This window comes from Pelagibacterium mangrovi (assembly GCF_036662815.1).
Lineage (GTDB): Bacteria > Pseudomonadota > Alphaproteobacteria > Rhizobiales > Devosiaceae > Pelagibacterium > Pelagibacterium mangrovi.
In genome coordinates this window covers 279241-336911 of sequence record NZ_JBAFXA010000005.1, presented here as the reverse complement: position 1 = coordinate 336911, position 57671 = coordinate 279241, and the positions used below count along the sequence as shown (strand labels likewise).

Here is a 57671-nt window from a genome sequence, read left to right as displayed (position 1 = left end):
TCGTGCCAAGCTCGGGTTGGCGCGGGAAGTATATGAGAGGCTCGGCTGGCAATTTGCTGAGGTTCTCACGTCGCGAGATCTCGCAGTGCCCAAGATCGAGAGGGCGGTGCATGAGATCTGTCTTGATCACGATACTTCCATTACGGCTGAGGACGTTCGAGTAGCGCGTGAATGCACCGGAAGCGGTGTCGACCTCGGCCAGTTGATTACCGAATTGGGGGGACGACCCCTTGGCATGGCAAAGGCCGCCGCCCTTCATGTTCGGCGTATGATTTCTCTCGGCCTTGAAGAAGGATTGGCTGAGCATACAGCGGTTCATCTGGTTCCGGCAGGCCAGGATTTGTTCGGAGTCATGCGCAAATGACATTCGATGCAATGACACTCCCGAAGCTCGATTTCGACCTTCGAAAGGATGATCTCTATTGGGTCAAAACAAGCCCTGACGAAAAGCGTGCCCTTCGCTTCCTCCGTATGGATATGAAGGGTCTGTTGGTTTTTCAGGGGGACGACGGGCCGGATATCAAGATTGCCGTGCCGCTGTTCAAAACCATGCGTTCGGACGGGCGCGCGGCACGCGTCCCCAACAAGGTGCGAACCAAGAAGTCTCCATTGGAACTCGGCGACGTCAATCCGACCAATCTCCTCGATCCCGAGGAGCCGGGGATCACCACAACCGAACAGGCCCGTCGGCTCAAGCAAATCCGAATCTTCCAGAAGGCTCGCGACCTCCGCTGGTTCGTCGTTGAGGCAGATTTGGCCCCTCTGACGACCCGCGGGCACGTTGGTGTCGATCGTTTCATTAGTTCGAAACGGGCCGACGCGAAACGGGCGGGTATCAGGTGGACACCTTCCGCGCCCACGCTTTTGCGCGCCATCGACCAATGCGGCGAATTCCAGTCGCGGCCTTTGTCCGCCTTCTTTTACGACTACGGCAAGCACGAAAAGTTGCGTCGCTGGCATCCCTTCGTCATCAGCGAAGCCCAGAAGATGATCGAGGCGTTCTGGCACCCGGACAGAAAGCCCCATCACGAAGTCCGCAACGACTTCTACAACGCGATACTCAATGAGATCGCCCGTCTCAAGGGTGAGGGCCTGGCTATTCCGCCTTCCTTGCGCAAACCGGCCAAGGAGACAACGCGGCAATGGATTAATCTTGCGGAGAGCTGGTATCGCTGGCGGGACCGTTATGGGCAGCCGGCAGCCGATGCCCGCTACCTCGGCCGGGGCAGGTCCATCGAGGCAACGCGTCCGCTCGAATACGTGGTCTTCGACCACACTGTCGTAGACTGTTGGGCCCTCGTTGAAGATGAAGGCGGCAATATTCTGCTCGTCGAGAAGCCGACTCTGACACTTGCCGTCGATCTCAAGACCCGAATGCGTCTTGCGGCTTTTCTCTCTTACGAACCTCCGTCGCTGTATTCCGTAATGGCCTGCCTCAAGCAGGTTGTGCGGGTGAAAGACTGGCTCGTGGAGGAATTCGGCGCTGTCAAAGGGGCGTGTGACGGTTGGGGCAAGCCGAGGACGATTGTGGTCGATAACGGGTGGGAGTTCGCGGGTATGAGCTTTCAGGCCACGTGCGAGGCAGCGGGTATCAGTGTGATTTGGGCCCCGGTTCGCTGCCCGCAGTTCAAGGCAGTTGTCGAGCAGGCGTTTGATGATCTCAATGAGCACGTCTGGCATCGCATGAAGGGTGGCATCCCATTGACACCCCAGCTTCGGTCCAAGTTCAGGATCGATAACAGCACCAAAGCCGCACACACCATCCGTCAGATGGAATATTTGATGTGGCACCATTTCGTCCACGTCCGGCATCTCGAGCCCAACGAGGAGATCGGATGTGCACCGGCGTTGGCTTGGGCGAAGGGGCTTCAAGCCCACGGCAGGCGAACGGTTGATGATGTGACGGTGTTTGATGGCCTTCTGGGTGAGGGTGTGCGTTGCACGCTTACGCCGCAGGGCGTCGCCATCGATGGTCAACGTTTTCATGATCCCTCCATCACCTCGGATCTGCTGAACCGCCTTCTGAGATTCGCGCGAAAGGGAAACCGCACAAAGGATTTTGCACGCGCCGGCTCGATGGACGTCTATGCGACCCGCGATCGCGTTGATGCGAGTTATGTGATGGTTTGGGATTTCGAAGCCAAGAAGTCCATTCGGATGCCCAACGTCCGGAGCAGATACAGTCACGGCATCAGCTGGAAAGTCCTGAAAGAGGTCGAAAGGTTCGCCGCCGAGGAGAATCTCGCGTTCCACAGTGAGGACGAAATGATTGCTGCGCGAGCCGCGTTCAACGCCATGGTCCGCTCGGAATTGCCCCATCAAGGGTTCCGGGCAGCGCGCAAGCGGGCCGCGTTGATCGACAAGGCTCCGAGCCTGGTTCCGGGCGACCGAGTCAAGGAAGTGGCAATCCCTGCCAATCCCACCGGCGCTGTCAACATAGCACACGACACTGCCGCCGTGCATCGCACCGACGACCGCATCCCGCCTGCGGGACCAGACCGGAGCAGGCAGAAGAGAAAAAAGACGTCCAAGGGAACGCAAGGAGCGCGGACGCGGGATGCACTCCTGTCCGGAACTCAGCCACCAGATACCGAGGTTACGGTGATGGAGCCCAGCGCCTTCGCACTCGATGACCCGGCATCGTTCCTTCGACATCTTGCACAAACCGATGAGGACTAACATTCATGGCCAAAAACATCGCCCCGTCCACGACTGCTGTAATCACCGCAACGGTCTGGAATACGTTCGAATCTCTCTACATCCAGCACGGCGCTCTCGAGAAGGCGCATGACCAGTTCGATGCCGTCAGGCTGGCATTTGCCAAGAACAGGGAGTCAAACTCTCCGACCCGCGGCCTGTGCATTTTCGCTCCTTCCCATTCGGGCAAGAGCCATACGATTCGCAGCTACGTTCGGCAAAAAATCGTTCCTGCATTGTTGGCTGAAGATCCGGCCCTTAGCGTCATGGACGTGGAGGATCTCGTGCGGGAACAGAAAAAGGTCGTCCACGTGACGCTGTCGGCGCAGGCGACCCCGAAAAGTCTCGCCGTGGACATTCTTACCGCCTTGGAAGATGACGAGCCGGACCGGGGAACCAAGCAAACGTTGTGGCGTCGGGTTCACAAGCTTCTCAAGTCGGCCGGAACAGAGCTGCTGGTCATCGACGAAGTGCAGCATCTTGCCCACCGTCGCATCCGCTACAAGCAGAATTCCGATGAGATCGTTTATGACCATCAGCAGGACCAGACCGTCGCCGACACGCTCAAAGTCATGATGATCCGCGGGTCGGTCCCTATTGTGTTCTGCGGTATCCTGCAATCGCGCCAGCTTCTGTTCGCGTCTACCCAATTCAAGGGCCGGGTTCTCGACGAAATTCGGTTCGAAACCCTTCGCTGGGCAGTCGAAAGCGAGCGCATGGAGTTCTTCGCCTTCTGCGGTCGTCTTGCTCTGAAACTGAAGCAAACGGGGCTGCTGACGGAAGAGCCGCCCCTGGTTCACGACGATGTTCCCAGTGCACTCTATGCTGCATCAGGGGGACGGCTCGGCCTTGTTTGTCGCATCGTCGAAAAAGCCACCATTCTCGCATTGACGAGTGGATCGACGACCATTTCCCGCGATCATCTAAGCATGGCCGTCGACATCGTTATCGTCGCCCGCGGTGAATCTGCGCACAACCCGTTCAACAACAATCCCGGAGCCACGCTGGTATGAGACGCTTGATCATCGCTACCGACATCTATCCCGATGAGCATCTCCCTGGGGCAGTGGCGCGCGCTGCCGAAGCCAATGGGCGCCAACACTGTTTTGAACTGTTGCAGATGGTGGATGTGAAGAGCCACCATCCCGGAAGCAAGGTAACGGAACTCGACGATAACGAAGCCGAACGCCTGGCGGTGCTGATGCGCACGAGGGCGCCGTCGGTCTTGCAATCGCGGCACCTCGTTGATGACCTCGGGAACTGCGGTTTCTTTGGAACGACGATTCGTAACAGACACCGCGAAGCCCAGATCCGGCGTGTGTCGCCCCGGGCGATGGCGATGAAACCCTATGTGCGGGCGATGTGGCAGCTGAAGCCATTCTCGTTTGATCCGCAGACGAAGGAGGCATTGATCTCGGCGTGTCCGGTGTGCCATCGCGGACTCGGCTTTTCACGCACCCAGGGAATCTGCTTCTGCGACTGGTGCTCCTCTCCCGACGATCTGGGATTCGCACAGCCTACGGTCGATCTTCGAGACTTTCCCCAGCCCATCGTTGAACTCGAGGACATAGAGGCGCTGGACTTTGTTACCGGGCTTGTCGATCCTGATCCCGACGTTCGTTCCAGCTTCTCGCCCCAGCTCGACAATGACCTTTCCGGCTTGTCGAGGGGCGAGGTGTTCGAACTCGCCATGGCGATCACGGGAATCATTGAACAGGATCCTCGGCGCGCCGTGACATCGCCTGCAAAACCCAAGACGAGACAGGACTACGCACGGGTGTTCACCCCGGAGAGGGTTGCAGAGGCCGGCCGCATTCTTCTGAACTGGCCGAAGGGATTCGATGGCCTGTGCGAGAAGGCGCGCGCCACAGCGCCCGACCGTGCAGGGTTCTACGGCATCAAGTCCGAACTCGGCCAAGTCTACGCCCTGACTGTGGATCGCACGCTCTCCGAGCCTGCGCGCGCCCTCGTCCGCGGTGCCGTCGAGCGCAACATGGAGCTCACGTCGTCAGTCGTTCAAGTGCGCCGGGCGGAACATCGTGGCCGCTCGGACCTCATCACGATACAGGAGGCTGCGGAACGACACGGGCTGGATCGCCGCGTCTTCACCAAGCTCCTCCGGTTTCCCGAGGTGACCCGATACAGATCTTCAGGAACGTCGAAGGGACCGGTCCTTCTGGTGTCGGAGGAGATCGCGTCCCTGGTCGCACTGCGCGAAGATCTGGAGAGTTCATCCAGTGTCGGGTTGCGCCTCGGCATCCCCAATGGGTCGGTTTCACAACTTGCCGCGGCAGGCCTGATCGAGAAGGTGACCGGACCCGTTCTGGCTACGGTCACGGGCAAGCACCAATATCGCCGTTCCTCCGTCGATAAGCTGATTGGCGACATCGAGGCCAGGATCGTTCCCCGCGACAAAGGAGAATTTCACATCCGCTTGACGAAGGCGATGTATCGCTTGCCGGCCGGCGAGAAGCCTTGGGTGCCCGTTGTTCAGGCTATTCTAGACGATCGCCTTAAGGTGTTCGCCGTGAAGGGCCGACTGGAAGCCACTCTGATTCGATTGGCCGCGCCCTCCTTCGAAGCGATCACGCGTGTTTTGGATTGTGGGTATCGTCCCCCGATCCCGATCGAGCCGACAGTGACGCGTGCCGAAGCGGCCGATCTGCTCGGCATAACTGTCGCGACGACCATCGCGATGGTCAACGAAGGCATCATTCCCTCCCACGGGTCTGGGGTCTGCACCATTTATCGTCGCGATGTGCTGGCGGTCGCTGAGGCCTACATCACGACTGCCGAGATCTCGAGAATGATGGGTGTCGGCTACCGGTGGGTGAGGACCCGCCTGGCCACCCTTGGCGTCGAGCCACAATTTGAACTTCGAAAAAACCGGGGACTTGTCTACGACAGAAGGCAGGTCGTCGCCCTCTGCGCCCAACTCCGCACAAGGGAGGATGCTGCGTGAACACGACCCCGAAAACAACTGGGACGGCCGATCTGGAAGAACGCAAAAATGCTGCGCGTGCCGAGCTCGATGCGCGGGCGCAAGGCGATCTCTTCCTTGATGGCGAAATCAACCAGGCAGAAACGTTGGCCGAGATCGATGGCCTTGTGAGGTCAAGAAAGCGCAGAAGGCCCAGAGCGACTCGATCTGCAACTGCGACGGAGGCTGTCCAGATGGTGATGGATCTGGAGAAGGTGCCTGCCACGGGTCTCGACCACGAAGATTTCGCACCAGAGCCTTCGGAAGACGTTGCGGACCATCACCAGGACTTGTCCATTGGCGCTGTGGTGATTCAGGGTTCGTCACAATGCCGTTCGTCGCCTTTCAATCGGATTCCATATCGGCAGTGGCGCGTCCCGCCGCACTCAAATCCCGCAGTTAAAGTCGATCTCCGAGCGCGATGGAAATCGGGACCGGTGGATGGCAATTGCCGGAACCCCGTCCGTCATAACAGCCCATCGGGTGGAGTTGGTCCTCGAACGGCAACAATGCGCGGTCCACCGTTAAAATCTCGCTTCTAGATCAGCAATTGAGATGCCGCTTCACCGCGGTGGCTTCGCGCGTGCGGTTTTCGCCGGCAGATCGAAGGATCTGCCGGCTTTTTTTGCCTCCGACTATTGTGGAGCCGCTGACCTCAAAATCGATTCACAAAACATGGTCGATGGCTGCATATCGACTCACAATTCCCGGTTTCTTCTGATATTCGACTCACAAAATGTGGTCGATGGGACTCAGCGTTTTTGGCCGATGCCTGGTTTTCTGGGATCAAATCGACTCAACTTTTTTTGGTCCCATCAAAACTATTCGAAAGTGTCCGGTGGCTCGGAGCATTGGGTGCCTGCCCAAAGCGTGATGGAGCCTTCCGCGTCGGGGCCGAGTTCGAGGCATTGTGAGCCGGTGCATAGGGTCCAGTTGGAGGGCGTCGTGCCCGATGCTGCGAGCGAGAGCGACGCCAGCGGCGCGAGGGCAGGTGTGTAAGCCCAGCCCTGTTCGGTTCGCTTTGCGTTTTCCGGAAGGTAGATGCCGGCGCCCGAGCCCTGCACGGTGCCTTCAACCACTTGTAGCCTGCCGTCGGTGACGACCCACTGTTCCTGCCAGAGTGTTCTTTCCACCGAATGGGTCCAGGAAAGGCTGAAGGCGGTTGCCGCGAGCGCGATGATCTTCCCGCTCGCGGCGATGCAGAGCATCATGCAATTTGTTCCTTGCGACGCAGGGTTCTGGCGCGCCAGATTTGATAGCCGATCAGGGCGATCCCCAGGACGAGGCCGATTTCGTCGGTGAACGGTAGTGCGAGGATCAACAGCAGGCCGGCGGCAAAGAACAGGATGCGTTCGACCATCCCGGCCTTGACCAACAGGAACCCGACCAGCGCCACGCCCCAGAGTCCAATGCCGAAGCAGGCCTTGAGGACGATATAGGCGACCTCCACCGGATAGCCGAAGTTTGCCGCGATCCAGCCGCCGTCCTGAAGCATCAGGGAGGGGGTGTAAACGGCCATGAACGGGATGACGAAGCCGGCTGCGGCGAGCTTGACCGCCTGGATCGAAATCTTGAACCCGGATGTCTTGGCCATGGGCGCGGCGGCGAAACAGGCAAGGGCCACCGGCGGGGTCAGGTCGGCCATGATGCCGAAATAGAAGACGAACATGTGGCTGACCAGAAGTGGCACGCCAAGTTCCAGCAACGCCGGACCGGCGAGCGAGGAGGTGATGATGTAGTTGGGAATGGTGGGGATGCCCATGCCCAGGACGAGGCAGGTGAGCATGGTGAGGACGAGGGAGAGAAACAGATTGTTCTCGCCCACTGTGATGATCGCCGAGATGAAGGTGGAGGCGATGCCGGTGAGGGTCAGCGTTCCGATCACAATGCCCACCACGGCGCAGGCGATGCCGACGGGCAGGGCGTTGCGGGCGCCCTGAGCAAGGGAATCGCGGCAGATGACGATGGTTTCGCGACCGCCCTTGAAAAGGGCGCAGCCGATAAGCAGACCGGCGATAACGATCATCAGCAGATTGACGCCGAACCGGAGGAAGGAAGCCGCTGCAAGGCCGAGCGCTATCCAGAACACGACGCGGAAGGCGAAGGGGCCGATCAGCGCTGCGACGGGAGAGCCCAGGATCAGCACGGCAATAAGCGCCAGACCCATGGTGCCGGCAAATATCGGCGTGTAGCCGGCAAAGAGCAGGAAGATCAGCATGCCCAGCGGGAGCACGAGCGGCCATTGCGATTTGATCGCTGCCCAGGGATTGGGCAGGGAATCCTTGGCCAGCCCCCGAAGGTTAAGCTTGCCGGCCTCCAGATATACCATCCAGAAGCAGACGCCGAAATAGAGGATTGCCGGGATGATGGCGGCCTGAACGACAGCGGCATAGGGCACGTTGAGCGTTTCGGCCATGATGAAGGCGACAGCGCCCATCACGGGCGGCATGATCTGGCCGCCCATCGATGAGGTCGCCTCGACGCCCCCGGCAAATGGCGATTTGAAGCCTGAACGCTTCATCAGGGGGATGGTGAACTGGCCGGATGCGACGACGTTGGCAACGCCCGAGCCCGAGATGGTGCCCATGAGGGCGGAGGAAAGCACGCAAACCTGTGCCGCGCCGCCGCGCCAGCCGCCAACGAGCCCCAGGGCGAAATCGTTGAACAGCGCCAGCATGCCGGCGCGTTCGAGAAAGGCGGCGAAGAGAACGAAAATGAAGATATAGGCGGCCGAGACATAGATCGGGGTGCCGTAGATGCCTTCGGTGCCGAAGCCCATGTGCTCGATGATCTGATCGAACCCGTAGCCGCGATGGATGAGCGGGGGCGGCAGGTATTGGCCGAAAAAGCAGTAGGCGAGGAAAATGCCGGCGATCAGCGCCAGCGGCCATCCCATGAGCCGGCGGCTTGCCTCGAAGACGAGGACGACCAACGTCGTGCCGACAACGAGATCGGCCGGGGTGAGAAAGCCGGTGCGGCGGATGATGTCGACATAGAACACCCAATTGTAGATGCCGGTGAGAAAACCGGCGATGCCGAGCGCCCAGAAGAAGGTCTTGGAAATGCGGGTTTTGGCGACGAGGTTGCCAATGAGGGCAAAGCCCAGCAGCAGGAGGAAGCCCACATGCATGGCGCGCACGACCTGGCTGGGCAGCGTGCCATAGGCGGCGGTCCAGAGCTGGAACAGGGCGAAAACGATGGCGATGGTATAGGCGGCGGTGCCGGAAAATCCGGTGCCGAATCCCGGCGGCAGTCCCTCGATCGCTTCTTCCGGGTCGTTGGGCTGCTGGATGAATTCGTCCGCACGGACTTCACCGGTCTGCGACATGTTCTCTTTCCTCCCCAAAAGAGCGGTCGCGCGACCCGCTGCATGGTTCTTGCGGGTCGCGCGGATATGGTTGTTATTCGATGATGCCCTGTTCGCGATAGTAGCGCTCGGCCCCGGGGTGGAGCGGGATCGGGAGACCTTCGACGGCAGCTTCGATATCGATCGAGGCGGCGGCGCTATGGGCGGCTTCCATGCGATCGAGGTTCTCGAACAGCAGCCTGGTCATCTCATAGGCCATTTCCTCGCTGACGCCGTCATGGGTGACCAGGATGTTGCCGATGGCGGCGGTGGGCACGTCGTCGGTCTGGCCGCTATAGGTCTCAGCCGGGATCACGGCAGGAACATAGGGGGCGCCGATCGATTCCACGACGTCGGCGGGAATGGCCACGATGTTGATTTCGTGCGTGGCGGTGAGATCCTGAATGAAGGCGACGCCAAGGCCGGCCGATTGCAGGGTGGAATCGAGCTGGCGGTTCTTGATGAGCTCTGCCGATTCCGCATAGGGCAGATACTCAAGGCGCCCCAGATCATCATAGGAAAGGCCCGCCGCTTCAAAGATGGCACGGGCGTTGAGTTCGGTGCCTGAAGCAGGAGCGCCGACCGACATGGACTTGCCGGGCAGGTCTTCGAGGCTGACGATACCCGACTGCGCATCGGCGACGATCTGGACGTAGTTGGGATAGATGGCGCCGATGGCCCGCAGACCTTCCAGCGGGCCGGGGAAACCGGCTTCTTCATTGCCTTCCCAGGCAAGGGCGACCGAATCACCGAGGGCGAAGGCGATTTCGCCACGGCCCTGGGCCAGCAGGTTGAGGTTTTCCACCGACGCCTTGGTGGCCTGCACCTGGGTGCGGGAACCCTCGATTCCGTCGGCGTAGATTTCGCTCAGCGCGACGCCAAGAGGATAATAAACGCCCGAGGTGCCGCCGGTGAGGACGTTGATGAATTCCTGGCCTTGCGCTGCAACAGGAGCGGCGGCGAGTGCGGTGCCCACGAGGGCCGTCGCGCCGAGGCGCGTGAAAATTGCATTCATGGATATGCCTCCCAAAAGGTTGTTCGACCCGCCAACTCCTCACGGCGGGTCGAATTGTATTGTGCAATCGCAGAGCCCGGTCGGCAACCGCAACAATTGATTACGGCGTGGCGGTTTTGCCGGAGGCATCACAATGGACAAGCCGACTTGCGCGAATGGCTTGGTTCTGGTGGTCTTGCAAGGATTGCAACCGGGCGAGTTTTTATGACCAGCATACTCTATGTCATGGCGGCTGACGCCGAATACGGCCCCAGCCTCAAGGCCCGAATTACGCCGTTGATGACGGGAATCGGGCCCGTGGAGGCGGCCGTTTCGGTTACGCGCGCCCTTGCCGAGGCGCAGGGCAGGGGGAGCCTTCCCGATCTTGTGGACTCGCTCGGATCGGCGGGTTCGGCTGTGCTGGAGCACGTGGGAGTCTATCAAGCCTCATCGGTTTCCTACCGGGACATGGACGCGAGCGCGCTGGGCTTTCCGCGCGGGGTGACGCCATTGCTCGATCTCGATGCGGAGATCGTACTGGATAGGCAGATAAAAGGGGTGCCTTCGGTGCGGCTCTCGACCGGGGGCAATGTCGTTTCGGGAGCGGCCTATGGCGCTATCGATGCCGATATGGTGGATATGGAATCGTTTGCCGTGCTGCGCGCATGCCAAAGTTTTGGGGTTCCGCTGATCGTGCTACGGGGTATATCGGACGGAGCGAGCGAGTTGACGGGGATTTCGGATTGGACACAGGACCTGGGAATCATCGATCAAAAACTCGCGCGGGCCATCGATCTTATTGAGGCCCAGATCGCAACGCTTTTATAGCAACCAACGTGGGCCGACCTTCATTGACCTGCCACATCCTCGGACAATGATGGTTCCATGATCTCTGTTGCGTCCTACAATATCCGCAAGAGCGTCGGCACCGATTGGCGGCGCGATCCCGGCCGTATTCTCGATATCCTCAACGAAGTGAACGCCGATGTGGTGGCGCTTCAAGAGGTCGATCGACGGTTCGGCAGCCGCACGGCGTCGCTGTCGCAGGATTTGATCCTGGAGCGCACCGATTATGAAGCGATAAGCTTTGGGGTACGCTCCGAAAGCCTGGGCTGGCATGGCAATACCATTCTCCATAAGCGCGGGATCACCGTGCTGGATACCATGACGCTGACGTTGCCCGCGCTCGAGCCGCGTGGCGCGGTGCTGGCCGATCTGCAGATCGGGCAGGAGCGGATGCGGGTTATCGGGCTGCACCTGGGGCTGGTCGATCTCTGGCGCCGCCGACAGGCGCAATCGGTGCTCAACCAGCTCGACGTGCTCGACGAGACGCTGCCCACGGTGATCATGGGCGATCTGAACCAGTGGACGACCGAAGGGGGATGTCTTTCCCACTTCGCGGAAAACCATCGGGTGATCGCGCCGGGTCCGAGTTTTCATTCCTCGCGGCCTGTTCTCAATTTCGACCGGATCATCACCACGATGGATATCGAGGTGACGGCGTCGGGCGTTCACACCTCGGAAACCGCGCGCAAGGGGTCCGATCATCTGCCGGTCTGGGCGCGCCTGAAGATCGACTCGGAGGCCGCGGCGATGGCCCGGTCGGCCTAGTTAGCCCGCTTCCGAACCGCGAGCCGCGCCAGAACGCCTCTTGCACTGGAGAGGGTTTTTCGCCACATCTCGCGCGTTCCTGCCAACTCTATGGATATCCATGCCCGCTCCGCTTCTCGCCCTGCAATCGATCCGCCTTGTCATGGGCAGCGCCCCGTTGCTCGAAGGGGCCGATCTCTCGGTCGCACCGGGTGACAAGATCGCGCTCGTGGGGCGCAACGGGTCGGGAAAGTCGACGCTGCTCAAGATCGCTGCCGGGGCCATCGAGCCCGACGGGGGCGAGCGGTTTTTTCAGCCGGGTGCAACCGTGCGGTATTTGCCCCAGGAGCCGGACCTTTCTGGTTTCTCGACGACCCTGGACTATGTGGAAGATGGGCTGGAAGGCGCCGACGTTCCGTTTCGCGCGCAGTATCTGCTGGAACAACTCGGGCTGACCGGCAAGGAAAACCCGGCGTCGCTTTCAGGCGGCGAGGCCAGGCGGGCGGCACTGGCGCGGGTGCTGGCGCCCGAACCCGATATTCTTCTGCTCGACGAACCGACGAACCATCTGGACCTGCCGGCCATCGAATGGCTGGAAAGCGAGCTCAAATCGCTGCGCTCGGCATTGGTGCTGATCAGCCACGACCGGCGGTTTCTGTCCGATTTGACGCGTTCGACGGTCTGGATCGACCGGGGGCAAACACGCCGGATCGATCAGGGCTTTGCAGGATTTGAGGCCTGGCGCGACGACTTCCTCGAACAGGAAGAGAAGGAACAGCACAAGCTGGCCCGCAAGATCGCGGCGGAAGAACATTGGGTGCGCTATGGCGTCACCGCGCGCCGCAAGCGCAATGTGCGCCGCATGGATCTGCTCTCGGGCCTGCGCCAGCAGGTGCGCGATTATCGCGGGCCGCAGGGCAATGTCAAAATGACGGTTGCCGAAGGCCGCTCTTCCGGCGCGATGGTGGTGGAGGCTGAGGAGATTTCGAAATTCTTCGGCGAGCGGGCGATCGTCAAGGATTTCTCGATCCGTATTCTCCGAGGCAGCCGCGTGGGTATCGTCGGTCCCAACGGGGCCGGGAAAACGACGCTGATCCGCATGCTGACGGGCAGTCTGGAGCCCGACACCGGTTCGGTTCGTCTCGGCACGCGGCTGGAACTGGCCGTACTCGACCAGCGCCGCGCTTCGCTCGATCCGGAAGCAACCCTCAAGGACGTGCTGACCGGCGGGGGGAGCGACACCCTTACGATCAATGGCGCGCCCAAGCACGTCATCGGCTATATGAAGGAATTCCTGTTTACGCCCGAACAGGCACGCACCGCCGTGGGCAAGCTGTCGGGCGGCGAGCGCAATCGCGTGACGCTGGCGCGCGCGCTGGCGTTGCCCTCCAACGTTCTGGTGCTGGACGAGCCGACCAACGACCTCGATCTGGAAACGCTCGACCTGCTTGAGGAAATGATCGCCGACTATGCAGGCACGGTCATCGTCGTCAGTCACGACCGCGATTTTCTCGACAAGGTGGCGAGCTCGGTCATTGTGGCGGAGGGCGATGGCGTGTGGGCCGAATATGCGGGCGGCTATTCGGACATGGTGGCGCAGCGCGGGGCGGGAGTTTCGGCGCGACGGGTTGAAAAGCCGGCGGTGGCCGCGAAAGAACGATCTTCGGCTTCGGCCCCCACCCAGCAGCAAAAGCGCAAGCTCTCGTTTAAAGAGAAGCATGCGCTGGAAACGCTGCCCAAGGAGATGGACGCGCTGAGGAAAAAAATCGCGACGCTTCAGTCCAAGCTCGACGATCCGAATCTTTATTCCCGCGATTTCCAGGCCTTCGAAAAGACGACCGCCGACTTCACGGATGCCCAGCAAGCGTTGGGTGAAATGGAAGATCGCTGGCTGGAGCTCGAAATGCTGCGCGAGGAGCTCGAAGGCTGACGGGCTGGTCACAAATCTGCGAGCGGCGGCCGGCCCTTATCGGCTGATAAACTCTTTGCGGTATTGCTTGGCGTTGACGGGCGCAGGGCGATTTTTTCCCGGTATTCCGGGATTTTTGGCCGTTTTATAGGGTCTCGCCAATTGCGATGGAGCGCTCCGGGGCAGGCTGCTTATGTGGTGCAGTTCGGCAACACCGGGATTTTGGACTCATGGTGGGAGGGAACAATGTCGAGCCCGCCATATTTCCATCGCGCGCGCCGAAGACGCCAAGCTTAGCCAGAAGAAGACAAGATGACCCTAGCCAATCCCACTCTCCCCCGCCGTCAGTTTCTTGCTGGAGCCGCCAGCCTTTCCGCGTTGGCCCTCGCGGGTTGCTCGAGCACGTTGAGCGAGCCCGAGGCTCCCGCAACGCCGCAATTCGATCCGTTCTACGTCAATATGTACAGCGCGGTTTCCGACGGGACGCACTACGTTCCCGCCGTCGACCTGCGCTATATCGAGCCTGCCTATTACCGGAGCGTCGTGCCCGATCCGACCGGTGAGCGGCCCGGCACGATCTATATCGATACCGCCGCCCACTATCTCTATCACGTCCGTGAGGGCGGGCAGGCGATGCGTTACGGCGTCGGGCTCGGTCGCGACGGTTTCAGTTGGTCGGGACGGGGCGTGATCCAGTTCAAGCGCGAATGGCCCACCTGGACCCCGCCATCGGCCATGATCGAGCGCGAGCCGCATCTGGAAGAATGGCGCAACGGCCAGCCGGGCGGTATCGACAATCCGCTCGGCGCGCGGGCGCTCTATATCTTCCAGAACGGCCGTGACACGCTCTATCGCATCCACGGCACTCCGGAGCCCTGGACCATCGGCAAGAACGTCTCGTCGGGCTGCGTGCGCCTGATGAACCAGGACATCATGGATCTCTACGATCGCGTGACGGGCGGTTCGACGCTGATCGTCGCCTGAGCGATTTCCCATTTGCGGTTAAAGAGCCCGTCCGGTAGCAACCGGGCGGGTTCGTTTTTATCGGAGCAGGCATGCGGACGTTCGACGTTATCGTGATCGGAGCGGGCGCCGCGGGCATGATGTGCGCGGCGAGCGCGGGGCAGCGGGGTCTGTCGGCGCTGGTCATCGACCATGCAGAGGCCCCGGGCAAGAAAATCCGCATATCGGGGGGAGGGCGGTGTAATTTCACCAACATCCATACCGCGCCGCAGGCCTTCCTCTCGCGCAATCCGAAATTCGCGATTTCGGCGCTCAAGCGTTACAGGCCGGCCGATTTTATAGCGCTCGTCGAACGCTATGGCATCGCCTACCACGAAAAGACGCTGGGACAACTCTTTTGCGACGGTTCGGCCCAGCAGATCATCGATATGCTGCTCGCGGAGATGGAAAAAGGCGGCGTGACGCTTGCGCTGGAGACGGTGGTCGATGCGATCGAGCGGAACGACGATGGCTTTCACTTGAGCCTTGGGGCCGGCGAAAGAGTGCTTGCGCGCTCGCTGGTCATTGCCACGGGGGCAAAATCCATCCCCAAAATGGGCGCAACGGGGTTTGCCTATAAGGTCGCCGAGCAATTCGGCGTGCCGGTCACCGAAACGCGGCCGGCTCTCGTGCCCCTGACCTTCGAGACCGGCATGCTTGAAACGCTTCGCCCGCTGGCCGGGGTTTCCCTCGACGCCAATGTGCGCGCCGGCAAGACGGTGTTTCGCGAGGGGCTGCTGTTTACCCATCGGGGGATGAGCGGGCCCTCCATCCTGCAGATTTCATCGTACTGGCGCGAGGGGGAGCCGATCACCATCGATATGGCGGCGGGGGTCGATATGGCGGATTGGATAGGCGAAGCCCGAGCGCGGAACGGGCGTCAGTCGGTGGTTGCAGCGCTGGGCGAAATCCTGCCGCGCCGGGTGGCCGAACTGGTGGTTGGCGAGGCTGGGGTATTGGGCAATCTCGCCGATCTCGACAGGAAGGCCATGGCGAGATTGGTGGCGGGCGTTTCCGACTGGCAGGTCAAGCCGGTGGGTACCGAGGGCTACAGGACCGCTGAAGTGACGCTGGGCGGTATCGATACGGCGGCGCTGCAATCGTCCGACATGCAGGTCAAATCGGTGCCGGGGCTTTATTTTATCGGCGAGGCTGTCGATGTGACCGGATGGTTGGGTGGATATAATTTTCAGTGGGCCTGGGCATCGGGGCGGGCCGCAGGGCTCGCGCTGCCGGCCTAGCTACGGGCAAAGACGGGGTAGATGTCCCCGGCGATGTTGGCGAGGCGGAGATCGGCGCTCGAGGGTGAAAGATGGCTTGCCGCCAAGGCATATCCGGCAATGGCCAGGGCAATGATTGCGACCCACCCGATGACGAAGCCCTTCCGGTTATAACCCTTGATAGGCGCCGTGGAGGCAGGGTGTGCGGGACGGCGGGCAAGGGCAGAAAGGCTCATGGGCAATCACTCCGGAAATTGCGCCCCCATCATCTATTCATGATGTTCGAATGTGCCGGGCTAAAGGCGCAAACGTGCCCGCTCCGGGGCATTGCTGACACAATTTCCGCGCACGCCTGAAAACAGCGGAGTCAGAGGAAACGGCTGGGGGTTGGAGAGGGTTCCAAACCCCCGGATTCTTGGGGATTCTCTTTTCAAAAACGGAACCAAGCGCACGAGGTGGCGTTCACAGGCCATGACGGCCAGGGTGCCGATCGGTGTAGAGGTTTTGCACCGCGGTTCTGGCCCGAGAACTTGAAACAAGCGATTTCAGGAGAAACCTTATGTATCGCAAGCTTCTTGCCTCGACCGCGCTGGCTTTGGTCGTCACCGGCGGCGCGTATGCCCAGGAAATGGCTCCGGCCGATCCGGCCATGGCCCCTGCAGATCCCATGATGGAAACTCCGGCCGAGCCGGTCGAAGTTCCCGAGGAACCGCTGGTCAGTGCTGAAGAAACCGGCATCAATGCCGATGGCTGGCTGGCCACCGAAATTATCGGCGAAACGATCTATAATTCGACCGGCGATGACGCCGAGGCGATCGGGGACGTCAACGATTTCGTTCTCGACCAGAACGGTGAAATCGGCGCCGTCGTGGTTGGTGTCGGCGGTTTCCTCGGCATTGGCCAGAAGAGCGTTGCGATCAACTGGGACGAACTTGAACTCGCCCAGGATATGGAAGGCAACAATCGGCTTGTCGCGGCCATGACCCGCGAACAGCTTGAATCGGCTGCCGAATTCAATCGCGAAGAATGGCTGGCCAGCGAATCCGCTGCCGCCGGCGATGCTGCCGCTCCGGCTGGCGATCCGATGGCGCCCGCCGCTCCGGCCGGGGATGCAATGGCACCTGCCGCCCCTGCTGGCGATGCGATGGCCCCGGCTGCACCGGCAGGTGACGCCATGGCGCCGGCCGAAGAACCCGCCGCTGACGATGCTGCTGCTGACGATGCCGCCGCGGATGACGCGGCTGCTGATGATGCGGCTGCCGGCGAAGATGCTGCCGCGACGCCTGAAGACGCTCCGGATGCCGGTGCTGACGCTGACGCCGCTGCTGCACCTGAAGATGCGGCCGCCGATGACGCCATGACGGCTGAGGAAGCGCCTGCGGACGATGCAGCGGCCCCTGCTGCCGACGCGCCGGCTGATGACGCTGCAGCCGCGCCTGCTGATGCGGCTGCCGATGATGCTGCCGCCGCTCCGGAGGATGCCGCTGTAACCGACGATGCCGCTGCCGCTCCCGTGGTGGACTTCGAAAGCTTCGAGGAAGTGGCTACGGCTGACGTCTCTGCCGACGAACTCACCGGCACCGCCGTTTATGGCGCTGGCGACGAAGAAATCGGCTCGATTGGAGATATTCTTCTTTCCGATGACGGTCAGGTCGATGCGGTGATCATCGATTTCGGTGGGTTCCTGGGTATCGGTACCAAGCCAGTCGCGGTTGCTTACGACAATCTGAGCTTCCTGCGCGATGAGAATGGCGGTCTGGTGCTGCGCACCTCGCTGACCTCCGAGCAGCTCGAAGCGGCTCCCGAGTACAATGAGGAGGCTTACACGACGTCTCCCGATGAGAACTCGCTGATCGTCGAGTAAGCTCGTTTAGCATCGCAATGAAGGGCCGGTCCTGCGGGGCCGGCCCTTTTCTATGGGGAACCGCGTCGGCGTCGCCCGCATTCCTCCGGGGAAGGAGAGGCGCGATGAACGAGGACAGGGATGCTTCGGTTTATTTCAACGCCGGCGCCATTGCGCGCACGCCGGAGGAGATCGCCGGCGATCCGACATTGTCGAACGCGCGCAAGATAGAATTACTAAAAAGCCTCAAGGAGCATCACGCTGCGCCGCAGGACAAGGATATGCAGCGCGCTGCCGACCTGGAACTGGCAAAGCTGCTCAAGCTCAATGACTAGCTGACAGGAAATCCCTGGCAAAGAAAAGGGGCCGATCCACTGGATCGGCCCCCGTTTCATGCGCTTGTTCAAAACGATATCAGTCGTCGTCGCCGCCACCCGAGCTCAGATACCAGCCAGCCGCCAAGGCGGCGAGAGCAGGCAGCAGAAGGGGCCCGCGCACCCGGGAAACCAGCCGAATGGTGGTGGTTGCGAGTGACAGGGAAGAGGCGAGAACCGCCGCATTGGCTGCGGCACGCTGGTTTTCCCGCTTCTTTTTCTTGCCCTGAGCGATGACGATCGCCAGCGCGATGCCGGCCATGACCAGAAATCCCGCGCCTATTATGAGGGCGGCGACCAATGGGCTCGTCGTTTCGGCCAGCCAGATATAAAGTGCCGCCACGAGAAAGCCCGCCCCGGTCAAACCGACCAGGGCGATGCCACCGTAAAGCGCGGCGGACTGTCCGACGGATCGGACAGCGGTGGTTGCGCGGCTTGCAGCCGCGGCAAAAGGTGCAGTCAGCGCCATGGCGCTGCTCCTAAAGAATCTTGGAAATGACGTAGCCGATGCCGGCTGCGACGAGCACCGAGGAAATCGGCTTTTCGCGAATTATCGCCTTGAGCTCGCTTTCGGCCGCTTCGAAGCTGTCCTGCACGGTTTCCACGGCTTCCTCGCCATGGCGTTCAACGTTCTGGCGAATACGGCGGGCTTCGGACTTCGCTTCGTTGGTGCGGTGCTTGACGATGTCGCCCAGCGTGGACGTGATGGCTGCGATGTCCTCACGAAGCGCGGCGATTTCCGCATCGAGATCCTTTGCGGGGTCTTTGGCTTCGTTGATTTGATCGGCGAGTTTTTCAGCAGTACGGCTGGTTGCGGCACGGGCCATTTCGGCCTCCCATGTTTGAATTGAACCGATACTCTAACGTAAAGCAAAAAAAGAGGTTCCGGAGCCATGACCCCGGAACCTCACGATTTCTTCGAAATTCGATCACATCAAGCCGCGCTGGACGAGGTGAGGTTCATCACACCGACCGCGACAGCGTCCGGACCGAACTCTCCATCACCCTCAAGCTTGAGGATGGAGGCCAGTTGCGTGCGGGCGCGGCTGACACGGCTTTTGATCGTGCCGACGGCGCAATCGCAGATGTCGGCGGCTTCTTCGTAGGAAAAACCCGAGGCGCCGACCAGGATCAGGGCTTCGCGCTGATCTTCCGGCAATTGGTTGACCGCCTTCTTGAAGTCTTCCATGTCGAGCTTGCCGACCTGTTCGGGATGGCTCGAAAGCCGCTCGGCCATTGCGCCTTCGGGGTCGGAAACCTCCCGCTTGCGCTTGCGCATCTGGCTATAGAACTCGTTGCGCAGGATGGTGAAAAGCCAGCCCTTGAGATTGGTGCCGGGCGTAAACGAGGAACGCTTGTCCCAGGCCCGGACGAGGGTTTCCTGGACGAGATCGTCAGCCTTGTCGGCAGCGCCGACCAGCGACATCGCAAAAGCGCGGAGATTGGGAATGACAGCCAAAAGCTCGGCGCGAAAATCGTATTCAGCCATTTTACGCCCCCTTATTTCGACTTGGATTTGTCGTCGTCTTCTCCGAGCTTGCCCAGCAGCTCCAGAAGACGGTCGGGCACGGGTTCGGCCACGACATCGTCGTAGAGCTCCCGCAACTTGAGGCCAATGAATGCCTGAGAATCCTGGCTCAGACTCGGCTTATCGGTTTCGGGCGCCTCGTCTTTTTGATCTCTGGCCATTTTACTGCTGCTGAGTTGCGTCACGTTTACCCCATAAAGCGTCATAGTATTGGACCCTCAAACGCCAAGGCGCAAAAAAAGTTCCAGCCGGTGGGGAACTTTTTGCGTAAAGTGTCGTTAATTGGCAATTGTCGATGCCTGCGCGTTTTTGACAGGCCGACTACGCGAGGGAGCTTATTTATGAATCTTGCTGAGTTGATTGCGCCGCACATTCCGTACCTGAGACGTTTTGCGCGCTCTTTGACCGGTAGCCAATCCAGTGGCGACGCCTATGTTTCCGCAACGCTCGAAGCGCTTGTCGCTGACAGGTCCATCTTTCCCACCGACATCGACCCCAAGGTCGCTCTCTATAAAGTCTTTTCCCAGCTCTGGCGTTCCGTCGACATCAACCTGAGCGAGTTGCCGCCTGCGGCCGATGCCTGGGAAGAACAGGCGCGCCGGAGCCTGCGGGCCATTGCGCCGCTGCCTCGACAGGCGTTCCTTCTGTTGGCGGTCGAGCGCTTTTCGACCGAAGAAGGCGCGACGATCCTGGGGGTCGGTGAAGCTGAGTTCGGGGAGCTGATCGAGACCGCTTCGGTCGAAATGGCCCAGCAGGTCGCCACCAGCGTCCTGATCATCGAAGATGAGCCGCTGATCGCCATGGATATCGAGCAGATGGTTGAATCGCTCGGCCATACGGTGACCGGGGTCGCGCGTACGCACAAGGAAGCCATCGAGCTTTTCAACCAGCGGCGTCCGGGGCTCGTTCTCGCCGATATCCAGCTTGCCGACGGCAGTTCGGGTATCGATGCGGTCAACGACATGCTGCGCTCTGCCAGCGTGCCCGTTATCTTCATCACCGCCTTCCCCGAAAGACTTCTCACCGGAGAGCGGCCCGAACCGGCGTTCCTCGTCACCAAGCCATTCCAGCCTGATATGGTCAAGGCGCTGGTCAGCCAGGTGTTGTTCTTCTCCGAGCAAATGGAGCAGGCAGCATAAATCGATCAGTGTCCGGAACCACGGATGGGTCCATCCGTTCTCCCTTTGGTTCAAGTACTTACGGGAGTTCGACCCATGCTCGGATGGGCACTCGCATTTCTGGTCATCGCAATTATCGCCGGAATCCTCGGGTTTGGCGGAATCGCTGGGGCGGCCTCGTCCATTGCGCAAATTCTGTTCTTCGTTTTTCTCGTCGCAATGGTAATCGGCCTGATCGTGGGGCTTGGGCGGCGAGCACGCTGACGGGATTTCCCATGTTCGGGAACATTAGGGACCGCCTCCAGCGGTCCGAGCAGGGCTCGTGGAAAACACAGACAATCATGCTTTACCTATGAAGCGCCAGGAAAATGAAAAGGGCGGGGGCGATTTCGAAGGCTCCCGCCGCCTTGCCTTCGCCATGCGCGCGCTCAGCCGCACGCCGGTATCGCTGAGCTACCAAAACCGCGATCTCATTTACGAATGGGTCGAAAACCTGCCTCGCGGTATCGAGCCCGACGAGGTGATGGGCCATTCGGATGCCGATTTTCTGCCGCGCCTGGCAGCAGAACGTCTGCGCGCGACCAAGCTTCACGTCATCGAAACTCGTGATCCCCAGCGTTTCGAATTGCCCGTCAATATCAGCGGGGAAGTGCGCTGGTTCGACATCTGGGTCGATCCCGACCTCGATGAGGATGGATCGTCAATCGGGGTTTATTCGACCATCATCGATATCAGCGCTCAGAAGCGGCGAGAGGTTCAGCTCAAGAACCTGTTGCGCGAGGTCAGCCACCGCTCGCGCAATCTTTTGGCCATCGTCCTGTCGCTGGCATCTCAGACCGCGCGCAGCGCGACCTCGATACCGGCATTCGTGACGGCGTTTTCGGGGCGATTGCAGGCGATTGCGCGTGCGCAGGACCTCGTTACCGATCGCGACTGGCAGGGAGCTCTGCTCAGCGATCTCATCTCGCGCCAGATCGCGCTGTTTCACCGCGACACTGCCTTGCCGGTCGAGCTCGACGGGGAGGATCTGGTTATCTCTCCCAACGCCGCGCTCTATCTTGGCCTCGCGATCCACGAATTGGCGGCCAATGCTGTGCGCAATGGACAGCTTTCCGCCGATAGCGGCTCGATCCATGTGGCTTTCAATCTCGATCCGCGCAGCGATGGCGGGCGCAATCTGGTGATCACCTGGAATGAGCATGTCGGCGATGACCGCGTGCCCGAACAGATTGAGCCGCTGACGCGCAAATTCCTCGAGAGCGTGGTGCCGCTGGCCGTCGACGGTACGGGCGAGTTGGGCGTCAGCCCGCGCGGCGTCGACTATACGCTGCGCATCGACGGCAACCACATCACCTGAGAAATCGATGCCCTGAAAGAAGGAAAGGCCGGAATGCCTCTTGGGCATCCGACCTTTCATAATCGCGAAGCGCTTGGGGGAAACGCGTCGCGTGAGGATTAAATGCGCGTGTTTGCGCCTGGTTCCCTGACCAACATAAAAAAAGAGGATCGCCGGGCAGCAATCCTCTTTAGGGTCAGGGCTTGGCACGATGAAGGTAGGGGCGCCTTCATCGGCTGCCTATAAAACGTCTTCGAGCAGGCAGGGTTCCGCAACGGCGTTATTTTTTATTCATTCATACGCAAGGCGCATGCTCCCCATCTTCCCATGAGTCTGGAAAGAGGGAGAAAGTCGTGCCACACTCCACGTCTCTGAGGGGAGGAACCGACATGAACAATGGGTTGCGAGATGCCGCAAAAGCCAATCGGTTACGAAGTTCCCAGGCCTCAGCCTCGCGCCACTGATGCCGAAACCCTCCGCAACGAAATACTGGAAAAGCTGACCTATTCGGTCGGCAAGGACCCTATTGTCGCGCGCAATACCGATTGGCTTACCGCCACGATCCTTGCTGTGCGGGACCGGATCATCGACCAGTGGATGGAATCGAGCCGCGATACCTGGCGGACGTCGAAAAAGCGCGTCTATTACCTCAGCCTCGAATTTCTGATCGGTCGGCTGATGCGCGATGCCATGTCCAATATCGGGATGATGGAATCGGTGCGCGAAGCGCTCTCCTCGTTCAACGTCGATATCGACGATCTTATCGAGCGTGAGCCCGACGCCGCGCTGGGTAATGGCGGTTTGGGGCGTCTGGCGGCGTGTTTCCTGGAATCCATGTCGACGGTGGATGTGCCGGCCTTTGGCTATGGCATTCGCTATGTCCACGGGCTGTTCCGCCAGGAAATGAGCGATGGATGGCAGGTCGAGCTGCCGGAGAACTGGCTCGCTCACGGCAATCCGTGGGAATTCGAACGCCGCGAAAGCTCCTATGAAATCGGCTTCGGCGGCTATGTCGAGCCGGTACAGCAGCCCGATGGCAGCGTGCGGCAGGTGTGGCATCCCGCCGAACACCTCAACGCCGTGGCCTTCGATACGCCCGTGGTGGGCTGGCGCGGGACGCGGGTCAACACGCTGCGGCTCTGGAGCGCGCAGCCAATCGACCCGATCCTTCTCGACCGGTTCAACTCGGGCGATCACATCGGGGCGCTGGAGGAAAGCGCCAAGGCGGGTGCCATCACCCGCGTGCTCTATCCGGCAGATTCCAACCCGGCGGGCCAGGAACTGCGTTTGCGGCAGGAGTTCTTTTTCTCCTCGGCGTCGCTGCAGGACATCGTGCGCCGGCACCTGCAGCAATATGGCGATCTCGGCTCGTTGCCCGACAAGGTGGCCATCCAGCTCAACGATACCCATCCGGCGATTTCGATCGCCGAAATGATGCGCATCCTGATGGACGTTCAGGGACTGGGCTGGGAACAAGCCTGGAAGCTGACGCGCGGGACTTTTGCCTACACCAACCATACCTTGCTGCCCGAAGCGCTGGAGACCTGGCCTGTCGCGTTGCTCGAACGCCTCCTGCCGCGCCAGATGCAGATCGCCTATGCCATCAACGCCATGGTGCTGGAGGAAGCACGTGAGAAGGGTCTGGAAGACAGCCGTATCGCGGCGATCTCGCTGATCGACGAGAATGGCGGGAGGCGGCTGCGCATGGGCCAGCTTGCTTTTGTTGGCTCGCATTCCATCAACGGGGTTTCCGCACTCCATACCGAGTTGATGAAGCAGACCGTCTTTGCCGATCTGCACAGGCTCTACCCGGACCGGATCAACAACAAGACTAACGGGGTGACGCCCCGGCGCTGGCTGATGCAGTGCAATCCGGGCCTGACGCGGCTGATTTCCGAGCGTATCGGCCCCGAGTTCCGCGACGACATCGAACAGGTGATCAAGCTCGATGCGCATGCGGAAGACAAATCGTTCCAGGACCAGTTCGCGTCGGTGAAGCGCAGGAACAAGGAGCGGCTGGGGGCGCTGATCAAGGAGCGCATGGGGATTTCGGTTTCGCCAGACGCGCTGTTCGATATCCAGATCAAGCGCATCCATGAATACAAGCGTCAGCTTCTCAATATCATGGAGACGGTGGCCCAGTATAACCAGATCAGGGCCCATCCCGAGCGGCGCTGGGTGCCGCGCGTGAAGATCTTCGCCGGCAAGGCGGCGCCGAGTTATTGGAACGCCAAGCTGATCATCAAGCTCGTCAACGACGTCGCCAAGGTGGTCAACAACGATCCGGCGGTGCGTGGGCTTTTGAAGGTGGTTTTCCTGCCCAATTACAACGTGTCGCTTGCCGAGACGATCATCCCGGCGGCCGATCTTTCCGAGCAGATTTCCACGGCCGGCATGGAGGCTTCGGGAACGGGCAATATGAAATTCGCGCTCAACGGTGCCCTGACCATCGGCACGATGGACGGGGCCAATGTGGAAATGCGCGAAAGGCTGGGGCCGGAAAATATCGTGATTTTCGGCCTCACCGCCGATGAAGTGAACGATATCCGCGCCCAGAACCGGTCGCCGCGTGAGTTGATCGAAGCGAGCCAGGCCTTGCGGGAGGTGATCGAGGCGATCTCGTCGGGTGTCTTCTCGCCGGACGATCGTGGCCGCTATCGGCCATTGATGGACGGGCTTTACGACCACGACTGGTTCATGGTCGCCCGCGATTTCGACGCCTATTGCGCCGCGCAACGTGCTGTCGACGGGTATTGGGCGGACCGCAGGATCTGGAACGCTATGGCGATCCGGAACACGGCGCGAATGGCCTGGTTTTCTTCGGATCGGACGATCCGCGAATATGCCGACCAGATATGGGGAGCCCCGCACATATGATAGGCAAGGTGAGGATTGAGCGGAACGCGGGTGACCTTGAGCAGGTTTCATAGCAACATCGATGCGCCAGCATCATGGGGGAGTAATTAGATTTGGCAAAAAAGCAGTCCGGTTGGCACGCCGACCCGAAGCAGATCGCCCGTATCCTAGAGGGTCGGCACGACGACCCTTTCGCGATATTGGGCCTGCACGAGGTTGGAGGAGAGTGGATCGCCCGGGCCTATATTCCTTATGCCGAAACGCTGGAGGTGCGCACGCTCGACGGGAAGGCGGTCGGCGCGCTCGCATTGCGTGATGCTGCGGGTTTTTTCGAGGGCGTGATCGCTATCGATCGACTCCAGCCCATCGTTTATCACGCCGCCAATGCGGGCGGGGAATGGGACGTTGTCGATCCCTATTCCTTCGGTCCTGTGCTCGGGCCGATGGACGATTATTATATCGGCGAGGGATCGCATTTGCGTCTCTTCGACAAGCTCGGTGCCCACTACATGGAGTTCGAGGGCATCGAGGGTACGCATTTCGCCGTCTGGGCTCCGAACGCGAGACGCGTTTCGGTGACCGGTTTGTTCAACGAATGGGACGGACGGCGGCATCCGATGCGCCATAGGGCGGAAACCGGGATTTGGGAAATCTTCATTCCGGCGGCCCAACCGGGTGCGCAGTACAAATACGAAATCATCGGCAAGGATGGAACCCTGCTGCCGCTCAAGGCGGACCCTTACGCCCAGCAATCCGAACTGCGCCCCAAGACCGCGTCTGTGGTGGCCGATCCCGCCCCGTTCAACTGGACGGACGCGGATTATATGGAGGCGCGGAAGTCTCGCGATTATCGGCGTGAGCCGATGAGCGTCTATGAGGTGCATCTGGGGTCGTGGCGCAAGCGGCCCGATGGCGGTTTTCTCAGCTACGAGCAATTGGCCGACCAGCTCGTCCCCTATGCTGCCGATATGGGATTTACCCATATCGAGCTACTGCCCGTTACCGAGCACCCTTACGATCCGAGCTGGGGATATCAGCCGACCGGGCTCTATGCGCCCACGGCCCGCTTCGGCGATCCGGCGGGTTTCGCCCGCTTCGTCGATACAGCGCATGCCGCCGGGCTGGGGGTCATCATGGATTGGGTTCCGGCCCATTTCCCGACCGACGAACACGGACTGGCCAAGTTCGACGGCACGGCGCTCTATGAACACGCCGACCCGAGGCAGGGCTATCATCCGGACTGGAACACGGCGATCTACAATTTCGGGCGCAAGGAGGTTTCGAGCTTTCTTACCAACAACGCCCTCTATTGGCTCGAGAAATTCCATATCGACGGGCTGCGGGTGGATGCAGTGGCCTCGATGCTCTATCTCGATTATTCCCGTCAGCCGGGCCAGTGGGTGCCCAACAAATTCGGCGGTAACGAGAATATCGAGGCCATAGCGTTTCTGCAGCGCGTCAACGCCGAGACCTATGGCCAGCACCCCGGCACGTTCACGATGGCCGAGGAATCGACGAGCTGGGGCGGGGTCACGGCACCGACCTATGCCCAGGGCCTGGGGTTCGGGTTCAAGTGGAACATGGGGTTCATGAACGACACGCTGCGCTATATGCGGCGCGACCCCATCCACCGGCGCTTCCACCACAACGATCTGACGTTCGGGCTGCTCTATGCGTTTTCCGAGAATTTCGTCCTGCCGCTCAGCCATGACGAGGTGGTTCACGGCAAGCGATCGCTGCTGTCGAAAATGCCGGGCGACGATTGGCAGAAATTTGCAAATCTGCGTGCCTATTACGCCTTCATGTGGGGCTATCCGGGCAAGAAGCTGCTGTTCATGGGCCAGGAATTCGCCCAGCGCGAGGAGTGGGACGAGGCCCATGCGCTCGACTGGTGGCTGCTCGACGCTCCGGCCCATGAGGGCATAAGGCGCCTGGTTGCCGACCTCAACGCGGTCTATCGCGAACTGCCGGCGCTGCATGCGCGCGATTGTGAGCCCGAGGGGTTCGAATGGATCATCGCGTCGGATCAGGCCAACTCAGTCCTCGCCTGGGTGCGTAAGGCGCCCGATGCGGCTCCGGTGGTGGTCATCACCAATCTTACGCCCGTGGCGCGGGAAAAATATCGTCTTCCCATGCCTGCGGTCGGTCGCTGGATCGAGCGCATCAATACCGATGCGAGTTGGTATGCCGGATCCAACACCGGCAACCAGGGCGTGGTTACCGCAACCAAAGGGAATGAATTTGGTTATCCCGCCACCGCCGAGATCGTTCTGCCGCCGCTCTCGACGCTTATCCTTCAGTTCGAGCCGGGATAGAGATCGATAACTACAATAACCACCCGCCCGGGCGAGGACCTGCCGGAGGGGACACAAGGAGAGGATCATGGTCGACCGTAAAAATCCGGCACCGCTCGCGCGTGACGCCATGGCCTATGTCCTGGCCGGCGGCCGTGGGACGCGCCTCATGGAATTGACCGACCGGCGCGCCAAGCCCGCCGTTTATTTCGGGGGCAAATCGCGCATCATCGATTTCGCGCTCTCCAACGCCATTAATTCCGGTATCCGCCGGCTTTCGGTGGCCACGCAATATCAGGCTCACAGCCTCATTCGCCATCTGCAGCGGGGCTGGAACTTCCTGCGCACCGAGCGCAACGAGAGCTTCGACATTCTTCCGGCCAGCCAGCGGGTCAAGGAAGACATGTGGTATGCCGGGACGGCGGATGCGGTCTATCAGAATATGGATATCATCGAGGACCAGGGTGCCAAATACATCGTCATCCTGGCTGGCGACCACGTCTATAAGATGGATTATGAGTTCATGCTGCGCCAGCACGTCGATACCGGCGCGGATGTGACCGTCGGGTGTCTCGAAGTCCCGACCAGGGAGGCTTCCGCTTTCGGGGTTATGCATGTGGATGGCCGTGACCGCATCGTCGAATTCATGGAAAAACCCAAGGACCCGCCCTCGATTCCCGACAAGCCGGGCATCTCGCTCGCCTCTATGGGAATTTATGTGTTCGAGACCCGGTTTCTGATGGACCAGCTGCGCCGAGACGCTGCGACCGAGGGGTCGAGCCGGGATTTCGGCAAGGACATCATTCCCTATATCGTCAAGAACGGCACGGCCTGGGCACATCGTTTCCCGCGCTCCTGTGTGCGCTCCGAGAACGAGGAGGTCTCCTATTGGAAGGATGTCGGCACGATCGACGCCTATTGGGAGGCCAATGTGGATTTGACCGACGTCACGCCCCAGCTCGATCTCTACGACCGGGAATGGCCTATCTGGACACATGCCGAGATTACGCCTCCGGCCAAGTTCGTCCATGATATCGAGGGCAGGCGGGGGCAGGCGATTTCCTCGCTCGTCTCGGGCGATTGCATCGTCTCGGGCGCGCAGCTATGGCGCACGCTGCTGTCGACTGGCGCGCGGGTCAATTCCTATTCCGAGCTTCATGAGGCTGTCGTGCTGCCCCACTGCACCATCGGACGAGGCGCCCGCCTGAGCAAGGTGGTCGTCGATGCCCGTGTCGAAATTCCCGAAGGACTCGTGGTGGGTGAAGACCCCGAATTCGATGCCCAATGGTTCAATCGGACGGCCAATGGCGTCACGCTCATCACCCAGCCCATGATCAATCGATATCTCGCTTCCCGATGATGGATGTGCTCTCGGTCGCTTCTGAAATCTACCCGCTGGTCAAGACCGGCGGGCTTGCCGACGTCGCCGGCGCCCTGCCGGGCGCGCTGGCCGAGCACGATGTCGCCATGCGTACGCTGGTGCCCGGATATCCGCAGGTTATCGGGGCGATCAAGCGCGGGCGGACGGTCGCGCGGTTCGATGATCTTTTCGGCGGGCCGGCGGCGCTGATCGCGGCCCGCGTCTCCGGGCTCGATCTCATCGTCATCGACGCTCCCCATCTCTATGACCGGCCGGGGGGCATCTATGTTGACCAGGCGGGGCTCGACTGGCCAGACAATTGGCAGCGCTTCGGGGCACTTTCCTGGGTTGCCGCCGAACTCGCCAAGGGGCTGGTGGAGGGCTATCGCCCCGGCATAATTCACGCCCATGACTGGCAGGCGGCGATGGCCGCGGCTTATGTGGCCTTTGGCGGCGACATGCAGACCAAGGTCGTGGTCACCATCCACAACATCGCCTTCCAGGGCCAGTTCGGGGCGGAAATTTTTCCTCATCTGAGGCTGCCGGAAACGGCATTCGCCATGACGGGGGTCGAGTATTATGGCGGGGTCGGATTTCTCAAGGGCGGCCTGCGCTGCGCCCACGCGATCACCACGGTCAGCCCGACCTATGCGCGGGAAATCCGTTCGCCCGAATTCGGCATGGGGCTGGAAGGGTTGCTCAACGAGCGCAGCCACGATCTTTATGGCATTCTCAACGGCATCGATGCCGCCGCATGGAATCCGCAGAGCGATCCAGCACTGGCGGCCAATTACGCGGCAGCCAATACGCGGAAGCGTGAAGTCAATCGCCGGGCGCTGACCGAGCGGTTTGGGCTTCATGCGGGCGATCAACCCATCTTCGGGCTGGTTTCCCGCCTGACCTGGCAAAAGGGCATCGATATCGTCGCGGATAATGTCGATTGGCTGGTTGAGCTTGGTGGCAAGCTCGTCGTTCTCGGGTCGGGCGACGTACAGTTGGAAGAAGCCATGGAGGCCGCGGCGGCGCGCTATCCGGGGCAGGTGGGGTTCGTGCGTGGGTATGACGAGTCGCTATCCCATCTGATCCAGGGTGGGGCCGACGTCATTCTGGTGCCCTCGCGGTTCGAGCCTTGCGGGCTCACCCAGCTTTACGGATTGCGTTACGGCGCCATTCCGCTGGTCTCGCGCGTCGGTGGGCTTGCCGATACGGTGATCGACGCCAATGAGGCGGCCGTGGAAGCGGGGGTTGCGACGGGGCTGCAGTTTTCGCCGGTTGACGGGCCTAGCCTGGGTGAGGCGATCTCGCGGGCCGTTTCGCTCTATCAACGCCCCGAAATTTGGGCGCGGATGCAGCGCAAAGGCATGAAAACCGACGTTTCATGGACAAATAGCGCGGGTAAATATGCCGGGCTCTACAAAAAGATTCTTGGGGTAGCACAGTGACCGTCAAAACCATCTCCACAACCCCTTTTCCCGACCAGAAGCCCGGCACTTCGGGGCTGCGCAAGCGGGTCACGCATTTCCAGCAACCCAACTATGTCGAAAATTTCGTTCAATCCCTGTTCGACAGCCTCCCGGGCAAGGAGGGGCAGACCCTCGTGATTGGCGGGGATGGACGTTATTTCAACGATACCGTCATCCAGATCGCCATCCGGATGGCCGCCGCCAATGGTTTCGGGAAAGTGATGGTGGGGCAGGGAGGGATTCTTTCGACCCCCGGCGCCTCCCATATCATCCGGCATTACAAGGCGTTTGGTGGCATCGTGCTTTCGGCCAGCCACAATCCCGGCGGGCCGGACGGCGATTTCGGCATCAAATACAACGCGTCCAATGGCGGGCCGGCGGCTGAAAAGATCACCGATGCGGTTTTTGCGCGCTCGCTGGAGATTGCCGAATACAGATCGGTGGATACGCCCGATATCGACCTCTCTCGCCTCGGAGTTCAGGACGTCGCCGGGATGACGGTCGAGGTCATCGATCCGGTTGCCGATTATGCGGCGCTGATGGAAACGCTTTTCGATTTCGATGCGATTGCCGCCATGTTCAACTCGGGTTTTTCAATGCGGTTCGACGCGATGCATGCGGTGACCGGCCCTTACGCCAAGGCGATCATCGAAGGACGGCTGGGCGCGCCGGAAGGCACGGTCATCAATGCCGTGCCGCTCCCCGATTTCGGCGGAGGGCATCCGGACCCCAACCTCGTTTATGCCAAGGACCTCTTCGATCTGATGATGGGGCCGGACGCGCCCGATTTCGGTGCGGCCTCGGATGGTGATGGCGACCGCAATCTCGTCATCGGTCGCGGCAGGTTCGTCACGCCATCGGATTCGCTGGCATTGCTCGCCGCCAATGCGCATCTCGCACCGGGGTATGCGCGAGGATTGGCCGGCATCGCCCGCTCGATGCCGACCAGCGCGGCGGCGGATCGCGTCGCCCAGCGGCTTGGTGTCGAAATGCACGAAACGCCAACCGGCTGGAAGTTCTTCGGAAATCTGCTCGATGCTGGCCGCGTCACGATCTGTGGCGAGGAAAGCGCGGGAACCGGTTCGGATCACGTGCGTGAAAAGGATGGGCTTTGGGCGGTTCTGCTCTGGCTCAACATTCTGGCGGTGCGCAAGCAGAGCGTCGACGAGATCGTGAGGGAGCATTGGGCCACTTACGGCCGCAATTATTATTCGCGTCACGATTACGAGGAAGTCGATGCTGACGCGGCCAAGGCACTGATGACGGACCTTAGGGCGAAATTGCCCCAGATCGAGGCGAGCGGGCTGGGCGGGCGTGACGTCGTCCTCGCCGATGATTTCGCCTATCATGATCCCGTGGATGGCTCGACGGCTTCGGGCCAGGGCATCCGCATCGGATTTGCCGACGGTTCCCGCATCGTCTTCCGGCTTTCCGGAACCGGAACGGTTGGCGCGACTTTACGTGTCTACATCGAACGGTACGAGCCTGCCGACGGAGTGCATGACTGGGAAACGCAGGAGGCGCTCGCCGACCTGATCGCCCTGGCCGATACCGTCGCCGAAATCAGGCCCCGCACCGGCCGCGATGCGCCTTCGGTCATCACCTGACGGGTACCCGCAAATGTCGAACAAGACCTCGTCTGCCTCACCGGCTCCCCTTGGAGCGACGGTGAACGACACCGGCGTGAGCTTTGGTGTTTATTCGGAAACAGCCGAAAAGATCTGGGTTTGTCTTTTCGACGATCAGGACCAGGAAACCGATAGGATCGAGCTCTTCCGGGGCGAGGGCAATGTCTGGTCCGGCCATGTCGACGGGCTTGCGGCCAATGCCAGTTATGGACTGCGCGCCGACGGGCGGTTCGACCCGTCGCAGGGGTATTATTTCGATCCCAACAAGCTGCTCGTTGATCCCTATGCCCGCCGTATCGACCGGACTTTCGTGCGCAGCCCCAAATTGCGCCTGCCGCGCGAGGAGAGTGTCGATACCGCTTCACTGGTGCCCAAAGCGATGGTGCAGGAGGCGGTGCGGACGCCTGAATGGCAACGCGATACCGATCGCCCGAACCTGATCTACGAACTCAATGTCCGCCCGTTCACCATGCGGCACCCCTCGGTGCAAGGGCCTTTGCGGGGAACAGTGGCCGGGATGACGACCGGCTATGTCATAGATCACCTCAAGCATCTTGGTGTCGACGCGGTCGAACTGATGCCGATCGCCGGGTGGATGGATGACGGCCATTTGCCGCCGCTCGGGCTGACCAATGTGTGGGGCTACAATCCGATCACCTATTTTGCGTCCGATCCCAGGATCATTCCGCGCGGCCCGCAATCGCTGCGCCATATGATCGAAACGTACCGGGAGGCGGGCATTCGGGTGGTGCTCGACGTGGTTTACAACCATACGGGCGAGGGCGATGCCCAGGGGCCGATCATTTCGATGAAAGGGCTCGATGCCCGCACTTATTACCGCCATGTGGAGGCCGATGGCCAGTTGCACCTGGTCAATGACTCCGGCACTGGCAATACTTTGCAGTGCGACCATCCCGCGGTTCAGGATCTGGTGGTCGACAGCCTGAAATACTGGATAACTGAATTCGGAGTTGCCGGCTTTCGCTTCGATCTGGCGACGGTTTTGGGCCGTTCGCTTAAGGGTTTTTCTCCCGACGCCGAATTGCTCGAGCGCATCAGGACCGATGAAATTCTCAAGGATTGCCTGCTGATTGCAGAGCCCTGGGACCCGGGTCCGGGGGGCTATCATGTCGGCAGTTTCGGCGAGCCCTTCCTGGAATGGAACGACCGTTACCGCGACGAGGTCCGCAAGTTCTGGAAAGGGGAGCCGGGGATGATCGGCTCTTTGGCGGGCAAACTGGCTGGATCTGCCGATCAGTTCAACCATGATGGTCGCAAACCTTCGGCCAGTGTAAATTTCCTTGCCGCACATGACGGGTTCTCTCTCGCCGATCTGGTTTCTTATGAGAGCAAGCACAACGAAGCCAATGGCGAGAACAATCGCGACGGTCATGATGCCAATTATTCCTGGAATAATGGTGCTGAAGGACCGACCGAAGATCAGGCGATCCTGACGGCCCGCCGCAATGATATTCGCGCGTTGCTGGCGACGCTTTTTGTGTCGCACGGTTCACTTATGTTAACGGCTGGAGATGAGTTTGAGCGCACCCAGGAGGGTAACAATAATGCCTATGCCCAGGACAATGAGATTACTTGGCTCGATTGGGAAAACGCCGATGGAGACCTCGTTAATTTTGTTGCCGCGCTGAGCGAAATCCGGCGCAACCATCCCGCGCTTCGCAGTGACCGGTTTCTGACCGGCGAGGAAAAGGACGGTTTCAAGGACGTCATGTGGCTGCGGGCCGATGGCGCTGAAATGACCGAAGAGGATTGGAATCTCCCGGATTCCTCGGTGCTTGGCATGTTGCTGCATGAGGAAGGGGAAGTGCTTCTGGTGTGGTTCAACCGGCTGCGCGAGGAGATTGAAGTAACACTGCCCGCCGAAGACAAGCTGTCATTCGAGACAGTGCTCGTTTCGGCGATCGATGCCGATGTAAGTATAGATGGGAAAACGATGAGACTCCCGCCACGTAGCGTCGTGGTGCTCGCCCATACGAATGGAAAATCCTAGCGGTTTCCTTTCACTATTGTTTACCAGCATGGATGCCGCCGGCAACCTTCGTCGTGGTTAATACATTTTGACTACGGTAGGTGGCCACCTCCCGCGTTGGGCCCCGAGCGTGTGACGTTCGGAGCCCTTATGTTACCCCGATTTTGTCGGGGTAGCGCATTGTGCAACGCAAGGAGGCTAGTATGCGCAAATATCGTGGCATATCCGTCGTCGCGCTGGTCGCGGCGTGTCTGTCGGCCGGGCCCGCCTGGGCTCAACTCAATCTCGATCTGGGTATCGTGGAAGCCGATGTGGATCTCGACGCCAGCGATGGACTCGATCTCGACACCGACGTCAACGTGCTCGGAGATGATGGTGTTGATCTGGGTGTTGATGCCAATGTTGGCGGCGGGGGGAGGCTCGTCGATGCCGACGTCGATGCCAATGTCGGTGGCAGCGACGGACTCAACGCCAATGTCGATGCGACCGTCGGCGGTGACCGTCTGGTAGATGCCGATGTGGATGTCGGCCTGGGCGGAAATGGCAATAATGATGACGATGATGATGACGACGATAACGGCGGTCCCGGTGGGGGCGGTGACGGTCCCGGCGGCGGCGATGGGGGGGGCAACGGCCCCGGTGGTGGCAATGGGGGCGGTAACGGTGGAGGCAATGGCGGCGGAGGCGGGGTTCTCGCCGAAGGCCGGACCTCTGGCACCTCGTGCGTGGGGACCGACACCGAACTGTTCGGCCAACTTGCGTCGATCAACTACTCGACGCGGGCGGTCTCAAATTGGGCGAGCGCGGGCAATGTGCAGTTCATTCCCATATCGCTCTGCCCCGGTCTGGATGGCCAATTGGGGACCGGGCTTCTCGCCACTGTCGCTCCCTCGGTCCCTGCGCTGAGCATGGCGCTGGGTCAGTCGTCCTATTCGGCGACCGATATCCTGGGGATCGTTCAGTCGGGTACGACTCTCAACGTCTATGTGAACTAATGATACCTGCTCGGCGGGCGATAGCGTCCGCCGGGCATATTTTTACTTGTCGCCGATGAGGATCGAAGCGCCGAACACGCCGAGGGCGAGGAGGCCGAGGCCGAAGACCATGACGAGCATCGGGTTGTGGACCCAGCCCATGGGGGCGAAGCGGCCCAGCCATGCTGGGTGATAGAGGGCGACGGCAAAACCCGACCAGCCGCCGGCGAAGGCCGAATAAAAGCGCTCCCGCAATTTGGCGTGGGGAAGCAGGCCCTTGAGGGCGGCAATGAGGATCATCAATCCCGCGACCGGGACGAGTATGGTTTGAAACATGGCGAAGCCCTGGCTGGAGCGTTTCGGGTTGGCGGTATTTAATCCCGTTTTTGCGTGAGCGCCATGCCCGCGATGATCAGGGCGACGCCCAGAAGGTTCAGCGCCAGATTGTTCGTCGCCCCGCGCGCCAGATCGAGCAACACGCCCGAGACCATCTGGCCGCCGATGACCAGCATGGCGGTGTTGATGGCTCCGATCCGCGCGATCAACCAGCTTCCCGATGCAACGAAAACTACCCCGATCACCCCGCCCAGATAGGCATACCAGGGAGCGTTCAGCGCACCCTGGGGCCAGAGCCCGCCGATGACCAGCCCCAGCGCCGTCAAGACGACGAAGCCGACGACATGGTTCCAGAACGAGGCGATGAGCGCCGTGGTCGACAGTGCAAGCCTGCCGTTGAGCTGGCGGGAGAGGGAAACGAGGATGCCGGCGAGGAGGGCAAAGAGAATGGCGTCGGTCATCGTTTTATCCCTGACCGAAGATGATGATCATCGAACCGGCAAAGATCAGCGCGAGCGCCGCGAAATCCTTGAGCCGGGGGATGCGTTTGGGGAGGCCGAACAGGCCCCAGCGGTCGGCGGCCAGCGAGAACAGCACCTGGCCTGCAAGTCCCAGGGCGAGAGTGCCTGAGAGGGCCAGCGGCGAATTGACCGCCGTGGAGGTGAGCATGACGGTGACGGCGCCCGAAACGCCGCCCAGATAGGCCCAGAGCGGCGCGTGGGGTCTGTCGGATTTGGGCGGGCCGTCCGGAAGGAACCGCAGGAGAGCCAGAAAGACGATGGCCGCGACAGTTCCCGTTCCGTGGGCGACCCATGAGGAATACAGCGCGCCGCCATGCAGGCCCACGAGGCCGTTGAAATCGACCATCAGTGTGAGCAGCCCGCCACTCGCGAAGGCGAGGAGAAGATGGACAGGCGAGGGGCGAGCGGTGGTGGGCATGGGCGAATCGTTTCGGACAAGCATCGATCGGACTTCCGGTGTAGTCCGAAATCACCTTCTCATCACGGGGGATCAGCCGTCGTGCGGATAGGCGACGAAGGCGAAGCGGCGGCTGTCAGGTGCCCAGGAATTGACGTTGATGGTGCCCTGTCCGCCGAAGAAGGCGGCGATATCGCTTGTTTCGCTGCCGTCGGGCCGCATGCGGCGCAGAAGCACGTGCCTGTCGGCGGGATGGCCGAGCGTGCCTTCGGGATAGCTGAGATAGACGACCCATTGCCCGTCTGGGGAGGGGTGGGGGAACCAGTTGACGCGTTCGTCGTGGGTCAGTTGCTCGCTTCCGGTGCCGTCGGGGCGCATGCGGAAGATTTGCGCATGGCCGGGCGCTCGTGCTCCGCGCTCTGAGTTGAAATAGATCCACTGTCCATCGGGGGAGAATTCCGGGCCGTCATTGGGCTGGGGAATGTCGGAGAGGCGGGTGTCGGGGCCGCCGGCGGCGGGGATGGTGAAGATATTGATGCGGCGCGGCTCTTCGCCTTCGATGGCGACATAGACGAGGGTTTCTCCGTCCGGGGAGATGCCGTGGAGATAATAGCGGAAGAAGCCCGAATGGCTGTTGGAGACCTTGCGCGGTTGGCCGCCGGTGATCGGTACGGCATAGAGGTGGCCGTCATTGTTGCTCATGTAGATGGTGCTGCCATCGGGCGAGAGCAGGTGATCGTTGTTGAGGCGGCGGATGGTGCCGGTGTCGATCTGCTCGGGTTCGGCGCTTCCATCGGCGGGCATACGCCAGAGTTCGCCGCCGGCGTTGAAGATCAGCCATTGCCCGTCGGGCGTCCAATTGGGGGCCTCGATCACCTGATCGGAGATGAGCACGACGGTCTCGTTGCCGCCATCGATATCGATGGTGCGCAATTCGGCGCGCTGGCCGGGGCGGAGCGGGCGGTCGCCGGGTGCGAAAAATTCCGAAAGCGAGAGCGGGGCGCGGGGCTGGGCGAAAATGGCGGCACCTTTGGGGATAACGGCTACAAACGCCCTAGTCTGGCATCGATATGAGACGGCTGGAAGACAATGGGGGCTGGTGGGGTTTTGAGAGAAGGGCCGAGGACGGCGAGCGTACCTTGCCCCGGGATGAACCCGGGGTGACGGCGGTTGGGATGCTTCTGGCGGTTGTGTGTGTCGCTGGCTCAGCGCACCCCTCATCCGCCCCTTCGGGGCACCTTCTCCCTCAAGGGGAGAAGGGGGGCGCTTGGCAAGTGCTGAGGGGTGGGCAGTCCCTGCGGTGGCGTGGGCGCTTGGCATTGTGTTGGAGAAGGGGCCGAGGACGGCGAGTGTACCTTGCCCCGGGATAAACCTGGGGTGACGGCGGTTGGGGTGCTTCTGGCGGTTGTGTGTGTCGCTGGCTCAGCGCACCCCTCATCCGCCCCTTCGGGGCACCTTCTCCCTCAAGGGGATAAGGGGGGTTGAGGTTGGGGATGAAGGGGGCGCCTATGATGGGCTTTGCTCGTCCTCCCATTGCACCCTTGCGCGGGTTGGCCTACATACGGCGCCGGTATCTCCCATGAGAATTGCAAGAGGCTCTCGCTTTATGGCGCGTCAATTCATCTATCATATGCACGGCATGTCGAAGGCCTATTCCGGTGGCAAGAAGGTCATCGACAATATGAACCTCTCGTTCTACCCCGATGCCAAGATCGGTATTCTGGGTCCGAACGGCGCCGGTAAGTCGACGCTTTTGAAGATCATGGCCGGGATCGACACCGAATTTACCGGTGAAGCCTGGGCCGCCGATGGCTCGACAGTGGGCTATCTGCCCCAGGAGCCGCAGCTCGACGAGCAGCTCGACGTCAAGGGCAACGTCATGATCGGGGTCAAGGAAAAGCAGGCCGTCCTCGATCGCTACAACGAATTGATGATGAATTATTCGGACGAGACGGCCGACGAAGCGTCCAAGCTTCAGGACAAGATCGACGCCGAAGATCTGTGGGATCTCGATTCCAAGGTCGAGATGGCCATGGAGGCGCTGCGCTGCCCGCCGGGTGGGGAAAGCGTCACCAATCTTTCGGGTGGTGAAAAGCGCCGCGTGGCGCTGTGCCAGTTGCTGCTGAGCCAGCCCGACCTGCTGCTGCTCGACGAACCGACCAACCATCTGGACGCCGAAACGACGGCGTGGCTGGAAAAGCACCTGCGCGAATATCCCGGCGCGGTACTGATCATCACCCACGACCGCTACTTCCTCGACAACGTCACGGGCTGGATTCTCGAGCTCGATCGCGGGCGGGGCATTCCGTACGAGGGCAATTACACGGCCTATCTCGATGCCAAGGCCAAGCGCATGCGCCAAGAGAAATCCGAGGACGCGGCGCGGGCCAAGGTGCTCGAGCGCGAAAAGGAATGGCTGGGCCAGTCGCCGCAGGCGCGCCAGACCAAATCCAAGGCGCGTATCCGGGCCTATGACGAACTGGTCAAGGTCAACGAAGCGCGCACGCAGTCGAACACGGCGCAGATCATCATTCCGCCCGGAGAACGGCTGGGCCAGAATGTCATCGACGTCGAGAACCTCTCCAAGGGCTTCGGCGACAGGCTGCTGATCGACGGGCTGACCTTCAAGCTGCCGCCGGGCGGTATCGTGGGCGTGATCGGCGCCAACGGCGCGGGCAAATCGACGCTGTTCAAGATGCTGACCGGGCAGGATGCGCCGGACGGCGGCACGGTCACCGTGGGCGAAACCGTGCATCTGGGCTATGTCGACCAGAGCCGCGACGCGCTCGATCCCAAGAAAACCGTCTGGGAGGAAATCTCGGGCGGCAATGAGGTGATCAAGTTGGGCAAGCGCGAGGTCAATTCGCGGGCCTATACGTCCTCGTTCAACTTCAAGGGCGGCGACCAGCAGCAGCCGGTCGGCACGCTCTCGGGCGGGCAGCGCAACCGGGTGCATCTGGCCAAGATGCTGAAATCGGGCGCCAACGTGCTGCTGCTCGACGAACCGACCAACGATCTGGACACCGAAACCCTCGCTGCGCTGGAAGAAGCGCTTGAAGAGTTCGCAGGTTGCGCGGTGATCATCTCGCACGACCGTATGTTCCTCGACCGCCTGGCCACGCACATGCTGGCTTTCGAGGGCAACAGCCATGTGGAATGGTTCGAGGGCAACTTCCAGGATTACGAGGCCGACAAGGTGCGGCGGCTGGGGCCGGATGCGGTCAACCCCAAGCGGGTGAGCTACAAGCCGCTGACGCGATAAAGTATTCGAATCGCTTCATGAATGGGCCGGGGATATTCCCCGGCCTTTTTTTGTTGGAGCGACATTCAGAAGCCTTGGCTGGTGCGGCACTGGATTCCGGGAATAAATCCCGGAATGACAAGGTGAGTTTTGGGCAGTGCCGTGCCTTTATCCACTCGCGTGTCACCCCGAGATAAACACTGACCCGCATTTCTGGATGTCATGTCTTCAACTTTTCCCGACCGCACTCTAGGATCATGAAATGACAGAGCCCTTCTCCCTTGAAATCGACGATGCGGTTTTCGCCGGGCTGGAAGCCGGGGAGGGGATTCCGGTGGTGTTTCTGCATGCCGGGGTTTGCGACCGGCGCATGTGGGAGAACCAGCTCGAAGCGGTGGCGGCCGCCGGGTTTTGGGGTATCGCCTATGATCGGCGCGGGTTTGGGGAGACGAATTCGCCCGACGAAGGGTTTTCGCATCTGGAAGACCTCGAGGCCGTGCTGGAGGCGCTGGATGTTCATGCTGCGGTTTTCGTGGGGGCATCGCTGGGCGGGGCGCTGGCGATCGATTTCGCGCTCGCCAATCCCGAACGGGTGGCGGGGCTGGTGCTGATCGGCACCTCGATCAGCGGCGCCAAGGTGCCTCGGCTGCCGCCGGAAATCATGACCATCGCCAATGCCATGGAGGCGGTCGAGGAGAGCGGGGACCTCGACGCGATCAACGCGGTGGACGCCCATGCGTGGCTCGACGGCCCGCTTTCGGCGAGCGGGCGGGTTTCGGGCGATATCCGTGCGTTGTTCCAGGCGATGAACGGCAATATTTTGCGCAAGCCGCAATTGACGCGCGAGGACAAGCCGGCGCCTGCTCACGACCATGTCGCCGAAATCGATACGCCAGCGCTGCTGGTGGCGGGCGATCTCGATTTTCCCCATATCGTCAACCGCCATGACGACCTTTCCGAGGAGATGGAGAACGCCTTTGCCGTGGTGATCGAGGGCACGGCGCATCTGCCCAGCCTCGAGCGGCCCGACCTGTTCAATCCGTTGCTGCTCGAATTCCTCGCCATGCTGACGGGGCAGGACGACAACGAAGGCTGATCGGTTCGATCACAAACTCTGGCTGGCGGCAGAGCGCGCGGGGGGATAGTGTCGGACGTTACGACTCTTGCAAAGGCCTCCCCATGACATCGATCGAAGGCGCTCCCGCCGCCAAGGGCGTGCGGTCTCCCCGTCCCACGGGGCCGGACGACAATGTTCGCCTCGGCGTCATCGCGGCGCTGGCGACCTATACGCTGTGGGGCGTGCTGCCGATCTTTTTCAAGCAGCTCGCCCATGTCGATTCCGTGGGGATCGTGGCCAACCGCATTTTGTGTTCGCTGGTGTTTGTGGGGCTGATCATTTGGGCTCGCGGCCAGTTTGGAGAAGTCCGGGCGGCGCTGCGCGATCGGCGCACCATTTTTGCCCTTTGCATTTCGGCGGTGCTGATCGCGGCCAATTGGCTGATTTTCATCTGGGCGGTCGGCAACAACCTGGTGCTCGAAGTGAGCTTTGGGTATTTCATCAATCCGCTGATGAGCGTTGCCATCGGCATGCTGTTGCTGTCGGAGAAGCTGAGCCGCACGCAGGCGGTGGCCATCGGCATCGCGGTTATCGCCATCGCCATACAGGCGGTCGGGCTGGGCGGAATTCCGTGGGTGGCGTTGACGCTGGCGCTGACCTTCGCGTTTTACGGCTATATGCGCAAAACGGTGAATGTGGGTTCGGCGGCGGGGCTGGCCATCGAGACGCTGGTTCTGGTGCCCCTCAGCGCCATCTATATCGGCTATCTGCTGACCGGGCCGGCGCCCGATTTCTACGCCGATCCGACGACGACCATGCTGCTGATCCTCACCGGGCCGCTGACGGCGATCCCGCTGGTGCTGTTCGCGTTCGCGGCGCGGCAGTTGCGGCTTTCGACCATCGGCATGTTCCAGTACATCGCGCCCTCGCTCCAGTTCGTGACCGCCGTTTTCGTTTTCGGGGAAGAACTGACGCCGATGCGGCTGGTCAGCTTCGGGCTGATCTGGGTGTCGCTGGCGGTCTTTTCGTATGGCTCGTGGAAAGAGCGCCGCGTGCGGCTAGCCTAGATCGGTGCGCAAGCTTGCCTCGCCGACGCGAGTGACGATTTCGGCGATGGTGCGGAAGAGGGATTCATAGGGCGAATTGGTGCGCCATGCGAGGCGCAGGAGACGGGCGGCGCCCGGCGCGCGCAGGGTGTGGAATTCGATGCGCTTGTCGTGTCCCTCGCGGCGCAGGCTGATGGCGGGGAGCAGGGTGACGCCATAGCCATTGGCGACGAGCTCTAAAATTGTGGTCAGCGAGGTGGCGGCGAAGGTGCGGCCCTGGAGATCGGGCTTGAGGGCGCAGGCATCGACCATCTGGTCACGCAGGCAGTGGCCTTCTTCAAGAAGCAGGAATTTGTCGCGCGGCAGATTGGTGAGGTTAACCGGATCGGAGAGGGCGGCTCCGCGCTGGGTGGCGAGCACGAAGGGATCGGCAAAGAGCGGGACCGAGGTGAGATTGCTTTTGTCGAGATCGGTGCCGATGAGGGCGACGTCGATATCGCCATCTGCCAGGGCCGACACGAGGCGATCGGTCTTGCCTTCGTTGACTGAGAATTCGATGCCGGCCAATCCGTCGTTCAGGGCGGGCAGGATTTCGGGGAGGAGATAGGGAGCGACGGTGGGGATGAGGCCGAAGCGCAGCGGGCGGGCTGGCTGGCCGGCCGACATGTCCGCAAAGGTTTCCAGATCGGCGGCGGCGTTGAGGACGCGGCCGGCGTGGGCGAGGAACTCGCGGCCGAAGGGGGTGAGGCTCACCGTTTTTCCCATACGATCGAAGAGCGGCGCGTTGCAGCGGTCTTCGAGTTGCCTGATCTGCTGGGAGAGGGCGGGCTGGGTGACGTGGCAGCGGGCGGCCGCCCGGCCGAAATGGCCCTCTTCGGCGATGGCCTGAACGTATTGGAGCTGACGGAGCGAGATCGAGTTCATTAGAAGAACTTATCACATGTGTCAGTTTTATCAATTTGCATAATTGGCTGAAGGGGGGTACGAAGACCCATCTCTTTAGAATCGATACAAACTAGGAGGCCTCATGTCCGACAAACCGACATTGACAACCAGCGCTGGCGCCCCCGTTCCGGATAACCAGAATTCGATTACGGCAGGTCCGCGCGGTCCTGTGCTGATGCAGGACTACCAGCTCATCGAGAAGCTGGCCCACCAGAACCGCGAACGCATCCCCGAGCGCGTCGTGCACGCCAAGGGCTGGGGCGCTCACGGTACGCTCAAGATCACCGGCGACATTTCCAAATACACGCGCGCCAAGGCGCTGCAGCCGGGTTCGGAAACGCCGCTGATCCTGCGTTTCTCCACCGTTGCCGGTGAGATGGGCGCGGCGGACGCCGAGCGCGACGTGCGCGGCTTTTCCATCAAGTTCTATACCGAAGAAGGCAATTGGGACCTGGTTGGCAACAACACTCCCGTGTTCTTCGTGCGCGATCCGCTGAAGTTCCCCGACTTCATCCACACCCAGAAGCGTCACCCGAAGACCAATTTGCGTTCGGCGACGGCGATGTGGGATTTCTGGTCGCTTTCGCCCGAGAGCCTGCATCAGGTGACGATCCTGATGAGCGATCGCGGCTTGCCCGTCGCGCCGATGTTCATGAACGGGTACGGTTCGCACACCTATTCGTTCTGGAACAATGATGGCGAGCGGTTCTGGGTGAAGTTCCACTTCAAGACCCAGCAGGGCCACAAATTCCATACCAATGAGGAAGCCGAGCAGGTTATCGGCAAGACCCGCGAGAGCTATCAGGAAGAGCTGTTCGGGACCATCGAGCGCGGCGAATTCCCGCGCTGGACGGTTCAGGTGCAGATCATGCCCGAGGCCGATGCCGAAAAGACCTCGTACAACCCGTTCGACCTCACCAAGGTGTGGCCGCATGCCGAGTATCCGCCGATCGAAATCGGCGTGCTCGAATTGAACCGCAACGCCGACAATTATTTCGCCGAAATCGAACAGGTTGCGATGTCTCCGTCCAACATCGTGCCGGGCATCGGTCACTCGCCCGACAAGATGCTGCAGGCGCGCGTGTTCTCCTATGCCGACGCGCACCGCTACCGTCTGGGCACCCACTATGAGGCCCTGCCGGTCAACGCGCCGAAAAATCCGGTCCATCACTACCATCGCGATGGCCAGATGAATTTCTATGGCGGCATCAAGACAGGCAATCCGGACGCCTATTACGAGCCCAACAGCTTTGGCGGCCCGGCCGAGGACAAGTCGGTGCAGGAACCCCCGCTCAAGATTTCGGGCGATGCCGACCGGTACAACCACCGCGAAGGCAATGACGATTTCGGTCAGCCGCGCGCTCTGTTCAACCTGTTCGACGATGCGCAGAAAAAGCGGCTGTTTGCCAATATCGCCGCGGCGATGGGCGGCGTGCCCGACGAGATCGTCGAGCGCCAGTGCAAGCTGTTCGATCAGGTTCACCCCGAATACGGCGCCGGTGTGCGCGCCGCGATCCGGGCGGGTCTGCAGCAGCGTCCCGACGCGATTTCGGCCGCTGAATAACGGTCGATCGAGATAAAAGACAGGAAGGCCCGGTTCGCAGGAACCGGGCCTTTTTTCTTGCCGTCCAAGCGATAGAGCATTTCAGCGTTTCTTCGAATCGCTTCAATCGCTCCAAGTCTTTGTTTTGTCGCGCTTCCGAACCGCAAAAGTGGTATCCACTTTTGCTGGAAGCGCTCTTAGGATGCATTTTAATCAAAAGCCCTGCGCGCCATTCAGGCCAACGAAAATAGGGCTCTGGCAGGGTATCGGTATATGCGGCATCAAGCCGGGGAGACCGATATGACCGAGGCGAGCGAGAACCTGAGGGCATTCGCCAATTTCAGGGTGCTGAACGGGGAAGCCGATGCGGCGGAACGCGATCATCTGATCCGCAATCTGGCGCAATTGTTCTCATATGTGTCCGACCGGTGCGACGACGAGCAGGTCGCCCAGTATGACGAGGTGCTGTGCCAGCTTGCCGATATCGTCGAGACCGAAGCACGGGCCCATGTCGCCAAGCTGCTGGCGCCGCTGGAACGGGCACCCGGCTCGGTGGTGCTCAAGCTGGCCAATGACGTCATCGAGGTCGCCGGCCCGCTGCTCGAATTCTCGAACGTGCTTTCCGACGACGATCTCATCGAGATCGCCGAGCATCAATCCGAAGCCCATCGCGTCGCCATTGCCAGCCGCAAGGGGCTGACGGGCCGGGTCGGCGAGGCGATCGCAACATTCGGCGCCGAGCCCTCGCTCACCCGGTTGCTGAACAATGACGAGGCGCGGTTGAGCCACAAGGCCGTCGAAAAGATTGCCGAGCGGGCGCTTGAAAATATGGCTTTTGCGCAAATGCTGCGCGGGCGCCGTGAAATCGACTGGGCCGAAGTGCGGGCCGAGGTTTCGGCGGTGGGCGTCAGGGCGCTCGAGGGCTTGGGGCTGCTGTCGCGGACCGAGAACGCGACGACCGCATCGCGCGTCCAGGCCGTGGTCTATAATCGCATCAAGAACCAGGCCGGATTTTCGGCGCAGGAATGGAAACTCGCCTGGAATCAGGTGAAGGCCCTGGCCGACCGGCGCCGGTTCGACCTCAAGGCGCTGCATCGCTTTACCCGGTTCGGATACGGTCACCACACCGCCGCGGGACTGACGATGCTGCTCGAAGTGCGGCCTGAAATCGTCGTCAAATGGCTGGCGATGCAGGATTATGTGGCCTTTACGGTTGCGGCGCGGGCGATTGGGCTGGATGCCGATCTGTTCGAATCCGTCGTCGGCGTGCTGCCGTGGCGCGACATGCCGAGCCAGGCCGATATTCTCAACGTCCGCAAGCGCTATGAAGCGTTGAGCGAGGACGAAGCTTCGGGGATTTTCGAACTCTGGCGCTCGCACGCGTTTCGGCGGCGCAATGAGGAAGCTGTGGCTTAGCTTAGGCTGGGGATGGGCGTTTAGCGGCTGTGTGCATCGGCCGGCGCAGCGCACCCCTCATCCGTCTCGCCCTGCGGGCGATCCACCTTCTCCCTCAAGGGGAGAAGGGTAGCTAGGGGCAGGCGCTGGAAAGAAGCTCTCTCCGGCGTCTCCAGACGCTCCGCTTGAGGTGGGCGGCGCTGCCGCAGCTTAGTCCGCGGTTACCAAAACCGTTTCCAGCCAGGCGCGGGCCTGGCGGAGTACGTCGAGTTCGAGTTGACATACGCGCCATTGCCGATCGACAGTGCGTTTGAGGACGCCGGCGGTTTCGAGCACCTTGAGATGGCGGGAGATTGCCGGGGCGCTGATCGTGAAGGGGGCGCTCAGGTCGCCTACGGTCAGGGGACCGTCCTTGGCCAGCCGTTCGACGATGGCCCGGCGATGAGGGTCGGCGATTGCGGTGAACACGGCAGAACTTCCGTCGCGTACCGAAACAGGCGGGCTCGCGCCAATAGCCCCTATTTCCGTCATTTCCCGCCCCCCGGAAAATCAAAATTATTAATGTAAATTAATTTTTATATCTGCACGAGCCTGTCCGCTTTTCAAGTCCGATCGTCGAAGGGGCGCCTTGACATTGGGGATATAAAGATATCTTTATGTCTCTCGAATTGACAGTGAAGGTGGACAGCAGAGTGCGGCAACCGCAGGACATCGTCTTGCTCTTGAAGGCGGCGGGGGAAATCACCCGGCTGCGCCTGCTCGCGTTGTTGGCGCAAGGGGAACTCAGCGTCAAGGATTTCACCGAAATCCTTGGGCAGAGCCAGCCGCGCATTTCCCGCCATCTCAAGCTTCTGGCCGATGCCGGAATCGTCACCCGCCATGCCGAAGGAGCGTGGGCTTATTATCGTCTCAACCGCGAGCGCGCCAGTGGTGCGCTGACACAATGGCTGGGGGAGCATGTCGATCCGCAGGCGCCCGAATTGCGGCGCGACAGGGAAAAGCTCACGAGCCTGCGCGATATCCAGCGCGAACGGGCGGCCGCCTATTTCGCGACCATCGCCCAAAGCTGGGACCGGCTGCGGAGCCTGCATGCGTCGGATACGGCGGTGGAGGCGGCTATCGTTGAGGCCGCCGGGCCGGAGAAGGGTGGTTTTCTGCTCGACCTGGGGACGGGGACGGGGCGGATGCTCGAACTGCTCGCCGATCTTTACGGGCAGGGGATCGGGCTCGATTCCAGCCGCGAGATGCTGGCCGTGGCGCGGGCCAATCTCGACGCCGCCAATATCGATCATGCTCAGGTTCGGCTCGGGGACATCACCGAGCTCAACGATTATCGCGGCGCCGCCGATCTCGTCGTGCTGCATCAGGTGCTGCATTATTTCGACGATCCCGGCACGGTGCTGGCCCATGCCGGGACCTGCCTTGGGCCGGACGGCCGCATGCTGATCGTCGATTTCGCGCCCCATGACCTCGAATTCCTCAGGACCGAGCAGGCGCACCGCCGGCTGGGCCTGTCCGACGAGCAGATGGAGCTTTGGGCGCGGGCCTCCGGGCTGGACGTCAAGGCGTGCCGCAGCTTTCCGCCGACGCGCGCGGACGGGCTGACGGTGTGCCTCTGGGTGCTCGAACCGACAAAACATCATAACAAAAAAGGAGTCTGATCGTGGTTGCTGCGACAGGCGAAGCCCGGCTGAGCCGTCAGCCGGAGCATGGACGTCCCGACATCGAGGTGAGCTTCGAATTCTTCCCGCCCAAGACCGACGCGATGGAAGAGCGCTTCTGGGACAGTCTTTCGCGGCTGGCCCCGCTCAAGCCGCGCTTCGTTTCGGTAACGTATGGCGCGGGCGGATCGACGCGCGAGCGCACGCTGCGGATGGTGTCGCGGATCACCAATGAGACCGGCGTGCCCGCGGCGGCGCATCTGACATGTGTGGGCGCATCGCGCGATGACGTGGACGCTGTGGTCAGGGGCTATGCGGAGGTCGGCATCGGGCGCATCGTTGCCTTGCGGGGCGATCCCCCCGAAGGCGTGGGGCAGCCCTTTACGCCTCATCCGGATGGCTATGGCAGCGCGGCGGAGCTGGTGGCGGGTATCCGCAAGATCGGCGATTTCGATATTTCGGTCGCGGCCTATCCGGAAAAGCATCCGCAGAGCGCCGATTGGGATGCCGATATCGACAATCTCAAGCGCAAGCTCGATGCCGGGGCGGATCGGGCGATCACGCAGATGTTTTTCGAGAATGGCGATTACTGGCGGTTCGTCGAGCGTGCCCGCAAGGCGGGCATCACGGCGCCGATCGTGCCGGGTATCCAGCCGATCCACAGCTTCAAGCAGATTTCGGGCTTCGCGTCCCGGTGCGGGGCGTCGATCCCGCAATGGCTGGCCGACCGCTTCGAGGGGCTGGAGGACGATCCGGAAACCCACGCGCTGGTGGCGGCTGCAGTTGCGGCCGAGCAGGTGACTGAACTGCTCGATTCCGGGGTCACGGAATTCCACTTCTATACGCTCAACCGATCCAATCTGGTTTTGGCGCTGGCGCGGCTGCTGGGCATCCGTCCCTAAAGCGTTTCGCATTCTGCAAGGGCGGGCGTGGCATTATTCACGTCCCGTTCACCAAACTGCTGCCATTTTCAGGGGCGATTAAATGCCTTTGTGCGGCGGCGGTTCTGGCCGCTAGAGCATTTCAATGGGATGCTGGAATGATACTGTCTCGACCCATAGCATCTGGTGCGATGCTGCTTTTGCTGGTTGGCGTCGTCGGTGGCGCGGCCCTGCAGGGGAATGATGCGCCCGAAGCGGGCGTGGTGGATGTGGCCGAACCGGCTGCCGACGAGGCGCCGGGTGAAGCCACGCGACCCGCGACCGCGCCCGACCGGGTGGCGGACAGCGCAGGCTTTCCATCGGTTTCGCAGGCCGAGCGCGATCGGGGGCAGGTCGAGACTGCCGGGCCCGTCGTGACGGTCAATGGCCGTCCGCTGGGCGGCGAGGAAGAGGCGGTGGACGACACGCAGGTGGCGGCCATTCCCACGGTGCCTGAAACGCCCACGGCGGTGGTGCCGGAGCCGATCGCCGAGCCCGCAGATACGCAGGTGGCCGTGATCGAGCCGCCGCTGCCCAAGCCACGACCGGCCAATCTTGGCGTGCAAACCGCGCCCAGCACGGGGCTGGATTATGACGCCATCGCCGGTGCGGCTTTCGGGGAACAGCAGGGCCAGACCATCAGGCTGCCCGAGCGCGAGGGACTGGCGCCGATGCCGGGCGTTTCCGAATTCGAGGCGCGGACCAATTACGATCCGAACCAGGACGAACTGGTGGGGGTCGTGGGCCCCAATGGCGAGGTCGTCTGGGTTTATGAAGAACAGGTTCCCAACATCAACAGTCGCGTGACGGTGCAACGCCAGCAGCCGCAACCGCAGCCGCTCGGCAATCCGTTCGGGTTCATTTACGAATAGGCTGCTCGCGGTCTTTCGGAGGCACCCAAATCGTGACATAAGACGCCTCCCTTGGCGCGCATTGACGCATGAGCCTGCTTCGGCCTTGCTTGTGCCGGATTGTTCCTGACGATCGGTCGCCATTGGCTTGGGGTGCGCACGGAATTCGCCTATGTCGATCTGGCAGCAAATCGCGTCATTGCTTGGCTCGTTCTCGCAGGGGAGCGGGCTGGCGGGTGGAATCGCCAATATCCTCGATCCCGACAACTGGCTGCCGGGGGGACGGGATACGGCCTTCACCATGTCGATCATCGCGTTATCGGCCAAGATGGCCGTGGCCGACGGGGTGGTGAGCCGGCGCGAGGTGATCACCTTCCACAAGCTCGTCGATATCCCCGAAGGCGCCGACCGGCATGTGGATCGGTTTTTTGCGCTGGCGCAGCAGGACGTTACCGGGTTCGACAGCTATGCACGCAAGGTGCGCAAGCTCTTCGCCGACAGCCCGGCGACGCTTGAGCACGTGCTCGATGCGCTGTTCGAGATCGCCACGTCGGATGGCATCGTCCATGGGGACGAGCTGGCGTATCTGGAGGCGATCAGCGAAATCTTCGGCTTCGATACCGTCCGGTTCGAGCAGATCGCGTCCCAGCACGTGCTGCTCTCCAGCGGGCGTCGCGACCCTTATGCGGTGCTGGGCCTGGCGCCCGATGCGACCGATGACGAAGTGCGCAGGACCTATCGGCGGCTGGTGGCCGAGCATCATCCCGACAGGATGGTCGCCAAGGGTGTGCCCGAGGAATTGATGGGGCTGGCATCGGCCAAGATGGCTTCGATCAACACCGCCTATCGCGATGTAACCCAGGCGCGCGGAACGCGTCCGGTTCTAGCGCCCAGCGAAGCGACTTGACCGCATGGCATGGCGCACCCTACATCAGCCCGTCACCAGTTGACCGGGCGGCCGCTGTGCGTTTGCGCAGAGGAAAGTCCGGGCTCCATGAGAACACGGTGCCGGGTAACGCCCGGCGGGGGCGACCCCAGGGAAAGTGCCACAGAAAGCAAACCGCCCCGGTTCGTCCGGGGTAAGGGTGAAAGGGTGCGGTAAGAGCGCACCGGGCGTCCGGCAACGGAGGCCGCACGGTAAACCCCACCGGGAGCAAGACCGAATAGGGACGATGGGAGCTTTGGCTCCAGCCGCGTTTTCACGGCCTGTCGTCCGGGTTGGTTGCATGAGGGTCCTGGCGACAGGGCTCCCAGATGAATGGTCGCCGCGTCTGTGCCGCAAGGCACAGGCCCTACAGAACCCGGCTTACAGGTCAACTGGTGTCTCTTTTCCCCCATTCGGCGGTTGGGCGGGAGACCGCCCCATCTTTTGGTTTGTCGCGCTTCCGAACCGCAAAAGTGGTGCCCACTTTTGCTGGAAGCACTCCGAGCCAGTTTGGGAAACAGAATCTTAAAGACTGGGATGCAATGTGGATCAAAGTGGAGCAATTCCGCTTTGTTTCAAGTTTTGAGTTCCGGCCGACGGGATCGGCTGTCCCAGGGAGCGCCGGGCGCGAGTATCTGACCAGATGGGCGAGCCGCAATCTTCCCACCAATCGGTTCTGTTGAGCGAAGTGCTCGAGGCGCTTGCGCCGCTTGAGGGCGCGCGCATCGTCGACGGCACGTTCGGTGCCGGAGGGTATTCGCGTGCACTGGCCGGGGAGGGCGCGCATGTCGTCGCGATCGATCGCGACCCCACGGTGATGCCTTTTGCCGAACGGCTTGGAGCGGAATTTCCCGAACGGTTCGTTTTTGTCGAGGGCGCTTTTTCCGATCTCGATACGCTGGCGGGTGAAGAGCCGGTCGATGGGGTGGTTCTCGATATCGGGGTCAGTTCGATGCAGCTCGATCAGGCCGAGCGCGGGTTTTCCTTCATGCGCTCGGGGCCGCTGGACATGCGCATGAGCCGGCAGGGCGAGAGCGCCGCCGATCTGGTCAATACGCTCAGCGAAGCCGATCTGGGCAATCTGATTTTCGCATTCGGGGAGGAACGCGCCTCGCGGCGAATCGCGCGAGCCATCGTTGCGGCGCGGGAAGCGGGGGCGATCACCGACACGCTGGCGCTGGCGCAGGTCATCGAAAAGGCTGTCGGCCGCAAGCCGGGTGCGCCGCATCCGGCAACGCGGACGTTCCAGGCGCTCCGCATCGCGGTCAATGGCGAGTTCGACGAACTTGTCGAGGCGCTTTTCGCCGCCGAGCGCCTGCTGCCCGAGGGTGGACGGCTGGCGGTAGTGACGTTTCATTCGCTTGAAGACAGGATCGTCAAACGGTTCTTCGATCAATCGAAAACCGCAGGCACGCAGTCCCGGCATCTGCCGCAGGCGGCGGCTGTCGAATCCCGCTGGGCGCCGGTGCGCAAGGCGGTGAAGGCGGGAGCGGTGGAGCTCGACCGCAATCCGCGCGCGCGTTCGGCGACGCTGCGGAGCGCGGTGAGAACGGCGGCCCCGGCAAGACCGGTGCAATCGACGGGGCTCGGGGTTCCGGGTTTCAGGCGGGGTGCCGCATGAGCTGGTTCCTGCATCGCCTCAATATCATTTTGGGCATCATCGCGGTAATCGCGGTGGTCGCCGTCTATTCGCAAAAGCACATGGCGGAACTGACGGCCGAGGAAATCGGGCGCATCGAATCGGCGATCGCCAAGCAGCAGGCCGACCTCTCCATCCTCAAGGCGGACTGGGCCTATCTCAACCAGCCGACGCATATTCAACCCATCGTCGATCGCCACAATGACGTGCTCAATCTGCAGGTGGCAAAGGTCGAGCAGTTCGGAAGCTTTTCCGATCTGCCGATGCGTCCGCAGCAACGGCTCGACACCGATGCGCTCGATGCGCTGTTCGAAACCATCGAGGCGGGGGAGGACCCCATCGGTTCGCTGCTGGAGGGTTTGCTATGAGCGCCATAACCGCCGGCCACGACACGATTTCCATCGACGGTTCGCGCAAGACGCGCGGCAATCTCACCGGCGCGCGCATCCGTTGGGCGATGGTTTTCGTGGTGCTGGTGTTTTCGGTGATGTTCGGGCGCCTGGTCTGGCTGGGCAATATCGAGCTCGACACGACCATCGAAGGCCAGACGCGCGACGCGATCATGGCTTCGCGTCCTTCGATCCTCGATCGGAACGGGCTGGAGATGGCCGTCGACATCCGCGTGCCATCGCTCTTTGCCGAACCGCGCCGGATCATCGATGTGGACGAGGCGGCCAATGCGATCCTGACCGTCCTGCCCAATCTCGATCCGGCCTGGCTGCGCGACAGGCTGACGGGCGACCAGGGCTTTGTGTGGGTGGCGCGTGAGCTGACGCCGGCCCAGCAGGAACGCATCATGCGGCTGGGCATTCCCGGGCTGGACTTCGTCGAGGAGAGCAAGCGCTTTTACCCCGGCGGCACCGTCGCGTCTCATGTGATGGGGGCGGTCAATATCGACAATGTCGGCATCGCCGGCATCGAAAAGCATCTCGACGACGACAATCTCGCGCTGCTGCAGAATCTGGGACTGGCGCGCGACAGCGCCCTTACGCCTGTCAATCTTTCGATCGATCTGCGCGTGCAGCACGTCCTGCATGACGAATTGGTGGATTCGCTGGAACGCTACCAAGCCGTTGCCGCGGCGGGGGCGATCATGAACGTCAATACCGGCGAGATCGTCGCCATGGCATCGCTCCCCGATTTCGATCCCAACCTGCCCGCCTCCATGCTGCAGGAAGGGCATTTCAACCGGATGACCGCCGCCAAATTCGAGCCGGGCTCGACGTTCAAGACCATCACGATGGCGGCGACGCTCGACAGCGGGGCGGTGCGGATCACCGATCAGATCGACGCGCGTTTCGGCGTGCGCTTCGGGCGCTACACCATCGAGGATTTCCACGGAAAGTACCGCATCCTGTCGGTGCCCGAAGTCTATCAGTTCTCGTCCAATATCGGCACGATCAAGATGATGCAGGCGATGGGCAAGGACAATTTCCGCGCCTTCATCTCCCGCATGGGTTTCGACGGCGCGCCGCCAATCGAGTTGCCCGAAGTGACCCGCTCGGCGATCCCGGAGAGTTTTTCGGAAGTGGGCGCGGCGACGGCGTCGTTCGGGCACGGGCTGAGCGTCACGCCCCTGCAGACGCTGCGGGCGGTGAGTGCATTCGTCAACGGTGGACGGCTGGTGGAGCCTACCCTGTTCGAGCGCACCCAGGAGCAGGCCATGGCCAACGCGCCCCAGGTGATTTCCGAACAGACGAGCCTTTATATCCGCTATTTGATGCGCATTAATGCGACGGCGGGGTCGGGCAGTCGGGGCAATGCTATCGCCGAGGGCTATCGCTGGGGCGGCAAGACCGGCACGGCTGAAAAGGTCGTCGATGGCCGGTATTCGAGCAGCAAGGTCACTGCCTTTTTCGTCTCGGCCTTCCCACTCGACAACCCGCAATATGCCATGATGATCCTCGTGGACGAGCCGCAGCCGGAAAACGAACGGACCGGTCGAACGGCGGGCTGGAACGCCGGTGAGATGTCCGGCCGCATCGTGACGCGGATCGCGCCCATGCTCGGCATCCAGCCAAATCTCGATCCAGCGATTGACACGCAGCTTGTTCCCGCCGAATTGAGAGGCGGATTGCAGCAATCGCCGGTCTCGACGACCGAGCTCTGATCCGCCGCTATCGGAACTATGGGGTTTTTGATCTTGCCGTATATGCTCGTGGACGTTCTGGGTGGCATCGAAGGTGCCGAAGGCGCGGCGGGGATCGCGATATCGGGACTCAACGCCGATAGCCGGCTGCTGGGAAAGGGCGATGCGTTTTTTGCGCTGCCCGGCTCGCGCGGGCACGGCATTGCCTATGCCCATGAAGCGGTGGGGCGCGGGGCGGCGGTGATCGTGACCGATGAGCGGCCCGAGACCGATCCGGGCATTCCGGTGGTCGCGGTTGCCGATGTGCGGGCCGCCTATGCCCATGCCGCGGCTATGGTGAGCGGGCCGCAGCCGGACCATTGCGTGGCGGTGACAGGCACAAATGGCAAGACCTCGGTCGTTTCCTTCGTGCGCCAGATCTGGGCCCATGCGGGTATTCGCGGCGCGAGCCTTGGAACGCTGGGTCTGACGGTGGGCGATACGCTGGTGCCCGGAGAACTCACCACCCCCGATGCGCTGACGCTGCATCGCACGCTTGCCGACCTCAAGGCGCAGGACGTCGATCATGTGGCGCTCGAAGCCTCCAGCCATGGGATCGACCAGCGGCGGCTCGATGGGGTGAAGTTCGAGGCTGTGGCCTTTACCAATCTCTATCGCGACCATCTCGATTATCACCTCGATATCGACAGCTATCGCGACGCCAAGCTGAGGCTGTTTCGCGAGCTGATCGACGAGAAGACGACCGCCGTGGTGAATTGCGACACCGAAGAGGGCATGGCGTTCACCTTTGCGGCGCTGGATCGCGGGGCGACAGTTTTTACCGTTGGCGAAGGCGGGGCGCATATCGACGTGACCGAGATCGTGCCCGAGGGACGGGGGCAGCGGATCAAGGGCAAGCTGGTCGGCGAGGATTTCGAGGTGCTGCTGCCGCTGGTCGGGCGCTTCCAGGTGTCCAACGCGGTTGTGGCGGCGGGGCTTGCCATGGCGAGCGGCGTGCCCAACGCGGTTGCCATGGAGGCGCTGGAACATCTCGAAGGCGCCAAGGGGCGGCTCGAATTTGCCGGAAGCCGCAATGGCGGCAATGTGTTCATCGACTATTCTCACAAGCCCGAGGCGCTCAAGGTGGTGCTCGAAACCCTGCGTCCCTTCACCAAGGGCCGGTTGATCGTGGTGTTCGGCTGTGGGGGAGACCGGGACCGGGGCAAACGGCCGGAGATGGGCAGGATCGCCATCGATCTGGCCGATCTGACGATCGTCACCGACGATAATCCGCGCACCGAGGACCCTGAAGCCATCCGCGCCGAAATTCTTGCGGCAGCGCCGGGTGCTGTCGAGATCGGGGACCGGGCGGAGGCCATCGGCCATGCAATCGCTGAAATGGGTCCCGAGGATACGGTTCTGGTGGCCGGCAAGGGGCATGAGGACTATCAGATCATCGGCACGGTCAAGCACCATTTCTCGGACCATGAAGTCGTCCGTGCGGCACTGGGCGAGTAGGGGCTGATGGGCGCGCTGTATTCGATTTCCGAAATCGTCACGGCGACGGGGGGACGCGCGGAGGGCGTTGGCGCCGATGCGGTTTCCTCCATTTCCATCGATTCGCGCGAGATCGTGCCGGGGGCGCTGTTCGTCGCCATAAGGGGCGAGAATTTCGACGGGCATGATTTCGTCGCTAAGGCGATCGAGGCGGGGGCGGTGGCGGCGCTGGTCAGCCGGGCCGAAGCAGGTCGGCTTTCGGGGTTGCCGCTGATTGTTGTCGAGGACGCGCTGGAAGGGTTGAATGCACTGGCGCGGTTTTCTCGCAGCCGATCCAACGCGCGGATCGTGGCGGTGACGGGGAGCGTGGGGAAAACCTCGACCAAGGAGGCGATCCGCGTGGCGCTGGAGGCGAGCGGGAAGACGCACGCTTCGATCAAAAGCTTCAACAATCACTGGGGCGTGCCGCTGACGCTGGCGCGCATGCCGGCAGATACCGAGTTCGGGGTGTTCGAAGTGGGCATGAACCATGCCGGCGAGATCACGCCGCTGACGGCGATGATCCGGCCGCATGTGGCGGTGGTCACGACAGTGGGGCCGGTGCATATCGAGTTCTTTCCGTCCGTCGAAGCCATTGCCGATGCCAAGGCCGAAATCTTTTCCGGCGTCGTGCCCGGCGGATTGGCGATCATCGGGGCGGACCATCCCCACGCGGAACGGTTGCTGGCCAGCGCGCGAGACAAGGGGCTCGATACGCTGACATATGGCATGACCGAGGGCGCCGACGTTTTGGTTGATGCGATCACGGCCGGACCGACCGGTGGACGCGCCCGGATAGCGGGCGATGGTCTCGATGTCGACGTTGCTATCGCCGCGCGCGGACGGCACGCGCTGGTCAACAGCGCCGCCGCGCTGCTGGCGGTGCGGGCTTTGGGCGGCGATTTGGCAAAAGCCGTCGAGGCCCTCAGGGAGCAGAAAGCGCCCGAGGGGCGTGGCGCGTTGACGCTGCTGGGCGATCCGGGCAATCCACTGCGGCTGATCGATGAGAGCTACAACGCCAATCCCGTTTCCATGCGCGCCGCGCTCGATGTGTTCGGGCAGCAGGAGCAGGGCAGCGGGCGGCGCGTGCTGGTGCTCGGCGACATGCTCGAGCTGGGCGAACGCGGCCCGCTCTACCACCTCGAATTGGCCGATGCGGTTCTGGCGGCGCGGCCGGACGCGGTGTTCCTCGTCGGCAATTCGATGGCCGGGCTGGCCGATCGCCTGCCCCCCGAACGTGTGGCGGGCAAGGCGCAGCGGGTCGATGAGATTGCCGAAAGTGTTTTGAACGCTCTTGCGCTTGGCGACTCAGTTATGCTCAAGGGATCGCTGGGCGTGAGATTGGGGACTCTCGTCGCAAGAATACGCGAATGTTTTGCCACTTTGAGAGACTGACCCGATTCCATGCTCTATTTCCTGCAGCAGTTCGCCGATGCGGTTCCGGTCTTCAACGTCTTCCGCTATCTGTCCTTCAGGACCGGGGGCGCGATCATCACGGCGTTGTTCTTCGTGTTCCTGTTCGGGCCCGGCATGGTCAATTCGCTGCGCGTGCGGCAGGGCAAGGGCCAGCCGATCCGCGAGGATGGGCCGCAGAGCCACCTTCTGACCAAGAAGGGCAAGCCCACAATGGGCGGGCTGATGATCCTGTCGGGCGCGCTGGTTTCGATCCTGCTCTGGTCCGATCTCTCCAATCTTTATGTTTGGGCGGTGCTGCTGGTCACCACCGGATTCGGGCTGGTCGGGTTTTACGACGACTACCTCAAGGTCAAGCACCAGAACCACAAGGGCTTCGGCGGCAAGCCGAGGCTGGCGATCGAGTCGGTGATTGCGATCGCGGCCTGCCTCATCATCGCCAGCCAGTCGCCGGCGGGTTATGAGAATGCTTTGCTGCTGCCGTTCGTCAAGGATCTGGCGATCAATCTGGGGCTGTTCTTCTTCATCTTCGGGGCGTTCGTGATCGTGGGGGCGGGCAATGCCGTGAACCTCACCGACGGGCTCGACGGGCTGGCCATCGTACCGGTGATGATCGCGGCTTCGGCGTTCGGGCTGATCGCGTATCTCGTGGGCAACCAGGTTTATTCGGACTATCTGTTCCTCAATTTCGTTCCCGGGACGGGCGAGCTGTCGATCGTGTGCGGGGCGCTGATCGGGGCGGGGCTGGGGTTCCTGTGGTTCAACGCACCTCCGGCCCAGATCATCATGGGCGATACCGGATCGCTCTCGCTGGGCGGCGCGCTGGGGACCATCGCGGTGGCGACCAAGCATGAGATCGTGATGGCCATCGTGGGCGGGCTGTTCGTGCTCGAGGCGGTGTCGGTGATCGTGCAGGTGGCGTCATATCGGCTGACAGGCAAGCGGGTGTTCAAGATGGCGCCTATTCACCATCACTTCGAGCATCTGGGATGGACCGAAAGCCAGATCGTCATCCGGTTCTGGATCATCGCGATGGTGCTGGCGCTGATCGGGTTGAGCTCGCTCAAGCTCAGGTGAGCTTGAGCTTTTGTTTTGTCCCACGGCGCGTACCGTTCGCGGCATGACGCGCGAAAAATGCGCTATGCCGCTCTCTGCGCCTCCGACGGGGCGGCGACAACGGTCGCCGGGGTCCTCACCTTCGGTTCGTCCGATCCTTGCTGAATCATCACGCACCAATATGCCGCACGCGGTGCCCGCTGCGGTTGTGAACGATTTGTAGACGGCATGGGGCGATGAGCGCCTCGTGCTGTAATTGTTAGTATGAAGCGGTCATCGCCCCATGCATCCGGGATTTTGGGCCTGGTCGTCCTCTCATGCTGGGGCCAATCCCCGCTGGCTTTCGCCAGTACACCCTCGACCGTGCCGTGGGTCGGCGCTGGGAACGTTTCTGCCTCCGCTGACGCGACCGCCAACGGACCCGAACCGATCCCGCCCAAACGTTCGTTGCGCTTGCGTCCATGAGTGCGGGGTCGTGGGCATACTATGGCGTGGGTTTTGGGGACGGGGATAAGTTTTGAAGAGGGCGTTTGGCGCAGGCTCAGCGCACCCCTCATCCGACCGCTTCGCGGCCACCTTCTCCCTCAAGGGGAGAAGGGGAGCTGGGGCCGGTGCTGCG

At 61.6% G+C, this 57671-nt stretch carries 50 protein-coding genes and 1 other RNA gene (1 of these 51 running past the window's edge); 37 read left to right on the top strand and 14 right to left on the bottom strand.

Translation table 11 applies throughout. From position 1 onward, the window contains the following. The 4 genes in view from V4T21_RS11160 to V4T21_RS11145 are tightly spaced (at most 5 nt apart) and all read left to right on the top strand, a layout consistent with a single transcriptional unit that may run on beyond the window. Nucleotides 1–364, top strand: the end of a protein-coding gene (locus V4T21_RS11160) for a hypothetical protein (RefSeq protein ID WP_332716553.1). Its footprint begins 572 nt before the window's first position; the window shows 364 of its 936 coding nt (coding positions 573–936); the start codon falls outside the window, past its left edge; the stop codon is at nt 362–364. After that, a complete protein-coding gene (locus V4T21_RS11155) occupies nt 361–2679 on the top strand; it encodes an integrase catalytic domain-containing protein (protein WP_332716551.1) in 2319 nt (772 codons plus the stop codon). Before V4T21_RS11160 ends, V4T21_RS11155 begins: the two co-directional genes overlap by 4 nt. A gap of 5 nt (nt 2680–2684) precedes the next feature. Next, entirely contained in the window at nt 2685–3710 is a 1026-nt protein-coding gene (locus V4T21_RS11150; protein ID WP_332716549.1) for an AAA family ATPase, read from the top strand. Continuing rightward, nucleotides 3707–5659 (top strand): hypothetical protein, encoded by a 1953-nt coding sequence (locus V4T21_RS11145; RefSeq protein ID WP_332716546.1) that lies wholly within the window; start codon nt 3707–3709, stop codon nt 5657–5659. The genes V4T21_RS11150 and V4T21_RS11145 overlap by 4 nt, the downstream gene beginning before the upstream one ends. 839 nt (nt 5660–6498) lie before the next feature. Here the strand turns inward: V4T21_RS11145 and V4T21_RS11140 are convergent. The 3 genes from V4T21_RS11140 to V4T21_RS11130 form a co-directional block, all read right to left on the bottom strand. Further along, nucleotides 6499–6888, bottom strand: a complete 390-nt coding sequence (locus V4T21_RS11140) for a DUF1850 domain-containing protein (RefSeq protein ID WP_332716543.1) — start codon at nt 6886–6888, stop codon at nt 6499–6501. Beyond that, nucleotides 6885–9005 carry a TRAP transporter permease gene (locus V4T21_RS11135; protein ID WP_332716540.1) on the bottom strand — a complete coding sequence of 707 codons (2121 nt, stop codon included), beginning with the start codon at nt 9003–9005 and terminating at the stop codon, nt 6885–6887. The genes V4T21_RS11140 and V4T21_RS11135 overlap by 4 nt, the downstream gene beginning before the upstream one ends. Before the next feature lie 73 nt (nt 9006–9078). Next, nucleotides 9079–10038: a TAXI family TRAP transporter solute-binding subunit gene (locus tag V4T21_RS11130; RefSeq protein WP_332716538.1), complete on the bottom strand. Its 960-nt coding sequence runs from the start codon at nt 10036–10038 to the stop codon at nt 9079–9081. Between the two features lie 204 nt (nt 10039–10242). Between V4T21_RS11130 and V4T21_RS11125 the strand changes: the two genes are divergently transcribed. From V4T21_RS11125 to V4T21_RS11105, 5 genes are all read left to right on the top strand, one after another. Further along, nucleotides 10243–10845 (top strand): 5'-methylthioadenosine/S-adenosylhomocysteine nucleosidase, encoded by a 603-nt coding sequence (locus V4T21_RS11125; RefSeq protein WP_332716536.1) that lies wholly within the window; start codon nt 10243–10245, stop codon nt 10843–10845. A 57-nt stretch (nt 10846–10902) separates the two neighbouring features. Continuing rightward, nucleotides 10903–11628, top strand: a complete 726-nt coding sequence (locus V4T21_RS11120; protein ID WP_332716534.1) for an endonuclease/exonuclease/phosphatase family protein — start codon at nt 10903–10905, stop codon at nt 11626–11628. 100 nt (nt 11629–11728) lie between these two features. Continuing rightward, the gene (locus V4T21_RS11115; RefSeq protein ID WP_332716532.1) at nt 11729–13537 is read left to right on the top strand and encodes an ABC-F family ATP-binding cassette domain-containing protein; all 1809 of its coding nucleotides are present in this window, start codon (nt 11729–11731) and stop codon (nt 13535–13537) included. A 291-nt stretch (nt 13538–13828) separates the two neighbouring features. Further along, a complete protein-coding gene (locus V4T21_RS11110; protein ID WP_332716530.1) occupies nt 13829–14500 on the top strand; it encodes a L,D-transpeptidase in 672 nt (223 codons plus the stop codon). 71 nt (nt 14501–14571) lie between these two features. After that, complete coding sequence (locus V4T21_RS11105; protein WP_332716528.1) at nt 14572–15759, top strand: BaiN/RdsA family NAD(P)/FAD-dependent oxidoreductase; 1188 nt, start codon at nt 14572–14574, stop codon at nt 15757–15759. On the opposite strand, the gene V4T21_RS11100 is transcribed toward V4T21_RS11105, so the two are convergent. Continuing rightward, nucleotides 15756–15974, bottom strand: coding sequence for a hypothetical protein (locus V4T21_RS11100; protein ID WP_332716526.1), 219 nt, complete (start codon nt 15972–15974; stop codon nt 15756–15758). The genes V4T21_RS11105 and V4T21_RS11100 overlap by 4 nt on opposite strands. 323 nt (nt 15975–16297) lie before the next feature. On the opposite strand from V4T21_RS11100, the gene V4T21_RS11095 reads away from it, so the two are divergent. Then, nucleotides 16298–17602, top strand: a complete 1305-nt coding sequence (locus tag V4T21_RS11095) for a PRC-barrel domain-containing protein (RefSeq protein WP_332716524.1) — start codon at nt 16298–16300, stop codon at nt 17600–17602. Between the two features lie 104 nt (nt 17603–17706). Next, nucleotides 17707–17916: a hypothetical protein gene (locus V4T21_RS11090; protein WP_332716522.1), complete on the top strand. Its 210-nt coding sequence runs from the start codon at nt 17707–17709 to the stop codon at nt 17914–17916. A gap of 79 nt (nt 17917–17995) precedes the next feature. On the opposite strand, the gene V4T21_RS11085 is transcribed toward V4T21_RS11090, so the two are convergent. From V4T21_RS11085 to V4T21_RS11070, 4 genes are all read right to left on the bottom strand, one after another. Then, the gene (locus tag V4T21_RS11085; protein WP_332716520.1) at nt 17996–18424 is read right to left on the bottom strand and encodes a phage holin family protein; all 429 of its coding nucleotides are present in this window, start codon (nt 18422–18424) and stop codon (nt 17996–17998) included. A 10-nt stretch (nt 18425–18434) separates the two neighbouring features. Further along, nucleotides 18435–18782 carry an ElaB/YgaM/YqjD family protein gene (locus V4T21_RS11080; protein ID WP_332716518.1) on the bottom strand — a complete coding sequence of 116 codons (348 nt, stop codon included), beginning with the start codon at nt 18780–18782 and terminating at the stop codon, nt 18435–18437. A gap of 107 nt (nt 18783–18889) precedes the next feature. Then, a complete protein-coding gene (locus V4T21_RS11075) occupies nt 18890–19444 on the bottom strand; it encodes a sigma-70 family RNA polymerase sigma factor (RefSeq protein ID WP_332716516.1) in 555 nt (184 codons plus the stop codon). 11 nt (nt 19445–19455) lie between these two features. Next, entirely contained in the window at nt 19456–19644 is a 189-nt protein-coding gene (locus V4T21_RS11070) for a NepR family anti-sigma factor (RefSeq protein ID WP_332716514.1), read from the bottom strand. 180 nt (nt 19645–19824) lie between these two features. Here V4T21_RS11070 and V4T21_RS11065 point away from each other — a divergent pair, with 180 nt between their 5' ends. From V4T21_RS11065 to V4T21_RS11020, 10 genes are all read left to right on the top strand, one after another. Further along, nucleotides 19825–20622, top strand: a complete 798-nt coding sequence (locus V4T21_RS11065; RefSeq protein ID WP_332716512.1) for a response regulator — start codon at nt 19825–19827, stop codon at nt 20620–20622. 75 nt (nt 20623–20697) lie between these two features. Further along, the gene (locus V4T21_RS11060; protein ID WP_332716510.1) at nt 20698–20865 is read left to right on the top strand and encodes a DUF1328 domain-containing protein; all 168 of its coding nucleotides are present in this window, start codon (nt 20698–20700) and stop codon (nt 20863–20865) included. 88 nt (nt 20866–20953) lie between these two features. Then, nucleotides 20954–21958 (top strand): sensor histidine kinase, encoded by a 1005-nt coding sequence (locus V4T21_RS11055; protein WP_332716507.1) that lies wholly within the window; start codon nt 20954–20956, stop codon nt 21956–21958. Nucleotides 21959–22345: 387 nt separating this feature from the next. Then, the gene (locus tag V4T21_RS11050; RefSeq protein WP_332716505.1) at nt 22346–24814 is read left to right on the top strand and encodes a glycogen/starch/alpha-glucan phosphorylase; all 2469 of its coding nucleotides are present in this window, start codon (nt 22346–22348) and stop codon (nt 24812–24814) included. A gap of 92 nt (nt 24815–24906) precedes the next feature. Next, nucleotides 24907–27108, top strand: coding sequence for a 1,4-alpha-glucan branching protein GlgB (glgB, locus tag V4T21_RS11045; RefSeq protein ID WP_332716502.1), 2202 nt, complete (start codon nt 24907–24909; stop codon nt 27106–27108). A gap of 67 nt (nt 27109–27175) precedes the next feature. Further along, nucleotides 27176–28447, top strand: a complete 1272-nt coding sequence (gene glgC, locus V4T21_RS11040) for a glucose-1-phosphate adenylyltransferase (RefSeq protein WP_332716500.1) — start codon at nt 27176–27178, stop codon at nt 28445–28447. Further along, nucleotides 28447–29889, top strand: coding sequence for a glycogen synthase GlgA (gene glgA, locus V4T21_RS11035; RefSeq protein ID WP_332716606.1), 1443 nt, complete (start codon nt 28447–28449; stop codon nt 29887–29889). The genes glgC and glgA overlap by 1 nt, the downstream gene beginning before the upstream one ends. Beyond that, nucleotides 29886–31517 (top strand): alpha-D-glucose phosphate-specific phosphoglucomutase, encoded by a 1632-nt coding sequence (locus V4T21_RS11030; RefSeq protein ID WP_332716498.1) that lies wholly within the window; start codon nt 29886–29888, stop codon nt 31515–31517. Before glgA ends, V4T21_RS11030 begins: the two co-directional genes overlap by 4 nt. After that, the gene (gene glgX / locus V4T21_RS11025; RefSeq protein ID WP_332716496.1) at nt 31495–33549 is read left to right on the top strand and encodes a glycogen debranching protein GlgX; all 2055 of its coding nucleotides are present in this window, start codon (nt 31495–31497) and stop codon (nt 33547–33549) included. Before V4T21_RS11030 ends, glgX begins: the two co-directional genes overlap by 23 nt. 182 nt (nt 33550–33731) lie before the next feature. Further along, nucleotides 33732–34523 (top strand): hypothetical protein, encoded by a 792-nt coding sequence (locus V4T21_RS11020; RefSeq protein ID WP_332716493.1) that lies wholly within the window; start codon nt 33732–33734, stop codon nt 34521–34523. Nucleotides 34524–34565: 42 nt separating this feature from the next. On the opposite strand, the gene V4T21_RS11015 is transcribed toward V4T21_RS11020, so the two are convergent. The 4 genes from V4T21_RS11015 to V4T21_RS11000 all read right to left on the bottom strand — a co-directional run bounded on the left by V4T21_RS11015 (nt 34566) and on the right by V4T21_RS11000 (nt 36689). After that, nucleotides 34566–34838, bottom strand: coding sequence for a hypothetical protein (locus V4T21_RS11015; RefSeq protein ID WP_332716491.1), 273 nt, complete (start codon nt 34836–34838; stop codon nt 34566–34568). A gap of 38 nt (nt 34839–34876) precedes the next feature. Beyond that, complete coding sequence (locus V4T21_RS11010; RefSeq protein ID WP_332716489.1) at nt 34877–35299, bottom strand: DMT family transporter; 423 nt, start codon at nt 35297–35299, stop codon at nt 34877–34879. Between the two features lie 4 nt (nt 35300–35303). Continuing rightward, a complete protein-coding gene (locus V4T21_RS11005) occupies nt 35304–35777 on the bottom strand; it encodes a DMT family transporter (protein WP_332716486.1) in 474 nt (157 codons plus the stop codon). Between the two features lie 72 nt (nt 35778–35849). Continuing rightward, nucleotides 35850–36689, bottom strand: coding sequence for a TolB family protein (locus V4T21_RS11000; RefSeq protein ID WP_332716484.1), 840 nt, complete (start codon nt 36687–36689; stop codon nt 35850–35852). A 673-nt stretch (nt 36690–37362) separates the two neighbouring features. Here V4T21_RS11000 and ettA point away from each other — a divergent pair. From ettA to rarD, 3 genes are all read left to right on the top strand, one after another. Then, nucleotides 37363–39018 carry an energy-dependent translational throttle protein EttA gene (gene ettA / locus V4T21_RS10995; protein ID WP_332716481.1) on the top strand — a complete coding sequence of 552 codons (1656 nt, stop codon included), beginning with the start codon at nt 37363–37365 and terminating at the stop codon, nt 39016–39018. A gap of 241 nt (nt 39019–39259) precedes the next feature. Continuing rightward, entirely contained in the window at nt 39260–40093 is an 834-nt protein-coding gene (locus V4T21_RS10990; RefSeq protein ID WP_332716479.1) for an alpha/beta fold hydrolase, read from the top strand. 83 nt (nt 40094–40176) lie between these two features. After that, nucleotides 40177–41121: an EamA family transporter RarD gene (rarD, locus tag V4T21_RS10985; RefSeq protein ID WP_332716477.1), complete on the top strand. Its 945-nt coding sequence runs from the start codon at nt 40177–40179 to the stop codon at nt 41119–41121. On the opposite strand, the gene V4T21_RS10980 is transcribed toward rarD, so the two are convergent. After that, nucleotides 41113–42024: a hydrogen peroxide-inducible genes activator gene (locus V4T21_RS10980; RefSeq protein WP_332716475.1), complete on the bottom strand. Its 912-nt coding sequence runs from the start codon at nt 42022–42024 to the stop codon at nt 41113–41115. The genes rarD and V4T21_RS10980 overlap by 9 nt on opposite strands. Nucleotides 42025–42127: 103 nt before the next feature. Here V4T21_RS10980 and V4T21_RS10975 point away from each other — a divergent pair, with 103 nt between their 5' ends. Together V4T21_RS10975 and V4T21_RS10970 are read left to right on the top strand one after the other, a co-directional pair. Next, nucleotides 42128–43609 (top strand): catalase, encoded by a 1482-nt coding sequence (locus V4T21_RS10975; protein ID WP_332716473.1) that lies wholly within the window; start codon nt 42128–42130, stop codon nt 43607–43609. A gap of 279 nt (nt 43610–43888) precedes the next feature. Then, nucleotides 43889–45004 carry a DUF2336 domain-containing protein gene (locus tag V4T21_RS10970; RefSeq protein ID WP_332716471.1) on the top strand — a complete coding sequence of 372 codons (1116 nt, stop codon included), beginning with the start codon at nt 43889–43891 and terminating at the stop codon, nt 45002–45004. A 189-nt stretch (nt 45005–45193) separates the two neighbouring features. Here V4T21_RS10970 and V4T21_RS10965 read toward each other — a convergent pair whose 3' ends face one another. After that, nucleotides 45194–45514, bottom strand: coding sequence for an ArsR/SmtB family transcription factor (locus V4T21_RS10965; RefSeq protein ID WP_332716469.1), 321 nt, complete (start codon nt 45512–45514; stop codon nt 45194–45196). 125 nt (nt 45515–45639) lie between these two features. Here V4T21_RS10965 and V4T21_RS10960 point away from each other — a divergent pair, with 125 nt between their 5' ends. The 11 genes from V4T21_RS10960 (at nt 45640) to mraY (ending at nt 57073) form a co-directional block, all read left to right on the top strand. Further along, a complete protein-coding gene (locus V4T21_RS10960; RefSeq protein ID WP_332716467.1) occupies nt 45640–46644 on the top strand; it encodes an ArsR/SmtB family transcription factor in 1005 nt (334 codons plus the stop codon). A 2-nt stretch (nt 46645–46646) separates the two neighbouring features. Then, a complete protein-coding gene (gene metF, locus V4T21_RS10955; RefSeq protein ID WP_332716465.1) occupies nt 46647–47546 on the top strand; it encodes a methylenetetrahydrofolate reductase [NAD(P)H] in 900 nt (299 codons plus the stop codon). A 170-nt stretch (nt 47547–47716) separates the two neighbouring features. Further along, nucleotides 47717–48436, top strand: a complete 720-nt coding sequence (locus V4T21_RS10950) for a hypothetical protein (RefSeq protein WP_332716462.1) — start codon at nt 47717–47719, stop codon at nt 48434–48436. 151 nt (nt 48437–48587) lie between these two features. Beyond that, nucleotides 48588–49322, top strand: coding sequence for a TerB family tellurite resistance protein (locus V4T21_RS10945; protein ID WP_332716460.1), 735 nt, complete (start codon nt 48588–48590; stop codon nt 49320–49322). 35 nt (nt 49323–49357) lie between these two features. Continuing rightward, nucleotides 49358–49740, top strand: an RNA gene (gene rnpB / locus V4T21_RS10940) — RNase P RNA component class A. Nucleotides 49741–49983: 243 nt separating this feature from the next. Beyond that, complete coding sequence (rsmH, locus tag V4T21_RS10935; protein ID WP_332716458.1) at nt 49984–50961, top strand: 16S rRNA (cytosine(1402)-N(4))-methyltransferase RsmH; 978 nt, start codon at nt 49984–49986, stop codon at nt 50959–50961. Further along, nucleotides 50958–51347, top strand: coding sequence for a cell division protein FtsL (ftsL, locus tag V4T21_RS10930; protein ID WP_332716457.1), 390 nt, complete (start codon nt 50958–50960; stop codon nt 51345–51347). Before rsmH ends, ftsL begins: the two co-directional genes overlap by 4 nt. Continuing rightward, nucleotides 51344–53089, top strand: coding sequence for a peptidoglycan D,D-transpeptidase FtsI family protein (locus V4T21_RS10925; RefSeq protein WP_332716455.1), 1746 nt, complete (start codon nt 51344–51346; stop codon nt 53087–53089). The genes ftsL and V4T21_RS10925 overlap by 4 nt, the downstream gene beginning before the upstream one ends. A 42-nt stretch (nt 53090–53131) precedes the next feature. Next, on the top strand, nt 53132–54565 hold the full coding sequence (locus V4T21_RS10920) for a UDP-N-acetylmuramoyl-L-alanyl-D-glutamate--2,6-diaminopimelate ligase (protein ID WP_332716603.1): 1434 nt from the start codon (nt 53132–53134) through the stop codon (nt 54563–54565). A gap of 6 nt (nt 54566–54571) precedes the next feature. After that, on the top strand, nt 54572–55978 hold the full coding sequence (locus tag V4T21_RS10915; RefSeq protein ID WP_332716453.1) for a UDP-N-acetylmuramoyl-tripeptide--D-alanyl-D-alanine ligase: 1407 nt from the start codon (nt 54572–54574) through the stop codon (nt 55976–55978). Between the two features lie 9 nt (nt 55979–55987). Next, nucleotides 55988–57073: a phospho-N-acetylmuramoyl-pentapeptide-transferase gene (mraY, locus tag V4T21_RS10910; protein ID WP_332716451.1), complete on the top strand. Its 1086-nt coding sequence runs from the start codon at nt 55988–55990 to the stop codon at nt 57071–57073. Nucleotides 57074–57671 lie beyond the last annotated feature (598 nt).

Excerpts from the sequence above, each read along its gene's own strand:
- V4T21_RS11120 (WP_332716534.1), top strand. The coding sequence starts at position 10,903 with ATGATCTCTGTTGCGTCCTACAATATCCGCAAGAGCGTCGGCACCGAT.
- V4T21_RS11140 (WP_332716543.1), bottom strand. The coding sequence starts at position 6,888 with ATGATGCTCTGCATCGCCGCGAGCGGGAAGATCATCGCGCTCGCGGCA.
- ftsL (WP_332716457.1), top strand. The coding sequence starts at position 50,958 with ATGAGCTGGTTCCTGCATCGCCTCAATATCATTTTGGGCATCATCGCG.
- V4T21_RS11105 (WP_332716528.1), top strand. The coding sequence starts at position 14,572 with ATGCGGACGTTCGACGTTATCGTGATCGGAGCGGGCGCCGCGGGCATG.
- V4T21_RS11150 (WP_332716549.1), top strand. The coding sequence starts at position 2,685 with ATGGCCAAAAACATCGCCCCGTCCACGACTGCTGTAATCACCGCAACG.
- V4T21_RS10950 (WP_332716462.1), top strand. The coding sequence starts at position 47,717 with ATGCTGCTTTTGCTGGTTGGCGTCGTCGGTGGCGCGGCCCTGCAGGGG.
- V4T21_RS10975 (WP_332716473.1), top strand. The coding sequence starts at position 42,128 with ATGTCCGACAAACCGACATTGACAACCAGCGCTGGCGCCCCCGTTCCG.
- V4T21_RS11080 (WP_332716518.1), bottom strand. The coding sequence starts at position 18,782 with ATGGCCCGTGCCGCAACCAGCCGTACTGCTGAAAAACTCGCCGATCAA.
- V4T21_RS11020 (WP_332716493.1), top strand. The coding sequence starts at position 33,732 with ATGCGCAAATATCGTGGCATATCCGTCGTCGCGCTGGTCGCGGCGTGT.
- V4T21_RS11010 (WP_332716489.1), bottom strand. The coding sequence starts at position 35,299 with ATGACCGACGCCATTCTCTTTGCCCTCCTCGCCGGCATCCTCGTTTCC.
- V4T21_RS10965 (WP_332716469.1), bottom strand. The coding sequence starts at position 45,514 with ATGACGGAAATAGGGGCTATTGGCGCGAGCCCGCCTGTTTCGGTACGC.
- V4T21_RS11125 (WP_332716536.1), top strand. The coding sequence starts at position 10,243 with ATGACCAGCATACTCTATGTCATGGCGGCTGACGCCGAATACGGCCCC.
- V4T21_RS10990 (WP_332716479.1), top strand. The coding sequence starts at position 39,260 with ATGACAGAGCCCTTCTCCCTTGAAATCGACGATGCGGTTTTCGCCGGG.
- V4T21_RS10980 (WP_332716475.1), bottom strand. The coding sequence starts at position 42,024 with ATGAACTCGATCTCGCTCCGTCAGCTCCAATACGTTCAGGCCATCGCC.
- rsmH (WP_332716458.1), top strand. The coding sequence starts at position 49,984 with ATGGGCGAGCCGCAATCTTCCCACCAATCGGTTCTGTTGAGCGAAGTG.
- V4T21_RS11095 (WP_332716524.1), top strand. The coding sequence starts at position 16,298 with ATGTATCGCAAGCTTCTTGCCTCGACCGCGCTGGCTTTGGTCGTCACC.
- V4T21_RS11050 (WP_332716505.1), top strand. The coding sequence starts at position 22,346 with ATGCCGCAAAAGCCAATCGGTTACGAAGTTCCCAGGCCTCAGCCTCGC.
- V4T21_RS10970 (WP_332716471.1), top strand. The coding sequence starts at position 43,889 with ATGACCGAGGCGAGCGAGAACCTGAGGGCATTCGCCAATTTCAGGGTG.
- V4T21_RS11085 (WP_332716520.1), bottom strand. The coding sequence starts at position 18,424 with ATGGCGCTGACTGCACCTTTTGCCGCGGCTGCAAGCCGCGCAACCACC.
- V4T21_RS11110 (WP_332716530.1), top strand. The coding sequence starts at position 13,829 with ATGACCCTAGCCAATCCCACTCTCCCCCGCCGTCAGTTTCTTGCTGGA.
- V4T21_RS11075 (WP_332716516.1), bottom strand. The coding sequence starts at position 19,444 with ATGGCTGAATACGATTTTCGCGCCGAGCTTTTGGCTGTCATTCCCAAT.
- V4T21_RS11005 (WP_332716486.1), bottom strand. The coding sequence starts at position 35,777 with ATGCCCACCACCGCTCGCCCCTCGCCTGTCCATCTTCTCCTCGCCTTC.
- glgA (WP_332716606.1), top strand. The coding sequence starts at position 28,447 with ATGGATGTGCTCTCGGTCGCTTCTGAAATCTACCCGCTGGTCAAGACC.
- glgX (WP_332716496.1), top strand. The coding sequence starts at position 31,495 with ATGCGCCTTCGGTCATCACCTGACGGGTACCCGCAAATGTCGAACAAG.
- V4T21_RS11065 (WP_332716512.1), top strand. The coding sequence starts at position 19,825 with ATGAATCTTGCTGAGTTGATTGCGCCGCACATTCCGTACCTGAGACGT.
- V4T21_RS11155 (WP_332716551.1), top strand. The coding sequence starts at position 361 with ATGACATTCGATGCAATGACACTCCCGAAGCTCGATTTCGACCTTCGA.
- V4T21_RS10945 (WP_332716460.1), top strand. The coding sequence starts at position 48,588 with ATGTCGATCTGGCAGCAAATCGCGTCATTGCTTGGCTCGTTCTCGCAG.
- V4T21_RS11070 (WP_332716514.1), bottom strand. The coding sequence starts at position 19,644 with ATGGCCAGAGATCAAAAAGACGAGGCGCCCGAAACCGATAAGCCGAGT.
- ettA (WP_332716481.1), top strand. The coding sequence starts at position 37,363 with ATGGCGCGTCAATTCATCTATCATATGCACGGCATGTCGAAGGCCTAT.
- V4T21_RS10960 (WP_332716467.1), top strand. The coding sequence starts at position 45,640 with ATGTCTCTCGAATTGACAGTGAAGGTGGACAGCAGAGTGCGGCAACCG.
- V4T21_RS11130 (WP_332716538.1), bottom strand. The coding sequence starts at position 10,038 with ATGAATGCAATTTTCACGCGCCTCGGCGCGACGGCCCTCGTGGGCACC.
- V4T21_RS11135 (WP_332716540.1), bottom strand. The coding sequence starts at position 9,005 with ATGTCGCAGACCGGTGAAGTCCGTGCGGACGAATTCATCCAGCAGCCC.
- V4T21_RS11055 (WP_332716507.1), top strand. The coding sequence starts at position 20,954 with ATGAAGCGCCAGGAAAATGAAAAGGGCGGGGGCGATTTCGAAGGCTCC.
- mraY (WP_332716451.1), top strand. The coding sequence starts at position 55,988 with ATGCTCTATTTCCTGCAGCAGTTCGCCGATGCGGTTCCGGTCTTCAAC.
- rarD (WP_332716477.1), top strand. The coding sequence starts at position 40,177 with ATGACATCGATCGAAGGCGCTCCCGCCGCCAAGGGCGTGCGGTCTCCC.
- glgC (WP_332716500.1), top strand. The coding sequence starts at position 27,176 with ATGGTCGACCGTAAAAATCCGGCACCGCTCGCGCGTGACGCCATGGCC.
- V4T21_RS11015 (WP_332716491.1), bottom strand. The coding sequence starts at position 34,838 with ATGTTTCAAACCATACTCGTCCCGGTCGCGGGATTGATGATCCTCATT.
- V4T21_RS11060 (WP_332716510.1), top strand. The coding sequence starts at position 20,698 with ATGCTCGGATGGGCACTCGCATTTCTGGTCATCGCAATTATCGCCGGA.
- V4T21_RS10915 (WP_332716453.1), top strand. The coding sequence starts at position 54,572 with ATGGGCGCGCTGTATTCGATTTCCGAAATCGTCACGGCGACGGGGGGA.
- V4T21_RS11090 (WP_332716522.1), top strand. The coding sequence starts at position 17,707 with ATGAACGAGGACAGGGATGCTTCGGTTTATTTCAACGCCGGCGCCATT.
- V4T21_RS10920 (WP_332716603.1), top strand. The coding sequence starts at position 53,132 with ATGCTCGTGGACGTTCTGGGTGGCATCGAAGGTGCCGAAGGCGCGGCG.
- V4T21_RS11115 (WP_332716532.1), top strand. The coding sequence starts at position 11,729 with ATGCCCGCTCCGCTTCTCGCCCTGCAATCGATCCGCCTTGTCATGGGC.
- V4T21_RS11100 (WP_332716526.1), bottom strand. The coding sequence starts at position 15,974 with ATGAGCCTTTCTGCCCTTGCCCGCCGTCCCGCACACCCTGCCTCCACG.
- V4T21_RS10925 (WP_332716455.1), top strand. The coding sequence starts at position 51,344 with ATGAGCGCCATAACCGCCGGCCACGACACGATTTCCATCGACGGTTCG.
- V4T21_RS11145 (WP_332716546.1), top strand. The coding sequence starts at position 3,707 with ATGAGACGCTTGATCATCGCTACCGACATCTATCCCGATGAGCATCTC.